Here is a 57,671-nt window from a genome sequence, read left to right on the forward strand (position 1 = left end):
CACTCATTTCGCGGAACCCGTCAAGCAGTTCATTGAACTGAACAGGAAGAGTGGTCTGACACTCAACTAACACTTTTGGAATTTGTTCTAAATACGAATCAATAGCTGTTAAATCAGTTTTTAATTGAAGAACAATCTCACGTGCTTGAAGATAATTTCCGTTAATCGTCTCTTCCTCGTATTTTTTAAACTGCTCTTTAGATGTATTAATTGCGTATTCTAACGTTTTTTCAGCATGTCCATAGGAATACCGATGTGCGAGCAATTTTTTCTTCACATGGCGGTGAAGCTGATTTAATTCCTCAATATCATATCGATTATCTTGTTCGCTACCAATTAAATTTTGAAGTTCAGTAAGTATGTTTTCAATATCTATCTTGGTTTGTTCTAAGGCTTGATCAATATGTATAGATAACTGCTTCGCTTTTTTAAATCGGTATTTATCCGCTGCTTCTTCCGTTTCAAACAGTTCTTTATCAACTTCCGGGAGATTAGTTGATATAATTTCATCCCACTGCTCACGCCAACGTTCAAATAGCTCTTCAGTTTGACCTGTCATGTTCAATTCTTTTACTTTTGAAATTTCCTCTGCAACTGGCGTATTTGCTAATTCGACTTTGATCGTTTCCAGGCGATCAATTTCTTGATAAATCTTTTTACGTGAAAACATTCCGTACACAACTAATCCGATAATAAGTATGATTAGTGCTATAATGAATTCCATACTAAGCCCCCTTACAGTGCGTTCTACATGACAAGTTTCTTATTTATAAAAAGGGTGAATTTAATCCTTTAAATTTTTTTGCGTCAATGTTTTTATGATACCATGTAAAGTCCAACTTTTGAGCAAAAAATTAAATTTTTTTATACAAAATATTGGCATGGAGTCACTTTGTGTCGTTACAATGGAAAAAGAAGAAAAAAGGAGGCATTTTTTATGAAAGTTGACAAACATATTCATACTCCATTTTGCCCACACGGTTCACCTGATTCATTGCAACAATATGTTGAACAGGCGATTTCCCTGAACTTTGGGGAGATTTCGTTTACAGAGCATGCTCCATTACCAAAAAGCTTCAGTGATCCGACGCCTGATCGCGACAGCGGAATGGATCCTGACAAACTTGATCGCTACATTCAAAACGTACAGCAAGTTAAAAAAGAATTTGAGCGCGATATTCGTATTAATATCGGATTGGAAGTTGACTTTATTGAAGGATTTGAACACGAAACAACAGATTTCTTAAACGAATATGGTCCTTATCTCGATGACAGCATACTTTCTGTCCACTTCTTAAAACATGAAGAAGGATATGACTGCCTAGATTTTAGCGCTGACGTATTTGCACATATTGTACAGAAGTTTGGCAGCGTAAGCAAAGTATATGATAAGTATTACAACACGGTATTACGCTCTGTACAGGCCAATTTAGGCGTTTATAAGCCTAAGCGCATTGGTCATATGACACTCGTACATAAATTTCAAACTCGCTTTCCATATGAAGACACACTTTCCCCTATTATTTTATCAATACTCGATGAAATAAAAATGAAAGATCTGGCTTTGGATTATAATGGTGCAGGGTTGTTTAAGCCTTTGTGCAAGGAAGCGTATCCAGCTCCCTTTGTTGTAAAAGCAGCCCAACAGAAAAAAATCCCTCTCGTATATGGGTCAGACGCCCACTGTGCGAAGGATTTAGGCCAAGGCTATGGAGAGCTCCATTTAGGATAATTGAACGCGCAGTTTGTTTGTCCGTTCATATGGCAAACATACCGTTGTGTGCACCCATTGCTCAAGCTCAATCGCATATTGCTGAACAAAATACGGTTCGTGAGGCAATATATGAAGAACTTCACTTAGGTACTGAGGATGAAGATAAGGCATAGACAGCATGCCCTTAAGCTCAATGATTGTAAAGGAAACGTGCAGCTTTCGAAATTCCTTTTCTTTCATCCCTCTTTCAAGGATTGTTTTTAAGTAGTATTTTTCTTTGGTTAAATACGTAGTCATAACTTCTCGAATTAAAATCGTGTCAAGAGAGATTTCTCTATATACGAGCCGGGCAATATGCCTATTTTCGTGCTGGTAATGTAAGATAGCTCGAATCATCACGATCATACTTTCTGTTGAAGACAGCTTTTTCATTTCTTGGAATGCTTGCTCCAGTACCCCAATATAACCTTCAAAATAAGAAATCACTAAACTTTCAAGCAATCCTTCTTTGCTATGAAAATAATATGAAATATTCGCTACGTTCACTTTCGCTTTTCCTGCAATCTCGCGCACCGACGTACCATCAAAACCTTTTACGTTAAAAAGAGAAACAGCCGCATCAATAATTTTCTCTTTCGTTTTTGACTGTACAGCCATCTATCTACACCTCATTTCGATTTATTTTTACAAAACACATATGATTGCAAAATTGTGTAGAAATCGTTACAGTATTTAAAAAGGATTTTAGTAGCCTCTCTACATAATTCGTGATAGGCTTTTTAGTTCCTGTAATCTTTTATCGACAAAGTAGCGTTAAAACTGACGTTTCCTGATAAAAACTCATTAAATCTTATGTTGAATGGAGGAGAATACATTGTTTAATGTCGAAAACTACAGCGGCTCAAAACAAAAGGATTATGAATTGGTAATTAAGCAATTACGCGCCTTATCAGAAGGAGAAAGCAATACAATTGCTAATCTAGCAAATGCTTCAGCTTTACTAAATCAATTTTTAAATGAAGTAAACTGGGTAGGCTTTTATTTAATGGAAGACGGCGAGTTAGTACTCGGCCCTTTTCAGGGGCTGCCGGCTTGTGTTCGCATTCCACTTGGAAAAGGCGTATGCGGTACAGCAGCTCAAAATCAAAGAACAGAGCGAATTGAAGATGTTCATGCATTCCCTGGCCACATTGCATGTGATGCTGCTTCTCAATCTGAAATCGTTGTACCGATGGTGAAAGATGGTAAACTTTTAGGTGTTCTTGATATTGACAGTCCAATCAAAAATCGCTTTGATGAGATCGATCAACAGTATCTTGAAGAATTCGTCAAAGAACTCACTTCCTTTCTTTGAATATGAATAAGCAAAAAAACCGCTGCAAATCAGCGGTTTTTGCTTATTAAACAAACGTTTGATTAGCCCATCACCACCGTTTTCTTATGTTCTTTCTTCTTCTTTCATACTTCAAAAGAATATATCCTTTCTTTTACATTCTTTTAATCTTCAATCTTCCTTGACTTTATACGAGGAAACACCTATAATACTCGTTGTGTGAAATATTGCAGCTTATACAATCTTCTTTATGTTTTTTCATTTTGTTCCTCATTAAAAGATTGTTTTACAGAAGTAGCAATTCTTTTAACAAGATGGTGTATCGTGTAACTCTCTGCTGCTAGAGCGATGGTACATGAAAACAAAATGAGCATATCGCTAGAATGTGTCTGTTTTTGTTTTGCATAAAATAAAAACACAAACAAGGAGGAGTCATCATGGCTCGTTATACAGGTCCAAGTTGGAAAATCTCTCGTCGCTTAGGTCTTTCTCTAAGTGGTACAGGTAAAGAATTAGAAAAACGCCCTTACGCTCCAGGTCCACACGGCCCAGGTCAACGTAAGAAAATTTCTGAGTACGGTTTACAATTACAAGAAAAGCAAAAATTACGCCACATGTATGGTGTAACTGAGCGTCAATTCCGTAACTTATTCGTTGCTGCTGGTAAATTAACTGGTAAGCACGGTGAGAACTTCATGATTCTTTTAGAAGCTCGTCTTGATAACTTAGTATACCGTATGGGTCTTGCACGCACTCGTCGTCAAGCTCGTCAATTAGTTAACCACGGTCACGTTTTAGTTGACGGTAAACGCGTTGACATCCCATCTTACCGTGTACAACCTGGTCAAGTGATCGGTGTTCGCGAAAAATCTCGCAACCTTTCAATCGTGAAAGAAGCGCTTGAAGTTAACAACTTCGTACCAGACTACTTAACAGTAGACGCTGAGAAATTAGAAGGTACATTCACTCGCTTACCAGAGCGTTCTGAATTATCTGCTGAAATCAACGAAGCACTAATCGTAGAGTTCTACTCTCGTTAATAGTAAAAAGCCGTTCCTTATGGAGCGGCTTTTTTGCTGTCTATATATAAAAAAAGGCCTTTCGGCCTTTTTTTTATGCGTATTGAATAAGGGTATATTTTTTCTTGCCTCGACGAATCACTGTGAATTGACCTTCAATACGGTCTTCTGCACCTACTGTTTTTTGTAAATCTTGTTCACGCTCACCGTTTAAGTAAATCGCACCGTTTGAAATATCTTCACGTGCTTGACGTTTAGAAGGAGAAATTTTACTTTCTACAAGTAAATCAATTAAACCAATATCTTCACCTGTATGCGTGTAAGAAGGAACATCCTTGAATCCTTGCTTAATTTCTTCTGCTGTTAACTCTGAAATACTTCCGCTAAATAAAGCTTGCGAAATACGAATTGCTTGCTCAAGAGCTTCTTCACCGTGTACAAGCGTAGTCATCGCTGCCGCTAGTGCTTTTTGTGCTTCGCGTTTTTCAGGAGCTTCTTTTGCAGAAGCTGCTAATTCATTAATTTCTTCGTGTGATAAGAATGTAAAGTATTTTAAATATTTTATAACATCACGATCATCTGTATTAATCCAGAATTGGTAGAATTCATACGGACTTGTTTTTTCAGGGTCTAACCAAATTGCTCCGCCTTCTGTTTTACCGAACTTCGTCCCGTCCGCTTTTGTTACAAGCGGAACTGTTAATCCAAATGCTTTTGCATCTTCTTCTGATTTACGAATTAATTCTAAGCCAGCCGTAATATTTCCCCATTGGTCGCTGCCGCCAATTTGAAGCTTACAGTTATATGTTTGGTATAAATTCAAGAAATCGTATGACTGTAAAATCATGTAGCTAAATTCCGTAAATGAAATGCCTGATTCGATACGAGATTGAACAGAATCCTTTGCCATCATATAGTTAATACCAAAGTTTTTACCGATATCTCGTAGGAATGTAATAACATCTAATGAGCCAATCCAGTCATAGTTATTTGCAATAACTGCTGCATTTTCACCTTCTTCGAAATCTAAGAAGCGTGAAAGCTGACCTTTAATACGCTCACTAAACATGGCAACCGTTTCTTTTTCATTTAACGTACGCTCTGCTTTTTTACCGCTTGGATCTCCAATAAGACCCGTACCTCCACCAACTAATGCAATTGGTTGGTGTCCAGCTTGTTGAAAGCGACGTAAAATTAAAACAGGAAGCATGTGGCCGATGTGAAGGCTGTCGGCTGTCGGATCGAATCCGCAGTACAAACGAACAGACTCTTTACTCAAAAGTTCACTTAAACCTTTTTCATCCGTTTGTTGGTTAATGAGCCCTCGAAACTCAAGATCTTGTAAAATATCCATGTTATATATTCTCTCCTTTATCTAATTGCTCGTTACAATTTGTTGAACAACATAAAAAACGCCCCTTCTTAAAAAAGAAGGGACGAAAATATCGCGGTACCACCCTATTTGGAAATAAATTATTTCCCACTTAAATGATGTAACGGTCTACCCGTCTTTTGCTACTGTAAGTTCACAAAAGATGCTCAAGGACGTATTTCATATTTGTCTATGTACTGATTTTCAGCAACCATCAGCTCTCTTAAACAGGGAGACAAGTATTACTTCTTCCTATCACTGCAGTTTATTTTATTTAAAAGTTTACACCCCACAATTATGAATGATTTCATTTTAAAATTCAAGTCCAAAAAAAAGTTCAAACAGCTGGCTGTTTGAACTTTATAAAAATCACTTATTTTCCCTACAAAGATTGAAACATTTACTCCTTAGTCTTCCATCGTTGACAAATCGCCCGTTGGCAAATCTAATTCCCACGCTTTTAAAACGCGACGCATAATTTTACCACTTCGTGTTTTAGGTAGCTTATCTTTAAACTCGATTTCACGCGGGGCTGCATGAGCAGCTAACCCTTTTTTCACAAATTGACGAATATCTTCAATCAGTTCATCTGAAGATTCATACCCATCTCTAAGTGCGATAAATGCTTTAATAATTTCCCCGCGCACAGGGTCAGGCTTACCAATAACACCCGCTTCTGCTACAGCAGGGTGTTCAACAAGCTTGCTTTCTACTTCAAATGGACCCACGCGTTCTCCTGCCGTCATAATAACATCATCGATTCGGCCTTGGAACCAAAAATAACCGTCTTCATCCATATACGCCGAATCACCTGATACGTACCAATCACCTGGCATAAAATATGACTCATACTTTTCTTTGTTGTTCCAAATCGTATGCATCATAGATGGCCAGCCTTTTTTAATTGCTAAGTTACCCATTCGATAAGGTGGAAGCTCTTGTCCTTGATCGTCAACGATTGCTGCTTGTACACCTGGAATTGGTTTCCCCATAGATCCTGGCTTAATTTTCATAGACGGATAATTACAAATCGTCTGACCGCCAGTTTCAGTCATCCACCACGTATCATGAATACGTTTTTGGAACACCTTCATTCCCCAGCGTACCACTTCAGGATTTAACGGTTCTCCCACACTTAATACATGTCTGAGATTGCTTAAATCATAGCGTTTAACTAAGTCATCACCAGCACCCATTAGCATTCGAAAAGCTGTAGGTGCACTGTACCAAACCGTTACGCCAAAATCTTCAAGTGCTTGATACCATGCATCTGGACTAAATCGTCCTCCTACAATCACATTGGTTGCTCCAGCAAGCCAAGGACCAAAAATCCCATAAGAAGTCCCCGTTACCCAACCGGGATCTGCTGTACACCAATACACATCGTCATCTTTTAAGTCGAGTACCCACTTTGCAGTTTGATAGTGCTGAAGCATTGCGTTGTGAACATGAAGTACGCCTTTTGGTTTGCCAGTTGAACCTGATGTATAATGAAGCAGCATACCATCTGTTCTATCTACCCACTCAATTTCCACCTCTTTATTCGCCGCTTCTAATCGCTTCAGAAAATCTAGTTGAATGCCTTCTTCTTCTACATTTTCCCCTACAAGGAGAATGTGTTTTAAAGCTGGCAAATCTTTCACCGGAACGCGGCTCAGCAATTCAGGCGTTGTAATTAACACTTTTGCATCACTGTCTTGCAAACGATCTTTTACTGCACCTTCCATGAACGCTTCAAATAAAGGCCCAACAATAGCGCCAAGCTTTACCGCGCCTAACAACGCAAAATAAAGTTCCGGAGAGCGAGGCATAAAGATAAACACGCGATCTCCTTTTTCTACGTCTGTTTGTTTTAGCACGTTTGCGGCTTTGTTTGACCATTCTTTCATTTCTTTGAATGTATATTTCTCATTGCGCTGCGCATCTCGATAATAAAGCGCAACTTTATTTTTACGCGTAGAGTTTGCGTGCTTATCAATTGCTTCATAAGCTGCATTTAGTTTACCTGTTTCATGCCATGAAAATTCCTTCTCCACTTGTGACCAGTCAAAGGTTTGATACGTTTTATCATAGTCCTGTAAGTTGTATACCCCTTCAATTACAGGAAGCGCTTCCACCTTCATCACAAACTCCCCCTTATGTATAAAATTTACAAACCTATTATATAACAAAAATAGACTTTTCACAATTTTATAAAAATTATTTGTCGGAATTGGGATAATAGTCTCCCTTGTTATATGACAACCTTTGTTATACAAGTGTCGAATTAACAAGAATCTCTTTTAATTTTCTATTCTATATATTTTAAAAAACTCCTTTTCTTTTATTTAATTTTTTGAAAACGCTTTAATATAAAGTTTTTTTTGTATTATAATACAGATAAGACTGCTTGAAGGTGGTGATTCATGTGAAACATTCCCAAACATACAATATGAAAGAACTAAAAACCGCTGTCGGAGCAATTGTTATTGAAGGACCTGTCTCCTCCAAGACCTTGCAACAACTTGATTTTCATGAGCAACTAACGGCCTTTCGTCCACCTGAACAGCAAAAAGAAGCATTGATCGAGATTGCCAACTTGCCTGAAGGTAGAATCATTATTGCTCGCCATCATCATACAATCATTGGTTATGTAACCTTTTTATATCCCGATCCTCTAGAACGATGGTCGGAAGGAAATATGGAGAATTTAATCGAATTAGGAGCTATAGAGGTAGCCGCTCCATTTCGCAGCTACGCTGTTGGTAAAAACTTGCTTATCGTATCTATGATGGATGATGCAATGGAAGATTATATTGTCATTACGACAGAATACTACTGGCATTGGGATTTAAAAGGAACAGGGCTAAATGTGTGGGATTACCGCAAAATTATGGAGAAAATGATGAATAAAGGCGGACTGACGTGGTTTGCCACAGATGATCCGGAGATTAGCTCCCACCCTGCTAATTGTTTGATGGTAAGAATCGGGAGCAGAGTACCTCAAGAAAGCATACAAGAATTTGATAGCCTGCGCTTTCGAAATCGCTTTATGTATTAAGCTGACCTTTAAGAAAAGGAGCTGTGTCTGATGATTGTTGAAGAGATGATGAAAACTGATCTCGTTACCTTAACCCCCGACCATACGATTGCTGAAGCTATGAAACTTTTAGATACACATAAGATTAGACATATTCCTATCGTTAATGACCTTCATCACGTAGTTGGCATCATTTCTGATCGAGACGTAAGAGATGCAAGTCCATCTATTTTAGATAATACTTATACATCTGCTCTTCTATCCGAACCCGTGCGGATGATTATGCAAAAAGAAGTCATTACAGCTCACCCTCTTGATTTTGTTGAAGAAATTGCAAGTATTTTTTATGAACATCAAATCGGTTGTATTCCCGTCACAAAAAACAAGCGGTTAGTAGGCGTTGTTACCGAAAGAGATCTATTACATACGTTTATTCAGCTTACCGGCACCAATAAGCCAGGTTCACAAATTGAAATAAAAGTAGAAAATAAGGCTGGCGTGCTCGCTGAAGTTACATCCCTTTTTGGTTCAAAGAAAACAAACATCTTAAGCGTACTCGTCTACCCTGATGTAGATGAACGATATAAAATCCTTGTGCTTCGCATTCAAGCTATTAATCCATTGATTAGTATAAATACATTAAAAGAAAACGGCTATGAGGTGTTGTGGCCTAAATTACCGGAGATGACGTAATGACTAGTAATGCTGTATTTATTTATTCAGATGATATTCTTTCGTACAAATTCAGCAATAATCATCCGTTTAACCAGCTTCGTGTTCAACTAACATATGAACTGTTACGGGAATTTGGCGCTTTAGGCAATCAAGATATTGTATTACCGCGGATGGCATCTGATGAAGAACTTCAGCTTGTCCATGATACTAGCTATATTCAAGCGGTAAAATTAGCAGGAAGCGGCGAGCTTTCTGTTGAAAAAGCAGCAGATTTTGGTCTTGGAACAGAAGATACACCTATGTTTCCCAACATGCATGAAGCTAGTGCATTTTTAGTTGGGGGTACACTTACTGCTGTAGATTATGTGATGACTGGAAAAGCTAAGCATGCTCTAAATTTAGGAGGAGGATTGCACCACGGCTTTCGAGGAAAAGCTTCCGGCTTCTGTATTTATAACGATAGCGCGGTAGCCATCAAATATATGCAGCAAAAGTACAACGCGCGTGTTCTCTATGTCGATACAGATGCTCACCACGGTGACGGGGTGCAATGGACATTTTATGACGACCCTTCCGTTTGTACTCTTTCCATTCATGAAACGGGACGCTACTTGTTTCCAGGCACGGGAAACGTTAACGAACGCGGGCACGGTGAAGGCTATGGTTATTCATTTAATGTGCCTGTTGATGCTTATACGGAAGATGAGTCTTGGCTCGACGTTTATAAGACCTCTTTAAAAGAAGTAGCTGCTTTTTTTAAACCAGATGTTATCTTGACACAAAATGGAGCCGATTCTCATTATTACGATCCGCTCACTCATTTATGCGGCACCACGAAAATATACCGTGAGATTCCTAAAATTGCTCATGAAATTGCCCATGAATACTGTCAGGGAAGATGGATTGCGGTTGGCGGAGGAGGTTATGATATTTGGCGGGTTGTTCCTCGGGCTTGGTCATTCATTTGGCTTGAAATGATTGAACGAAAGGCAGAAGGCATGCTTCCTCTGTCATGGCTTGAAAAATGGACAAAAGTATCGCCTCACCCCGTTTGCACAAAGTGGGATGATGAACCTAATATCTATCAGCCAATTCCAAGAAAACCAGAAATAACAGAAAAAAACGCTCAAACTCTTGAGCGCGCTCTTTATCCTATTCGTTCTCATACATCTCATTCTTAAAAAAGGCTATACAAGTGTATGGCCTTTTTCACTGTGCTTCGGGATCTGAAATAATAATTTCGACGCGCCTATTTTTTTGTAGATTGCCATTAGACGTGTTCGGAACAAGCGGCTTTGTATCTCCGTATCCAAGTGCTTCAAAGCGGTTAGCAGAAAGAGAAAAATGGTTCGTTAAATAACGTATGACGCCGCTAGCACGCGCTGCCGATAGTTCCCAATTAGATGGATAACGATAGGTGTGAATGGGTCGATTGTCGGTATGACCTTCTACTTTAATATCATTTGGAATAGTACTGAATAACCTTCCTAATTCATCCAGAAAAGGGGTACCTTTTTTCAAAATGTCGGCTTGTCCTGTTTCAAACAGCACCTGTTCTTGTAAAATAAGCACAACCCCGCGTTCATCTCGCTTAGCAGTAATGACATTCTGAAGCTTATTTTCCTTCAGGTAGTCCTGCACTTTCGCTAAAATGCTATCCAGCTTTTGAGACTGCTGGCTCTTTTCTACAGAAGCTAATGATCCACCGCTTGTAAGCGAATTGACAACGGTCTGAAACTTTTGATTATCCACGCTAGACATTGAAAATAGTAAAATAAAAAAAACTAATATTAACGTCACCAAATCAGCAAATGTTACCATCCATTTTGGCGACTGTGCCGAATACCTTTTTCTTCTACGCTTCACGAACGTGTTCTCTCTTTTCTTCCAGCTTTCGTTTTTCAACAGGGGCAAATACTTTTAGCTTTGCTTGCACAAAGCGAGAATTTTGACCCGCCTGCAAGCCGATGACACCTTCAATAATCACTTCTTTAACAAAAAGCTCATGCTCCGTTTTACCAGCTAATTTAGCTGCGATTGGCTGAAAAAACAAGTTTGAAAGCAGCGCCCCGTAGAAAGTCGTTAAAAGAGCAATTGCCATGTTAGGCCCAAGCGATGAAGGGGTATTAAGGCTTTTAAGCATTAGCACTAGCCCAACGAGCGTCCCAATCATTCCCCAAGCGGGGGCATAATCGCCTGCTTTTTCAAACATACTTCGACCTCTCGCATGTCTTTCTTCCAATGCAGCTATTTCAGCTTCAAGCAGCTCTCGAATCATTTCCGGTTCTACTCCATCAATGGCTAGCAAAATACCTTTTTTCACAAATAAATCATCGATTTGTTCAAGCTCTGCTTCTAACGATAGAAGTCCTTCTCGACGCGCTTTTTCCGATAAATGTACAAATGTTCCTACAATTTCTTCTACGTTTATTTCTTTAGATTGAAACGCTTGTTTCCCTACTTTTCCCATATTTTTCAATTGTTTTAAAGGAAAACTCACGCACAGCGTACCAAAAACGCCTCCCAGTACAATTAAAATCGATGGTACATCAATAAAAGCTAAAAAACCGCTCATTCCTCCACTTGAAATAACCCCAAACACAACCATAGAGATACCAATTAGTATCCCTATAGGTGTGAGCATATCAATTTTTTTCATATTCTATCTCCCCGTGTCTGAACTTTGGATTCGTTCTTATTCATTCACAGGTATTATTTTGTTGATTGTCTGAACTCGATGCGGTGAGGAAGCTGTACAATGCTGCTGTCTACCGTTTCTTTGTTCATGTATTTTGTTAAGAGACGCATCGCTACTGCACCAATATCATACATTGGCTGTACAACAGATGTTAACTGAGGACGAACCATTGTTGAAAGTCTTGTGTTATCAAAACCGATAACTTCTAGATCGTTTGGTACATTCAACCCACGATCTTGTGCCCCGTGAATAACGCCTAATGCCATTTCATCCGTTCCAACGAAAATAGCAGTTGGCTTTTCATCTTCTTCTAATAGTTTTTCAACCGCTTCAATACCTGAATCGTACGTGTAGTCTCCTTCTACAATATAAGAATCACGTACAGGCAATCCGCTTTCAGTAAGAGCACGCTTGTACCCTTTTACTTTTTTCGCATGATTGATTGGTTCTTCTAACGTACCTGAAACGAATGCAATATTTTTATGACCGCTGTCAATTAGTGATTGCACTGCATCAAAAGCTGCTTGTTCATAATCAATAGTTACAGATGGGATTTGGTTAGTTGATTCGATTGATGCTGCAAGTACAACTGGAACCGGTGATTTTTTTAGCTCTTCTACGTGTTCTTCCGTTACATTCCCACTCATGAAGATGATTCCGTCTACTTGTTTACCAAGCATGTTATTTAAAAGGTGAAGTTCTTTATCTTGATTTTGATCGGAGTTACTTAAGATGATATTATATTTGTACATCGTTGCAATATCTTCGATTCCACGCGCTAATTCTGCATAGAAAATATTTGAAATATCAGGAATGATAACTCCTACTGTCGTTGTTTTTTTACTTGCTAATCCACGCGCTACTGCGTTCGGACGATAGCCTAGTCTTTCAATTGTTTCTAATACTTTTTTTCTAGTTGATGGTTTTACATTTGGATTTCCGTTTACCACACGAGAAACCGTTGCCATCGACACGCTTGCTTCCCTTGCTACATCATAAATTGTTACGTTCACAACAAACACTCCTTATCGAAAAACATTTCGTTTATTTTATCCTTATTTCATTTCTTGTATTTACGTATATAAATCCATCTTCCTTTATAGAATGGCTATTTCTAGCTCCTTCACTCTTACATACAGCTTAGATACCCTGTATGCATCTAAATCATTCCTGTTATGCCCTTATTATTACGTGGCAAAGACAATTTTACCAGTTTATATGTAACAATGTAAAAGACGGTGTATATTAAGTAAATAAAAAAAGTGAATCGCGAATTTATATCATATGCAATCACAGAATGATAGCGAATATCTGTAACTACTATACGATACTATGTGCTTCATCGCAACGTATTTACCGCCTTTTTCCGACAAGTTTCACGAGAATTTCATAAATTCTTGTTTTTTGGATTTGCACTTATTCTTTCCTATTTTGACAAAAGTTATCGACTGTTTTCAAAATACGTGATAATTTCGCTTATCTTTATTATAACGAAAGGCAAACAAGCTTGAAACCATTAAGTGCCTCAAACTTGTCATAAAAGTATACGAATTTTTCATTTTTACGTTTTTTTATAAATTTAAGTTACATATAGGTTTTAGCTGCTTCATAAATTCTGTAAATTGCGGGATATCCATTTGCTGAGCTGAATCAGAAAGTGCTACCGCAGGATCTGGATGAACTTCTGCCATAATTCCATCTGCCCCAATGGCAAGAGCTGCTTTAGCCGTTGGAACAAGTAAATCTCGTCTTCCCGTTGAATGCGTGACGTCGACTAAAACAGGTAAATGAGTTTCTTGTTTTAAAATGGGAACAGCTGAAATATCCAGCGTATTTCGCGTTGCTCGCTCATACGTACGAATTCCTCGTTCACACAAAATCAGCTGATCATTTCCTTTTGAAACAATGTATTCAGCAGCATTAATAAACTCATCAATCGTAGCGGCTAAGCCTCGCTTTAATAAGACAGGCTTCTTCACCGCACCCGCTTCTTTTAACAGCTCAAAATTTTGCATATTACGAGCACCAATTTGAATCACATCTACGTATTCTACAGCTGTTTCAATATCAGCCGGGTCGACAATTTCACTAATAACGGCTAAATCGTATTCGTCAGCTACTCTTTTTAAAATTTGCAATCCTTCTAAGCCAAGGCCTTGAAAATCATAAGGAGATGTTCTTGGCTTGTAGGCTCCGCCTCTAAGCATCCGCACGCCCTGCTGCTTTACGGCTTTTGCTACGGCTGCTACTTGCTCATAGCTTTCAACGGAACAAGGTCCTGCTACAAAACGCTGAAGTCCGTCACCAATTGTTTGTCCTTTTACCGTAACAATTGTATTTTCCCGCTTCTTTTTACGGGATACAAGAAGTGCTTTACGATGATCATCTTCTTGAAGCTCTAAATGAGCTTTAAAAATCTCTTTGAAAATATGTTGAAGCGTAGACGTTTGAAACGGTCCTTCATTCTTGCTTAAAATCGCATCAAGCATTGCTCGTTCACGAACGGGATCAAAACGTTTGGTTGACTGCATTCCTTTTAACTTTCCTATTTCTTGAACAAGCTCGCCTCGCTCATTAATAAGCTTTAACAGTTTCATATTTACTTCGTCAATTTGAGATCGCAAATGCTGAAGATCTGAATTCGTCATGTACGTCCACCCTTTCACTGATTTTAAAAAATCCGTTTAGCAGGGTTACTACATAAGATGATAGATGATGGAGGATATATGTAAGGGGCTTCTCTGCTTTTATGTGCTAAACTACATCTATTGTACGAAAAAGCGGATGAAACCGCAATCAGCTTATAAAAAAAAGAGGTTGAGGCATAGCTAAATCGCTCCAATCTAAAGGCGAACAAATGGGATAAACAATCTATTATGGATTGCGTGTCATACCGCTGTTGATTTCTGTGCAAGACTTCGCTTTTCGCGGGCGGCCGCTGAGCCTCCTCGTCGCTTACGCTCCTGTGGGGTCTCACCTGTTTCGCTTTTCCCGCAGGAGTCTTCGTCTTGCCCTCCAATCTACCGCTAGAAGCAGCTCCATACAGTAAACCTACGTTCACCCCGCCAATGAAAAAATCCGAACGATTAATGTTCGGATTTTTCTTTTACTAAAATACTTTTTCGATTAGTGAGCTACGTTTTTCGCTAATTCGTCTTCGTTAATGTTCCAGTGAGAAGCATGCCACTTTACTTTTCCATCTTCAAACAGAAGCGCTTGAGGTGATTCATGCTTCACTTCATACGTCTCAGCAATATAGTTAGATACATCACGTGAATCTTGGACATGAAGATAATAAGAAGGAATGTCTTCATGACTAGAAGCAAATGCTGAAAATGCCTCATAACCAGCTGCACTAATTGGACACGTTGTACTGTGTTTTAAAAATAAAAAGCGATTGTTTTCCTTTACAACTTGTTCGAACTCTTCAACTGTTGAAATTTTTTTCATTTTTTTCACCCTTTCTGTACTTACTCTTAAGTTTACATGGTTTGACCGTTTCCATACAAAAAGAGTGCTCAGCTTTATGTATGATGCTCATAAATTCATTTATAAGGTGGGGGGGTTTCCTGCAATGAAACGATTATTTACTTGTTGTTATCCAACCTAAATTACATACAAAAAAAGCGTTCACCCTGTAGGGTAAACGCTTTTGATTCTTTATTATGGTCGTGGCACTGTGCTTTCCACTTCATCTAGTGCTTTTTGAGCTTCTGTTAGCTTTTGCTGAACGTCTTCGTTGCTTTGAGACTCAACTTCATCAGCAAGCACTTCTAAGCTTGTTGGCGGTAATGCTTCGTGTTCAGGATCTACTTTACGGAAGTTTTTCACCTTGTCCACTACTTGTGAAGATTGCTCAGACAGTGTTTGTGATAGACCAGCCGTTTTTTCTTTAGCCGTTTGAGCAAACCCTTGTCCTTTTTCAACAGCGCTGTTTTTCGCTTGCTCTGTTTTTAAACGAACGTAAGCTGCCTGCTCATTTAAATCAGAACGGAACTCTTTACCTGATTTTGGAGCAAGTAGTAATGCCGTTGCAGCTCCTACAACTCCTCCAATCACTGTTCCTACTAAAAAGCCTTTATTTGAAGTGTTGTTTGGTTTATTTGGTTTGTTTGACATATGCGTCTCCTCCTTTAAAGTTCATCCTTATGAAAATGAGCGTGAGCGTTGAACCGCTTTTTCTTTTACTTCAACAGGTACAGGCTCTGCGTCAACTTTTTTCTGTTTTCTTAATTTTATACGTTCCCATACGTCTAATGCAACATTGCTCCATTGAACAACTTGAGCAACAGTTTCTTTATTTTCTTCTACTTTCTCTGAAACGCTTGATGATACGCTTTTAATAGACTTATTTAGGTCTTGGATTGAGTCACCTACGCCTTTAACAGAATCCACCACTGTGTTCAGCGCTTCGGATTTACGCTGAATATCTTCAGCTAACAGATTAGTCTTATGTAAAAGTGCAGTTGTTTCGGCTGTGATTCCTGTCATTTGCTTTTCTACACCGTCTAAAGTACCTGCCACTGAATTTAATGTGTGCTGAACGGATTTCAATGTTTTGGACACGGAAACCACCAGGTAAAAAATCGCAATGGCAACAATAGCAGCGCTTAAATAAAGAATAATAACCATCTGTGCAAGGCACCTCCTATTTTCTTCTCTCTTGTTATAACTACTTTCCCAATTTTATAAACAATTAAACCTTCTATTCCCTATAGACTCTTTAACTTTACCATATTCTCTCTGCCTTTATTCAGAAAAAGGGAAGATTGTTACATTATTTCGCGATATATGAGTTATTTCCCTTCCTAAAGAAAAAAAGGATTTTAAAGCATAAAAACAAACAAAATAAGCTCAGTGGGGTACAATAGAAAGTGAATCACCAATCATTGTTATTTTAAGGAGGCACTATTTATGAAAGACCCTAGAATTGCGACATTAGCTAAAAATTTAATTAATTATTCTGTTCGCCTTCAAAAAGGAGAAAAAGTATTAATCGAAAACTTTGGACTTCAGCGCGAACTTGTGACAGCACTTGTAGATGAAGCGTACAAGGCGGGTGGCTATCCATTTGTACTGCTAAAAGATCATTCCGTAGACCGCGCTCTTTTAAACGGTGCACAAGAAGAGCAGTTCAATATGATGGCAGACTTCGAAGCAAATGTGATGAAAGAAATGAATGCTTATATTGGCTTGCGTTCTGGTTCAAACATTTTTGAACAATCAGATGTTCCGGCAGATAAAATGAAAATCCAAGGAAATACGATCGGTAAAAAAGTACATAGAGAAATTCGCGTTCCAAAAACAAAATGGGTTGTTCTTCGCTATCCAAACGATTCAATGGCGCAGCTTGCTAAAATGAGTACAGAAGCATTTGAAGATTTTTATTTTGATGTATGTAACTTAGACTATGGCAAAATGAGCAAAGCGATGGATGCTTTAGTTGAGCTCATGAACCGTACGGACAAAGTGCGTTTAACAGGTGAGAATACAGACTTAACGTTCTCTATTAAAGATATTCCTGCAGTGAAGTGTGCCGGGGAAATGAATATTCCGGACGGTGAAGTATACACGGCTCCTGTACGTGATTCTGTAAACGGAACAATTTCTTACAACACTCCTTCTAACTATCAAGGCTTTACGTTTGAGAATGTATCCTTAACATTTAAAAACGGTAAGATTGTTGAAGCAACCGCTAATGATACAGAACGCATCAACGGCATTTTTGATACGGATGAAGGCGCACGTTTTGTTGGCGAATTTGCGATTGGCGTAAATCCATATATTCAACATCCAATGCAAGACATTTTATTTGATGAAAAAATTGACGGAAGTTTCCACTTCACTCCTGGCGAGTGCTACGAAGATGCGTATAATGGAAATAAGTCAAATATCCACTGGGATATGGTGATGATTCAGCGCCCAGAATACGGCGGCGGTGAGATTTATTTCGATGACGTGTTAATTCGTAAAGACGGGCTATTTGTCATTGAGGAATTAAAAGCGTTAAATCCTGAAAATTTAAAATGAGTTTTGAAATAAAAAAAGGCACTCTCCTGAGTGCCTTTTTTTTATGATACGGTTTGCTGATATAGTTTTTCAAACTTTTGAATGTCTCCAGCACCCATAAATACTAATACAGCTTCATTATGGTCTTTTAACGATTCAATTGTTTCTTCATTAATTAATTCAGCTCCGCTGATTTTGCTTCGTAAATCTTCAATTGATAATTTACCTTGATGCTCACGAGCTGATCCAAAAATGTCACATAGATATACTTTATCAGCGTGCTGTAAGCTTGCTGCAAAATCCTCTAAGAACGTTTGTGTACGCGTAAAAGTATGCGGTTGGAAAACAGCCACAACTTCACGGTTTGGATACTTTTGACGAGCAGCTGAAATCGTTGCATTAATTTCCGTTGGATGGTGTGCATAATCATCGATTAGCACTTGTTTGCCAACGTTCTTTTCACTGAAACGACGCTTTACACCTTGATATGTTTTAAAACGCTCTTGCAGCACAGCAACGTCAATTTCTTCATAATGACAAAGTGCAATAACAGAAAGTGCATTTAAGATGTTATGGTCGCCATACCCTGGAATTTCAAATGATGCGTGGAATGTATTACGAACGAACACATCAAATGTTGTGCCTGTTGTGCTTTTTACGATATTACGTGCTTGGAAATCATTTTCTTCGCCTAATCCGTAATAAAGAACAGGTACCTTCGCTTGAATTTGCTGCAGATGTTCATCGTCACCACAGGCAATAATTCCTTTTTTGACTTGAAGTGCCATCTCTTGGAACGCGCTGAATACATCGTCGATATTGGCAAAATAATCAGGGTGATCAAAATCAATATTCGTCATAATTGCATAGTCTGGCGTATAAGATAAGAAGTGGCGGCGATATTCACATGCCTCAAACGCAAAATACTTGCTGTCTTTTACACCTTTACCCGTACCGTCTCCGATTAAATATGAAGTAGGTTCAGCTCCTTGAATCACATGCGCTAACATACCCGTTGTGGATGTTTTTCCGTGTGCTCCTGTTACGGCTACACTCGTATACTGTTTCATAAAGTCACCTAAGAAACGGTGATAGCGTACAAGCTTGACTCCTTCTTTTGAAGCTGCTTCTGCAATTTCTTCATGCGTATCAGGAAAAGCATTTCCTGCGATTACAGTCATGCCGTCTTTAATATTATTTTTATCAAATGGTAAAACAGGAATTCCCTGCTGTTCTAGTGCTTTTTGCGTAAAAATTTCTTTTTCAATATCCGATCCTTGAACTTGAAAGCCCATATCGTTTAGGATTTGCGCAAGCGCACTCATTCCTGTTCCTTTAATACCTACAAAATGGTAAACTGTCATATAAAGAACCTCCAACATTCGTCTATCTGTAAGACAGTATATGACGGTTATCTAGAATTGCTCTTACAAACGTATATAAATGTCGTTTGATTGCTGATTTCACGATAACATTCGTACATTATATCACTTCTTATAACATAACTCCATGACTCCATTTCTACTCTCTTGCCTTGCGAAACGGCCTTTTATTTTGGCTTCATCACATAGTATATAGCCTGCTGTTTTAAAAACGAGCGCCATGTCATTGCATTTTTTTTGTCATTATATTGCGTTACTAACTGTTCAATGCGTTGTTTATGTCCTAAAAAGAAAGAGTCAATTAACACGTCATATCCGATTGATTTTATTTTTCGAATCCAAATTACTTGTTGTTCCTCTAAATTTGCAAATCTTCCTCTTACATCTTTGATGATAACCTGCTCATTTGTCAATGGGGTATATCCTTTTAAGAAAAACGAATTAGGTACTTTAGACACAATAATTGGCTCTAGTACACTCGTCAAAAAAAAGGCTCCTTGAATCAAAAACGACTCTGTTTTCTGCTTCGCCTGATCAGCTAAAAAAAGCTGCAGCAGGGTTTTCCCCTGAATGGTTACATATTCAAATGCAAACCACTGAAAAAATAATTGTTCATGGGAATCAGACAGAGGCGCCTCATGAGGCAAGTTTACTAACTCTTTAAATAAATGTGAAGCCCGCACTTTTTCTCGTATATTCGTATAGCGGTTCACAAAAAAGAAATATTGATTGTAAAAGTCGCAAATAGCATTATCAGACTGAAGCTGCTTTTGTTCACGAATTTCATTAAAGTTAATCAGTTCATGATTTTCTTCTGTCATTACTCTTCACTCGTACTCTAATTATTTTAGTTTGTCCTCTTTATACGCCTTCAGCTCATATGTTTCTGCTGGTGAGAAATGATAGCAAACTATCACATGCTAAAAAAGCAAAACACACATTATCCTTACATATAGTAAATCATTTTACTAGTTCTGACAAACCTTTTCCTTTTTTTCTTGATGGATTTCTTCCAAAATCTCTACTCAAATTCTGTATAAACGAACTTAAAGCAAAAAAACAAGAGGCCACGGATACAGTGACAGAGCGTTAGCTCACACAATGCTGTATTCTGCTGATTTTGCATAGCCTCTTTTTTAACCTACATGTAGAAAAACAGCTTAAAATGTAGAAGTGGCTGTTTGACTTTCCATTTCCTGAAGCTCGTTTTCGGTAATGAGCACATCTCTCGGCTTGCTTCCTCTTGCTTCTGAAATAATTCCTTGCTGCTCCATCATATCAATTAGGCGCGCTGCGCGATTGTACCCCATTCTGAAGCGTCTTTGCAGACTGGAAGTAGATGCACCGCCTTGATCTAGCACAAACTCGCATGCTTCATAGAAAAGCTCATCTTCTTCATTTGAAGCAAAGCTTTGCTGCTTTTTCAACAAATCTTCTTGATCAAATAAGTATGTTGGCTTCATTTGTTTTTTGACATGATCTACAACGCGGTCAATTTCTTCATCTGAAACAAAGTTCCCTTGAATTCGAACGCTTTTAGAAGAGCCGTTTTCAAGAAGCAGCATATCACCTTTACCTAGTAGCTTCTCTGCTCCCCCTGTGTCGATAATTGTACGTGAATCAACTTGCGAAGAAACAGAAAATGCAATACGCGTTGGCACATTCGCTTTAATTAAGCCTGTAATCACATCTACGGAAGGACGCTGCGTTGCAAGCAATAAGTGAATGCCACATGCTCTTGCCTTTTGTGCAATACGGCAAATAGCTTCCTCTACTTCCCCAGGAGATACCATCATTAAGTCGGCAAGTTCATCAATAATAATAACTAGATATGGCAGCTCCCCGCTTTTTTCATTATGTTCTTTTACACGTTCGTTGTATTTTGTAATATCACGTACGCCCGCATGTGCAAACAATTCATAACGGCGCTCCATTTCCTCTACTGCCCATTTTAAAGCTGTAGTAGCTGCTTTAGCATCCGTGATAACCGGGCTGACTAAATGCGGAATACCGTTGTAAGGAGCTAGCTCAACCATTTTAGGGTCAATTAACATAAGCTTGACTTCGTGCGGCGCAGCTTTATAAAGCAAGCTGACGATAATAGTATTAATACACACGCTTTTACCAGACCCTGTCGCTCCGGCAATCAAACCGTGAGGCATTTTATTCAAGTCAGTCACAACCGGCGTTCCTGAAATATCTAACCCTAACGCCACCGTTAAAGGAGAGTTATCTTTTCTAAAAGAAGGATGCCTCAAAATTTCACGAATTAACACCGGCTTACTTTGACGATTTGGCACTTCAATTCCAATCGTATTTTTCCCTGGAATTGGCGCTTCAATTCGGATATCACGCGCGGCTAGGCTCAGTTTAATATCATCTGTTAAATTCGTAATTTTGTTCACTTTCACACCGGGTTCAGGATGTACTTCAAATCTGGTCACGGTAGGACCTTGCGTGACGTTTACGACCTTAGCTCGAACGTTAAAGTTTTTTAATGTCATATCCAAAAGCTCACGCTGCTCATCCGCCCATTGATTATCTTCTTCAATAGCAGCTGGAGGAATGTTAAGCAAGTTCATTCCAGGAAATGCATAAGGAGAAGAAGCCTTTACATTTACAGGTTCTTCAGCTTTTAACGAAGCCTGTGGAACCGCTTCTTTGGTTTTTTCACCGTGAACTTCTTCTTGCCTACTTACTTCCGTTTTTTTTTGCAGAGCTTCTGCCTCCTGCCTTTGGTATGAACCTTGAGACGGCTGACTTTTTTCTCGAGCGTTGTTATCCATCTTTGTGCGGTCTTTTTTCAGCATCATCACGTTAAAAGGCACTAATCGCTTACCGCGAGCTCGTTCAGCATTTCCTGGCTGTTCTGCAGGTACAAGAGGTTCTACAGCTGACTCTTGCTGTACTTGTTCTTGTAACTCTTGACTTTCCTGCATACTGCTCTCTTCCTCTTTTATCACCGAATTTTCAAGCTCTTGGTGAACAACAGCCGATGCCGCTTCTGGTTGCCATTCATCAGCTGCGGGTTGCGATGAATTTAAACTTTCAGAATTCAGCTCATGTTCTGCTTCCATATGAACACTGTTTGCTGGCTCTTCTAGAATGACGTCACTTTCTTTCTCAGCAGCTGGAGCTTCTTCTTTCTTTCTAGGCTTTAGTGCTTCTACTTCTACTTCTTCTGCTGCTTGTAAAAACACTGCGCTTCCGTCCATCAACGTTTCTGCTTCTACTTCTTCAGTCTCATTTCCTATCTCTTGTTGGAGAGAAACTGATGATTCAGACGGGCGCGGTTCCTCTGAAATTGTAACTTCTTCGGCCGCTGTCATACCTTTCGCTAAATCCCAGTCAAGAGTTCTCTCTTGTCCCACTAACGGTTCGACCGCGTGTGATTCTTCAAAAGTTGGCACCTCTTCCTGTTCTTTTACGGCTACTGAAGAACTTGGCTTTTCTTCAGGAAATGATAGCTTCTCTTTTTGATTTTCCTCATATTGCTTCCACTGAGCAAAACGCTGAGAAGACAGTTGCATCATTTCTTCTGTTTCTTGAATCGGTGATTCTTCGGCTATAGGCTTAGAAACTGGTTTTCTTAACGGCTCTACAACAGCTGTATTCATCGCTCGTCGGTAAATTTCATCTTCAAACGCTGCTTTTGATAACTGTGTACTCGGAAGCTCATATTCTACTACTTCCTCACTTCCATTTTGTACAACATTAGAAGGCCGCTTATTAAACCCATAGACAGGTGAAGGAATTTCAGTCGGACGAAACGGACGTTTTCTTACTTGCGGAACCGCTTCTTTCTTTTCAGATACCGTTTTTAACGGCTGAGATACTGACTTAGGCTGCGTTAGCGCCGACTTGCGAGCAGGCTCTTGATAAAACGGAGCCGGTGCCTTTTTTGCTACAGGCCTTGGTTCATTTTTAGGAACTGCTGCCTTTTTTGCTTCTCCCGTATCATCAATTAAAGGAAAACGAAACGTTCCTTTTGGATATTGATAAGCTACTTTTGTATGAACATCTTGCTGCTCTTCACTGTAACTCCGCTTTTGCGTTCTGGCCGAGTGTGGAACAGAAGGTTTTGGCGCTGCTTTCATCACTGGCTTTTGATGAACTGACTGCATTTGTTTAGGCTTAGGAGCCTTCTTTTTAGGAATTGTTTTTTCTCTATTTAAAGGGTATTCTTCCGTTGTATTTCCATGTTCGTCTACAACGATTTCTTTCACTTCGTATCCTAGTAAATAATCCATTACTTTTCGTACAAAACCCATTTTTATCACTCTTTCTATCAGACTATCTTACTTCGTTTAGCCTCTTATACCGCAGTGCTGCGATATCTACAAAAAGCTATCCATGCATCCTTTATTTACCTTTGGCCTCAAAGTATTCTCTGAGATGGATATATATACTATCTTTTCATTTATCATTCTATCACGTATGCTTGAACTCTTACTATAAAATCTACTATTTTGCTTCCCTTATTTATACAGTAAAATTCCTCTTTGCAAAAATATTTTTTCGCGTCTAGTTAGCACTCATAATTAAACGCGAAAAAAGCCACTAGTATATACTAGTGGCTTTTAATTTTATCAAACCTTTTTAAGAATTGACAATTGCTTTTCAGCAACTGTAACGCTTTGAAATATACGTGTAAAAAAACATCATGCTTTTGCCCTATAAATCAGTATGGCACTCTGCTTTTATGCTTGAAAAGGTTGACCTACTTCATATTTATCTTCAAGTACTAAAATCCCTTTTTCTTGAGGAGCGTTCGGAAGCGCCAGCTCTTTAGCAGAGCAAATCATACCTGAAGAAGGTACACCGCGCAGCTCTGCATCTTTAATGATCATACCACTTGGCATAACCGCTCCTACTTTTGCTACCACGACTTTTTGACCTGCGTCTACATTTGGTGCTCCACACACAATTTGAAGTGTTTCTGTGCCAACATCTACTTTACAGATGTTCAACTTATCTGCATTTGGATGCTTTTCTTTTTCTTGAACATATCCCACTACAAATTTAGGAGATAAATCCACTTCAAGTTTACCTTCAAAACCGCTTTCGCTAAGTACATGATTTACTTCTTCCACCATTTCTTCTGTTAATTCAAGAGAACCATTTCCCTCTACTTTTAACTTAGAAGAAGCATGAAAGATGTTATAGCCAGCTGTTGTATTTGATTTTTGATCAAAGATACGCACAACGTCGCCTTTTGTTTCAAACGTACGATTTTCAATTGCGATATCTTCTAGCTTGACGATTAACGTATCGCCGATACCTTCTTTATTATAAAAAAGATTCATAATTAGTCCCGTCCTTTACTTCGATTTTTTCCTAGAATAAAAATAGGTTCTAGCTCACCGTTTTCGTATAAAAATGAAAGAGCTGTGATGGGTACACGTCCACTTGCAAAAAAGCTCATGGTCATTTGCGCAAGAATATCATAACCCGTTTCGTTTTGGATATCAGCTAGAATCAGCACATCTTGATGAGGTACTGCTACAGCCATTGTGCCCGAAACACTAGAAGCAAAATCTTGCAAAAATGCCTCGTTAAGAATTCGGCTTGCATCGTATCCATCGTTCTGATTTACAAAATAAAAGTCATTGCCTGCTACCGTATCTTTTTTATGTGAAATCGGCAAAGAGCGAAGATTAAATTTAGCCATTTCCCGCACTGCGGATAGATCTAAATCTTCCTTACGAATTAGTTTCTCATCTAATAGACGATATGTATTGCCTAAATCAAGCGCATAATAAATGCGTGTTTCAGCTGTATGTTCATCATAAATCAACGGCACGTCTTCATTCGATTTATCTGGAAAAGACGTTGAGCGAATAACTGGATAAATGCGCTTTTCTTTTCCCGTTACCTGCTGTTCATCGTTCATAACACGAAGAGCTTCTTTTATATAATATACCATTTCATCTAGAGCCGCTTCCTTTTTTTCTTCCCATTTTGCAATTAGCCCAGGTAAAGAAATGGTTACACCTTTTTTCGTTTCCTGATGTTCAACGCGCAGCGTATCTTTTTCACGATCAAATAAAAATGACCAATCCGCACCCGTTAATCGCTCTTCTAGTAGTTTTCTCATCTTTTGACTATTCATTTTCGCCATATTTACGCCTCCTTTTCTCATTTTTATGTATGAAGACTGATAGCTGTAGATCGCTATCAGTCTTCACTTGATTTATGCATTTAAGCCGTTAATAAACTCTTCAATTTCTTCTTTTGTTTTACGATCTTTGCTGACAAAACGCCCTGTTTCTTCTCCGTTGCTGTAACCAACAAAGCTTGGAATTCCAAAGATGCTTAATTCTGCACAAAGATCAATAAAGTCGTCACGATCGACATAGTGAAATGTATACTCGCTATGATTGGCCTCAATTTCTGGAAGCACAGGCTCGATTACTCGGCAATCTGGGCACCAGTCTGCTGAAAACATCATGATATGTTTTCCTTCTTTAATGATTTCTTTGTATTGTTCAATTGTTTGCATTTTTTCCATTTTTCTTCCTCCACTTTTTCTTTGACTTTCGTATTTAAACGGCTAAAGCCCTATACATTATTTAATCCTTCTACATCAAAACATAGTATATGAGTTGTTGCAACTATCATACACTGATGCTTTTCTATTATAAAGGGTTACAAAGAAATTTCCTATTGAACAGCTTGATTTGTCCTAAAATCCAGCTGTCCTTTTAGCATTAAAACAACCTGATAAAACATAGCAGTCCGATCTAAATTTCCATTGGTGAAAATACCGATTGCTCCTTCTTTTTTTCGAATATTCTTTTGGTTTGTATACACTTCCATAGCTTCGGCTAATTCTTTTTTATCATGACGAAGCATACCGGCTACCGCTTCAGGAAGCCGAATACGAGCTCCTCCACCTAAAATCGGTTCAAGGTCCTTAGAGGTAACAAGACTTCCCCAATTGCAAAGGAATAAGCCATAAGGTGTTTCCTGCACCCCTCCTTCAAGCCCAATACCAATATCAGCACCTGCCTCTTTGACAGCAGCACGCGCGCGGTTAACCGCTCCTTGGATGGTTTCTTCGTCAGAAAAAGGCTGTGGCGACACCCCAGACTGCACGGCTACCTCTACATATGTAAAAGTATCTCCAAATACTTTTTTTACTGCATTTACTTTTGTTGGATTTTTCGTTCCGATTGCAATTTTCATTTTTTTCTCCTGTCATTATGAAACAAAGCAACCGCAAAAGCAGCTGCTTTGTTCTTTTTTATCCGTTTTGCTTAATCGTATCGAGCGTTGTTTGGTCTGTAGAACGTACAAGTTTGACTAGTAATTCTTTTGCGGCTGCATAGTCATCTACATGAATCATAGACGCATGAGTATGAATATAACGTGAACATACGCCAATTACCGCAGAAGGAACTCCATTATTAGAAGTATGAACGCGCCCTGCATCAGTACCTCCTGGAGAAACAAAGTATTGATAAGGGATGCTGTTTGTCTCAGCTGTATCTAAAATAAATTCTCTCATTCCTCTATGTGTGACCATCGTACGGTCAAAGATACGAAGTAATACGCCTTTTCCTAATTGTCCAAACGCATTTTTATCGCCTGATGTATCGTTAGCTGGACTAGCATCTAGTGCATAAAACAAATCCGGTTTAATCATATTCGCAGCTGATTGAGCACCGCGAAGCCCTACTTCTTCTTGCACAGTAGCTCCAGAATATAAGATATTTGGCAATTTTTCATTTTTTACTTCTTTTAATAATTCAATCGCAAGTCCGCACCCATAGCGGTTATCCCATGCTTTTGCCAGTATTTTCTTTTCATTTGACATTGGCGTAAACGGACAAATCGGTACAATTTGATCGCCAGGACGAATGCCCATTTCTGCTACTTCCTGCTTGCTATCTGCGCCCACATCAATCATCATATTTTTAATGGCCATTGGCTTGTTGCGCTGTGATTCGTCTAATAAATGGGGAGGGATAGAAGCAATTACGCCGGTGATAGGACCTTTTTTGGTAACAACATGGACGCGTTGAGCTAGCAGTACTTGACTCCACCATCCTCCTAGAGTTTGAAAACGAAGCATTCCTTTATCTGTTACAGACGTAACCATAAATCCTACTTCGTCCATATGTCCTGCTACCATTACTTTAGGACCTTTTTCTTCATTATAGCGCACGCCGAATAAACTTCCTAACCCATCTTGAATGACTTCATCTACAAGGGGTTCAATTTGCGAGCGCATAAATGAACGTACTTGATGTTCGTTTCCAGCGGCACCTGGTAACTCCGTTAATGTTTTAAATAGAGATAGCGTTTCATTGTTCATATATACTCTCCTTTATGTATCATTTTCTTTATTGTATCGAAAACCGGAAATAGTTGCTAGTTCTGTCCTTCTCTTCTATAACTCAACTTAACAAAGCATTCGACAATTTGATATAATGATGAAAACATATCCTTAAAAAGCAGGTGAATAACGTGAAATGGACTCAACTAATAGCAGGAGCTGCAGTCGGATTTGCAAGCGCTTATATTCTTCAAAAAAGAAAGTCGTCAATTTCCTCATCGGAAGCCCTTACGATTGTTAAAAGCGCTTTTAAACAAAATGGGGCAATCGACGGCTCATGGATTGAAACAACGACTAAAGTCATTCAAAAACATGGTCTCTCTTTTTATGGTTATACAGGTGGAATTATCAGAACACGTGATGCAAAACAGGAACATTACGAGTTTTTCATTGATAAAAAAAGCGGTTCTATTATTGAATTGACGCTGAATGCATCCGTTTAATTTCGTCAACTATTTCTCCTTTATTATCCCATTTTACAGCTCGATAAAAAGCATCATGATAAAAACTTAGCCAAGCTTGATTCTCATAGGCATAAGCTAGCCACTGCTGCTTTTGTTCAATCGAAGTCATTGGATAATCATCATATGCCATTACCCATAAGACATTTTGATGTGCATGTGTTGGCAAAAGATCGCCCATATGCACTAAGATGTCATTGTTTCCTTTTAATACAACTACAGCATGACCATCGCTGTGACCGCCGGTATGATGAGCCGTTACTCCAGGCACAATTTCATCTTTGTCGCTAAATGTTATTACTTGATGCTGAATAAATTCCCAATTTTGTTTCCAATACGTATTTTTAGAACGTATATTAGGATTTCTCATTTCATTCCATTCGATTTCACTAACAAAGATTCTTGCATTTGGAAAAGCAGAGGAAAAATGTCCGTTGCTACTTTTTGTTAAGCCTGACACATGATCAAAGTGAAGATGCGTCATAATGACGTGAGTAATATCTTCGCACGTAAACCCTAACTTTTGTAAATCTTCAGCAATAAATGATTCTTCTGTTACACCAAAATGACGCTTTTTTTTCTCATCCAACATGCCATTCCCTATGCCTGCATCAATTAACATGAGGTGTTTTTCAGTTTGAACGAGCAAAGGATCCGTCCTCATTGGAATTCGATTTCCTTCTGAGATAGGATACTTTTTTGTCCAAAGCTCTTTTGGAACAACACCGAACATTGCTCCCCCGTCTAAATGATTATTCCCTCCACGAAGCCATGTCACTTTTAATTCGCCTATTGTTAACGTTTCCATTTTACACCTCCATTATATTCCTTTTTATTTTATCACTATCTCCTTCTCTTTTTGAACAAAAAAAGACTGAGGAACTCAGTCTTTTTCGTTCAGGTATTTTACTTCACAGCGGTAAATGCGGCTGCCTTTTTGTGAAAATTTCTCTTCATATTCCGTCATAACATTGCCTTCAAAATCGCTTTTATGCAAATCTAAGCTAATGTATTTGAGTAGAAGCCCATATTCTGAAAAGCTTGTCAATGAATATTCAAATAGCCCTTGATTATCTGTTTTAAAGTGAATTTCTCCACCATCAACCAGCAGGTTTTCATACATGCTTAAGAACGTTTTGTATGTTAAACGGCGTTTGGCATGTCTCTTTTTTGGCCATGGATCAGAGAAATTGAGATAAACGCGATCCACGTCATTTTTTGCAAAAAACTCACTAAGATGGTTAGCATCTACATTCAACAGCTTTAAATTTGGAAGCTCTTCTTCAATCAAACGTTCTAGAGCACTTAAGATGACACTTTCATACATTTCAATTCCAATATAGTTGATATGCGGATTTTGTTTAGCCATCCCTACTAAAAATTGGCCTTTCCCTGTTCCTACTTCAATATGAAGAGGATTTTCGTTCCCAAAAACCTCTTTCCAGTTCCCTTTATACTCTGCTGGGTTTGGAACCACGTATTGGGGATTTTCAGCAATTTTATCTTTTGCCCAAGGTTTGTTTCGTAATCTCATGTTGCACCTCTTTAATGTATTTTGACGCATTGAAAATGTCGGTTATTCGAAACAACCGACATTCTCATGCATAATTGTGTTTAGATAGAAAAAAATAAGAGCATCATACGAGAAAGGATGATGCTTAATGCCTTTAAATGCCGAACACCAAATGAATATATTAAAAGATATTTTATCTAATCATCAAAGTGATTGCTGCGGAACGGTTGCGGAATGTGAACAGGTTGAACGTTTAATTCAATCAATGTTAGCAAAAGGATACGCTAGCACAGACGTACAAGCAACACTACAAAACGTGTATAAATACACGCAAGATGCAAAAAGTGCTGCTCATTTAGACGAACATATTCAAACCAATCAACAAAATTTATCACAATGGGTCCAAGAACTATCTACCTTGTCATAATCTTTGCTACTGTGCTTGAATGTCGTTGACGAGCAACATCCGAAGATATTCAAGCCAGTAATTCATTTCAGAACGTTCATTTTTCGAACGATGCCATTCAATGAATAAAATGGTTTGACTTATCACATACCACTTCATTCTCTTTTTCAAGTTCTCGGTTAGTTCAACCCCATAATGCTCAAGCCATTCTTCCCACTGAGATGGATTGATGTACCAATAAAGCAATAAACCTAAATCAATAGCAGGATCTGCAATCATCGCTCCGTCCCAGTCGATTAAATATAGCTGCGTATTCTCCCCAAGCATCCAGTTATTGTGGTTCACATCACAGTGACACACAACATATTTATCTGTCTGAACGGACGGAAGCTCTGCTTGTAAATAACTGATTCCCTGCTCTACAATACTTTCTTTTTGAAGTCGCTCGTCCACATTCTCTACAATATCGGCTAGCACGTCTTCGGGAAGAAGCGGTGTTTTCCCCAACCTTTTCAACATATCTAATAACTCGTTTGAATGATGAATTTTACTAAGCAATTCTGTCACTCGACTCGAATTCATATCTTTTGGTTTTAATTCTCGACCATCTAGCCAGTGCTGAGCTGTGATCACATCTCCATTTTCCATTCGTCTTGTCCACACGAGCTTCGGTACAATTCCTTCAGCTGACAATACTGCTAAAAAAGGTGATGAATTACGCTTTAAAAAAAGCTTTCGGTCTTGAAATTTTGCAAAATAAGCTTCTCCTGTCGCTCCGCCAGCAGGAGTAATTTCCCATTCGCTTCCTAATATATCTTCCAACCAATTCACCTTCAATTTCAACACACACATTTCGTTTAAAAATTTCACTCAATAAAGCAATCTATTAAGACATCATGACGTTATTTTCTTAGTAAATAAAAAAGACGGCTATTGAGGATATGTATCAATAGCCATCCTTTATAAATATTATCTCCATCACACTTTTTTCGTCAAGTGGTTGAAGACAATAATTACGTTTGAAATAAAATAAGAACGCTAAGCTTTGAAACGTTTATAGCATTATCCTCTATAGTAGGATACCCATTTTTATATACTTTACAATGATCAAGTGCTATTTTCCATGGTCCTTCTGGCAAAACTACTTTTTCTTCCATTAGGCCTTGATTAAAAAACACAATAATATTCTTCCACGGACCGTAAGCCAATACGTTTGATAAGCAATAGCCAATAACGGATTGCGGCGTGTTTAGGAAAGAGACATGCTGCCTAATCGCTGAAGCATCTCCCAAGCGAAATGCACCGTGCTGTTTGCGAATACGAATCAGCTCTTGAACCCAATTCACATCAGGAGAAAATTTGATCCGTCGATTCCAATCAAGTGCATTAATATCATCGGGTGAATTATAGCTGTTCTCTACGCCTTGTTTAGTGCGGTAAAACTCTTGACCACTATGAACAAACGGTATGCCTTGCGAAAGAAGTACAATAGCAGTAGCAAGGCGGTGACGACTTCTACGATTGTCTTCGTCTTCTTCTCCGTTTGAATTCGTTAACTTATCCCACAGCGTATGATTATCATGTGATTCAACGTAATTAACTGATTGTGCTGGATTTATAAATAAAGCCCGGCTGTCTTCTTTATCCAGAATGCTCCCCGCTATCACAGATTGCACGGTCTCTTTTTGATGAATATTTCCGCTGATAAAACCTTTTTCATATACATCAAACGTGCTTCCTTTTACAGAATCTCGAAAGCGATCATTAAAATAGCCGATTTGAGGCGTTTGGCGGGCATTCGCCATAATTGCTTTTTGATTATAGGGGAGAGGAGTGTTTAAATCCCAGCCTTCGCCAAACACCAAAATAGTAGAATCAATTTCATTTATTTTTTCCCGGATGATGTTCATCGTTTCTATATCTAAAATCCCCATGAGGTCAAAGCGAAACCCATCAACGTCGTACTCTTTTATCCAAAATAATACTGAATCGATAATAAACTTTTGCGCCATTTTCCGTTCAGAAGCAAAATCATTTCCTACTCCCGTACCGTTCGAAGGCATCCCAAACTCATCATGTCGAAAATAATAGCCCGGAACAATTTTTTCAAAAGATGATTCCTCTCGTACAAATACGTGATTATAAACTACATCTATAATAACACGGAATCCCTGTTGATGAAGTGTTGATATTAATTGTTTCACTTCAGCAATACGAGTGGCGGGATTTGAAGGGTCAGCGGAGTAGCTTCCTTCTGGTACATTAAACAACAATGGATTATACCCCCAATTATAAGAAGCATGAGGATTTAATTCATCTACTCCGCCAAAGTCGTTAATAGGAAGAAATTCAAGGTGGGTCACTCCTAGCTCTTTTAAATAATGAAGACCTGTTGTTTTGCCTGGCTGCCCGCTTGATTCAGTAACAGCTAGGTACGTACCTTTTTTTTCTATCCCGCTTGAAGGATGAATAGAAAAATCGCGAACGTGCATTTCGTAAATAACGGCATCCGTTTGCTGAAGAAAAGGTGGCTTTTCATGGAGATGAACATAGGCTGTATGAAGATTTATCAGAACTCCGTATTCACTATTTGCTGTAGCTGCAACGGCATAAGGATCCACCGCTTCATTTGTCCCGCCGTTTACATCTATTAAAAATCGATAATAATACCCTTCTTTATCTAAGGGAAGTTTCTTTTCCCATACGCCTTTTCTTTGACGAGCCATGACGTACAGTTCTTCTTTCCCGCTGTTTGCATGTATTAATTTTAAAACCACTGCTGATGCAGTCGGGGCCCAAATTTTTATCATAATATGATCTGAATAAAATGCTGCACCCAAATCATTTTGATTATAATAAAATCTCTCATCAAACTCTTTGGTTCGTATAACAGCTCCTACCTGCAGCGGAACTTTCTCCCCGTAATTATCACAGATAACGTACGACTGTCCAATTTCTATGCTACCTTCAACCTTGCCTTCATATTTGATAAAACCTTCTAATTCATGTACGTTTTCAATAGAGATGGTCTCATGCATTTGTGTACTTTTAATCACAAAAAAATCAATTTGACCTTCATGATAAGAAGTTGGAACTAAAAGAGTAATACGATCTATTTGATCTAAATAAGCTTGAAACTTATTATCACCAGTCATCCTTTTCTCCTCCTTATGCCAATTACCTCTTTAGTAGCATTATATGTAGCAAACGCAAAAACGAAAGCACTTTCATAGCGTGAATGTTCGTATTATTCACCTGCTTCGAATTCCCGGTCAAAATAAATACTCTGGCTGTGTTCGAGCAATACTTGAGCTGCTTTCATCTGCTTAAACTTTAAAGGTGCTTTAGATTTCCTAAGTTCATAAAACCACTCTTCGTACTTTCTAGCATCTACAAATTCAACCTGATAAGGCTCCGCAGCGTAATCAATGTATCCATTTCTGCTCAGCAATATTTTCTTTACGTTATGTTCAATATCGTGAGTACGATAGATGCTTCGGACAATTTGCTCCGTTCGATTTAACCCAATTAAAGGATTTAATATCTTTTTTTGATCTCTTCCTCTTAACTCTGTCCAAAAATTTTCTTTTGAATACTGAAAAACAGCGCTTTTATATGTTTCTATTAAACAAATACAGAGGGTTTCCGTTGGAGTAACAATAATGATATCTCCTTCTACCGGAGCTTTATTAATCATGAAAACAGGCTTGTACATCACGAGACACGTATCAGGAAAGCGCTGAATAAAATAACGGAGAGCTTCATCATGGTAATATTTACGATCTGCTTGTGAGAACTCAAATAAAGTGGATGTAGCCCATTTCATTTGAAGATCAAATACATTTTCTAAAAACAATATTTTCAAGTCTTCCGCTGTTTGTGGAAGAGTTGTAAACCTCAATAGCTCTTGATTTTCCACGCTATCGCTAGAGAACGCTTCTTCCACTTCACACGTTTCTTTTTTTCTTGTAAACCGCTCTTTTGCTTTTTGCAAAAATGAACGTTGAGCTTTTGTTTCTTCTTGTACAGGCGGTTCATGTAATAGCCCTTCTTCAAATAATTGCTTTACTTTCTTCCAATTATGCCTTTTTAAGTGATTAAACTGAGACGTGTAGTGATAAACGTCTTTTTCATAACGGGAAATATAATCTTGCACCTTAAGTAGCTGCGCCACGTTTACATCAATCCCCTAATTAAAATTCCTCTAAAACTTTGTTCGCCGATGATTTCTCTATTATCATCGGCGTTTTCTTTCCTTTGATAAGAGTGATATTTAAATAACCTCTCTCCATGCTTGTATGTTCATATGCTACTGTGACTGCAAGGAAAAAGATAGTATTTTTTTATACTTAGGTTTGCTAGCAGGATGAACTTCAAAAAGGGCAAACGAACTTACTTGAAACTGTTCTTCAATCGACGTTTGCTTTAACTGTTCTTCCAAAAGTCCGGCTTCCCCTCCCCACTTCTTTGCAATCGTAATATGAGGACGATAAGGACGTTTTTCGTATAAGGCGCTCAGTTCTTCCCATACGGCCTGTATATCCCTTTGCAGATTCATAAGCTTATCATTTGGCCTAAGGCTTACATAAAGTACTCTAGGCTTGTTATACGCACCGAACACATCGTACTGACCTGTCTGCAGCGAAAAACTTGAATGACGGGAGGCTACTTCTTTTAAGCGCGTAATCAGCTTTTCCTTTTTGTCATCTAAAAACCCTAAAAATTGTAGCGTTATATGATAATCGTCAGGGTATGTCCATTGTTTGAAAGGAAAAGGTATTAATTCCTTTGCCCAATTTTCTGCCTGATGTGCAATGGATACAGGCACGTTGATTCCAATAAAATAATGTTTATCGCCTTTCATCAAATCGCTCCTTTTCTTTTTATTATCTTTCCCCAATTGGTTATGTTCAAAAAGAGCTAGATCTATTTTAAAGGCTTTTTCGGATGAAATAGAGAGGTTTTTCTGAAAATTTGTCATGTGCTTAAAAAATAAGAATTTGTGTTATCATAGAAACAATACAGAGAATTTTTATAAGAAAAGGATGAGAAAAATGAAAGTTGTTAACAATATGGCTGATTTGATTGGCGAGACACCCCTTGTTAAGTTGAATCGTCTTCAACCTGCAGATGGAGCATCCGTTTACTTAAAACTAGAGTTTTTTAATCCAAGCCGTAGTGTAAAAGACCGTGCTGCTTTTAATATGATCGTGGAAGCTGAAAAAGCAGGCTTGCTCAATGAAAATTCTACTATTATTGAACCAACGAGCGGAAATACAGGTATTGGCTTAGCTATGAATGCAGCGGCAAGAGGTTATCGTTCTATTTTAGTCATGCCAGATACCATGACTCAAGAACGAATTAACTTGTTAAAAGCATATGGTGCTGAAGTTGTTCTAACACCGGGTGATGAGAAAATGCCTGGAGCAATCCGCAAAGCACAAGAACTTACAAAAGAAATTCCAAATGCATTTATGCCCATGCAGTTTGAAAATAATGCAAACCCTGACGCACATCGAAAAACGACTGCTAAAGAAATTATTGAGGCAATGAACGAGTTAGGCAAAGACCTATCTGCTTTTGTTGCTACTGCTGGAACAGGGGGAACGATTACAGGAACTGGTGAAGTCCTAAGAGAAAACTACCCAAATATGACCGTTCATGTTGTGGAACCAGCTGGGTCTCCTGTATTATCTGGAGGAAGACCTGGGAAGCACAAGCTTGTAGGAACAAGCCCTGGGTTTATTCCTGATACGCTTAATGTAGATGTTTACGATGAAATTTTAAAAATTAAAGATGAACAAGCCTACGATATTACGCGACGCTTGGCTTCTGAAGAAGGAATTTTAGTCGGTCCTTCATCTGGCGCTGCGTGCTATGCTGCTATCGAGGTAGCCAAAAAATTATCTCCTGATCAAGTGGTCGTATGTATTGCTTGCGATACAGGTGAACGTTACTTATCAAGCGACCTGTTCTCATTTGAATAATAAAAAAGCGAACGCAAAGGCGTTCGCTTTTTTTATTTAGCTAATTCGTAAATAGCCTGTGCATAAATAGCTGTTGCACGAAGTAAATCTTCAATTACCATGTACTCGTCTTTTTCGTGCGCTACTTCTTCACGGCCTGGGAAAAGAGGTCCAAATGCCACACCCGCTTCTAATGCTCTGGCATATGTTCCTCCTCCAATTGAAATAAGTGTAGGTTCTTCATTTGTTTGTTCTTGGTAAACCTTTTGAAGCGTTTGAATAAGCTCATGTTTTTGATCGACGTGATGCGGTTTAGAATCTGTAAAATGTTTGATGGTCATTTGATAAGATTCACTTTTTTCTTTAATCGTATCAATAATATCGTCAATATGAGCTGATACAGGATAGCGAATGTTTAAACCAAAGTGCCCCGCTTCTTCTTGATTGTAAGACATGATTCCAACATTTATCGTTAAATCACCCGTGACCTCATCTTTGCGATTTAAGCCCATTTTTTCTCCTAGTGCATCTTGGACTAAATACGCATTTGCATAACCTACAAACTGATTAGCTTGTTCATCAAGTTCTAATGTGTGTAAAAAGCGAAGAAGCGTAAGGCCAGCATTTTTCCCTTTATCAGGCACACTTCCATGTGCTGAAACGCCTTCTAAAGTAAGTGTGTATACACCGCTCTTGTCTGTTATTGAACCTTTTAAAGACTGATCCTTTAAAAATTGATTATATTTATTTTCAATATCCGTTTCACTATGGAATTCAAGAACAGCTGTTGCAAGATCAGGAACCATATTGTAGCGTCGCCCAGAGACAAATGATGTAAGCTGAACGCTTCCCTTTGTTCCTTCAATTGGCTGCTGGCGAATTTCTACGTCTGTAATGCCTTTTTCAGCAAAAATGATAGGAAAATCCGCATCCGGCGCAAATCCCATAGTTGGCATCTCTTCATGGTTGAAGTAGTGGTCCACACATCTCCAGTCACTTTCTTCATCCGTTCCAATAATTATTCGCACCCGTTTAGATAGAGGAAGCCCTAAATCTTTCACAATTTTCATCGCATAATAAGCAGCCATCGTCGGGCCTTTATCATCGATTGCTCCTCTAGCAAAAATTTTCCCGTCTTTTATTTCACCGCCGTATGGATCAACCGACCACCCGTCTCCTTCAGGAACAACGTCTACGTGACAAAGAATGCCAAGAAGGTCTTTCCCTTCTCCTGCCTCAATATGACCAGCATATCCGTCTACGTTCTTGACGGAAAACCCGTCATTTTTTCCTTTATTTAAAAGAAAGTGAAGCGCTTGAGCAATTCCAGGTCCGAATGGCTCTTCTTGTTTTTCTGTGCTTGTCAAAACACTTTTAATTTGTAGAAAACGCTGCGTCTCAGCTAGAATTTCAGCTTCTCTTTTTTGAACTTCCTCTTTCCAATTAATTGCCGTCATCTGTTTGTCTCCTTTTCCTGCTTTTACAGATTGTATCTATCATTACTATTGGTAAATTTAACTTTATCATACCTTTATATAGAAAGAAATAATTGTCTCTTTCCTTTCATATCAAAGGTTTACAGAGTCAAAATTCCGGGAAATAATTTGTAGGCACAATCGATAAAAACGGATTCTATTTGTTTATTGTTTACATATACTATAAAAAATGTGCAAATAGAGGAAGGAGATGTTACGAAAGGATTACATATTTATATCATTTTTTGTAAATATTGTGTTAATTTGCGTTTTCTCTTTTATTTTTCTGTCGATTTTGTGTACAATAAGGATAAGGACTGAAATAGTGCTTGACATCTCAGAGTTATAAAGAAGTTGTGCCTTACGAAAAACGAATAAGGAAGTGGTTTTTTGAAACCTTCAACTAATCGAATGCTAACTCGTATCAAATCGGTCTATATGTTCATTTGTAAAAATGGAACAGTTACAACGCAAGAGCTCGTAGACGAATTTGGTATTACACCAAGAACCATTCAGCGTGACTTGAATGTGTTAGCATATAATGATTTAGTTCGCAGCCCAAGTCGCGGTACATGGACGACTACGCAAAAGAAGGTCAAGATGTCATCCTAGTAAGTTTATTTCAAGGGTAGTAAGTGATTTATATATAGAGATAAAATTCTACGCAGTAGAAAGTCCAGACTTGGACGAGTGCATAGTCCCCCGCTCCATTTGCACGTCAAGCAGAGTTGGTACTCGTTTAAGTGCTTTAACGTGAAATGTTTCACTTGTCTAACAAAGTGGACAAAAAAAGGAACCATTTTAGACTTAGGTTCCTTTTTCTTTCGCCTCTTCTTAGGCATTTGATTGTTGTAATAAAGCTAGTTCCTCTTCCGTTAACTCCCTATACTCTCCTAAATCTAACGACTCGTCTAATAGCAAAGCTCCCATAGATAAACGTTTTAAATACGTTACTTTTTTTCCTCTTGCTTCAAACATACGCTTCACTTGATGAAATTTCCCTTCAACGATCGTTAATTCAATTTCTGATTCCACACCGCTTGTTAGTATCTTTAACTCTGCTGATTTTGTTACATATCCATCATCAAGAGTGACACCTTGTCTAAATGCTTCAGCATCTTCTTCAGTCACCGGTGCATTAATTTTTGCAAAATATGTTTTAGGAACGTGTTTTTTAGGAGATAGCAGCTGATGTGCAAGCTGACCGTCATTCGTCAGCAGCAAGAGCCCTTCTGTATCTTTATCTAAACGCCCTACCGGAAATGGGTCATACACAGCATCGTCAAGTTCAAGTAAGTCCAAAACTGTTTCATGAAGAGAATCTTCTGTTGCTGATATGACGCCTTGCGGCTTATGAAGCATAAAGTAAACAAATTCTCGGTAAGAAACGGCTTCGCCATGCACAGTTATTTCTTGTTCATCTGGATTAACGTGGACCTTAGCATCTTTAACTGCTGTACCGTCTACCTTAACAGCTCCAGTCTTTAAAAGACCTTTAACTTCTTTTCGGCTTCCGTACCCAATGGTAGAAAGCAATTTATCCAAACGCATGTAATATCCTCCTCTTTTTTGAAAAGAAGATGACTCTAACGAGTCATCTTCTTAGGCACTGCGCTGTTTATTTCGGCGCAGTATCTTTCGTTCAATTGCACCTGTTACCCTCGCTCCCATTACTTTTTCAAGCAGGCTTGAACGATAGGTAATAATAAAGTAAATAATGCCGCCTACTGCTGCTCCTATAATCGTAATAACAGTGGCAGAGAATCGTCCTGGCGTTGTAAACAGACCAATCACTGCTGCGACAATTTTTACGCTGATTCCCATAATCGCAACAAAAATGAGAATAAGCACAGAGCGTTTTATAAACTCACTGTAGTTATATTTTGCGTGTTTTTGAATAAGCGCAAACATATAAACAAGAGATACGATATAGCCTAGTGCTGTCGCTAAAACTGAACCAATCTCGTGGAACATAAGAATAAATGGAACGTTCACGACAATTTTCACAATCAATCCAAATAATAGACTTAAAACAGCATATTTTTGTTTGTTGATTCCTTGTAAAATAGCTCCATTAACCGTAAAAAATGAGAACAATAAAGCTACCGGTGCATAGTAAAGCAAGACATTTCCACCCGCATCCGATGCATCTGTTCCAAAGAAAAACGTATAGGCTGGGCCAGCTAAAGCCATTAATCCTACAGATGCTGGCAGCACAAGAAACATAATCGTTTGATATGTTTGATCAATTTGCTTTTGCAGTACGTTATAATCTTTATTCACAAAGGAACGTGTAATCGTTGGTACAAGAGTCAAACCGAACGCAGTAGCTAATGAAACGGGAATCATCACAAGCTTTGGAACATAAGACTGAACAATTCCGTTCATTGACTCTGCTATTTCTTTTTGTCCAGCCGCTACCATCGCACGGTTAAATGTGAATTGGTCCACATACTGATAAAGCGGAATAGCCAAGCTGACAAAGACATATGGCAATGAATACGTAAGCAGCTCTTTAAAAATGGATACGGTAGAAATACGCGTAGGCGTTACCGTCTGCTCGTTCACCATTTTATCAAGATAAGGCTTTCGTTTTTTCCAATACCAAATTAATACAGCCAGTCCAGCAAGAGCTCCTACAAAAGCCCCCATCGTAGCAAATCCAACGGCTAATGCAAGACTTCCATGGACAACTTTGATGACGATATAGGTAGATGCCAATAAAAAGACAACCCGCACAAGCTGTTCAACTACTTGTGAAACAGCTGTTGGTCCCATAGACTGGTGACCTTGGAAAAATCCTCGCATTAAACTCATCATCGGTACTACAATTAACGCAACACTAACCATTCGCATAACCATTACTACATCTTCTAAGGAGTTATTTAAATCAGAACCTCCCAGTGTAATTCTAGACATAACAGGAGCTAACGAATATAAAAGTAAAAATGCAAGTATTCCTGTGACAAGCATTAATTTCATGCCGGCCCGGTACATTCTTCTACTCGTATAGTAATCACCGAGTGCATTATATTTTGATACAAATTTCGATACGGCCATTGGCATACCGGCTGTAGCAATACTTAAATAAATAGCATATTGGTTATATCCGTAACCAAACAGTGCTCCCCCTACGGTTCCAACAAGGATCGCAAATGGAAATAAATAAATCATTCCCAAGATTCGGGATACATAGGTGCCAAGCGTTAGCACAAAGGTCCCTCTTAACAATTTTGAATCAGACATACGTTTGCCTCCGATACTTAATGTTACATAATGATAATAATGATAGAATTGAAAAGAAGCAAGTGACAGTATACACTAAGAAAGGTCTTATACTCACTCGCACTCGTCAACAAACTAAAAAACAAAGACTATAGCCCATTTTATCCAATGTTGAGAGATTTGTCAGTGAACAAACTAAAATTTTTTAAGAATAGACAGGTTGGTGAAAGTATGATATATGATGTAGTCGTAATCGGAGGAGGACCTTCTGGTTTGATGGCATCGATTGCAGCTGGTGAGTCAGGTGCAAACGTATTATTAATTGATAAAGGCAATAAACTTGGACGAAAGCTTGCCATTTCTGGAGGCGGACGCTGTAATGTGACAAACCGTCTTCCCATTGATGAACTTATTAAACACATTCCAGGAAACGGACGCTTTTTATACAGTGCGTTTTCTGTTTTTAATAACGAAGATATCATCTCTTATTTTGAAGGCCTTGGAATTAAATTAAAAGAAGAAGATCACGGTCGTATGTTTCCGGTCAGCAATAAAGCGCAATCTGTTGTTGACGCATTAATTAGCGAACTTCACCGTCTTCGTGTGACGATTCGCACAAACACAGCCGTTAAACGCGTAAACTATGAGAATAACACGGTAAAAGAAGTTGTGCTTCAAAACGGGGAAGCAATCCAAACGAAAAGCGTTGTGATTGCAGTAGGTGGAAAATCAGTACCTCATACAGGTTCGACAGGAGACGGTTATCAATGGGCAAAAGATGCGGGGCATAAAATTACTGAACTTTACCCAACAGAAGTTCCTATTACATCTAGCGAACACTTTATTAAAACCAAAACGCTTCAAGGTCTATCGCTTCGCAATGTAGGACTAAGCGTGCTTAATAAAAAAGGCAAACCTGTCATTACTCATCAAATGGATATGATTTTCACTCACTTTGGCATCTCTGGCCCTGCCGCTCTTCGCTGCAGCCAATATGTTGTTAAAGAGTTAAAGAAACAAAAAAGCAACACTGTTCAAATGTCTCTTGATTTATTTCCTAGCCAAAACGAAGAAGATATTTTCCAACAATTAGTCAGAACAACAAAAGAAGAGCCGAAAAAAGCAATTAAAAATGTCTTAAAAGGTTTTGTATCTGAACGCTATCTATTGTTTTTACTCGAGCAAGCAGGCATTGATAGCCAAGCGCTAGCAGGACAGCTTCAGCATGAGAAACTGAGAGAATTTGCAAGACTGTGCAAACGATTTGAATTTGCTGTAAACGGCACGCTTTCTTTAGAAAAAGCATTCGTAACAGGAGGCGGCGTATCCGTTAAAGAAATTCACCCAAAAGAAATGTCTTCGAAATTTATGCAAGGCCTTTACTTCTGCGGGGAAATTCTTGATATCCACGGATATACTGGAGGATACAATATCACTTCTGCTCTTGTAACAGGCCGTTTGGCTGGCAGTAATGCAGGAGAATTTGCAACAAGCCTAGCATAATATGCTAGGCTTTATACATAACCATGGCTGAAAAACAGTACACCTGCTCATCACGATCAACATCCACTGTCACTTGGTATTTAATATCAACGACGTCTTCATCCTCTAATTTCCGTAAAAATCGATTCACCGCAAATTCTAAATCTTTTTCATGCTCTTTATCAAACATTTTTACTTGTATCACAGCTTCTACCACCTTGTCCTATCAAATTTGTTTCAATCAGAATGGACTGTTTCTCTTGATGATGGTTTTTGTACGGATTTTCAATCTCTTACTACCTCTATTTTTATGAGGGCTTTTATAGATTTAGTCATCATTTGTTTTCCTGCTATCATTTTAGTCGGATGGCAGAAGTTTCATTCAAAAAAGAGGTTGAGACATAACTAAATTAATTCAATCTAAAGACGAACAAATGGGATACATGAGCTGAACCGCTTGTAACACGGCAGTCGATTTCCTTGCAAGAATTCGCTTTCCGCGGGCGGCCGGTGAGCCTCCTCCTCGCTTGCGCTCCTGGGGGGCTCACCTGTGTCGCCTTGCCTTCCAATCAACTGCTAGAAGAAACGAAACAAATAAAACCTATGTTCACCATAACAAAAAAAAATGAACCACTAATCAAACATGTTGATCAATGGTTCATTTTTCACTTCAGCTAAGATACTTTTGTCTCAGCCTCTTTTTTATTTATTAACCGTTTTTCCTTCCCACTCTAACATACCGCCAGCCATATTTGTTACTTTATATCCTTGTTCTTGAAGGTAGTAACATACGTTTTCACTGCGGCGGCCCGAACGGCAAATGAAAATATATTCTTTGTCTTTATCGAAATAATCCACATTAGCTGGAATATCATTCATACGAATGTGTTTAGCAGTTGGAATCATTCCTTCTGCTACTTCTTCATCTTCGCGCACATCAACTAAATGAAGTTCTTCTCCATTTTCAACACGTTTTTGAAGTTCTTCAGGCGTAATTACTTTTACTTCTTCCATCTTCGTCATTCCTCTCTATTCTTTCATTCAGCTTGCTATCGCTATTGTAGCAAATTCAAATACCTTTATGCCACAAAATAAGAAAAGCTTAAGCAGCAAGCCTGCCTAAGCTTTTCCCATCGTAGTTAAAAATTTAACTAAGCGCCTGATGTTAACCCGAAAGGCGGACATCAGGCGCTTAGGTCTAGTACAGAACCCCTGACAGCTCTTTAGTCAGGAGTTCTGTTCTACATCAATACTTAATTAGCTACGATGTTTACTAATTTACCAGGCACAGCAATCACTTTGCGCACTGTCTTACCTTCAATGAACTCTTTAACATCTTCATTAGCCATTGCAATATCTTGAAGCTCTTCACGAGATGCCTCAGCAGGTACGTTTACTTTCGCACGTACTTTACCGTTAATTTGAACGACAATTTCCACTTCATCATCTACAAGTTTCGCTTCGTCAAACGCAGGCCAAGCCTCATACGAAATTGTATCTTCGTGACCTAGTTTGCTCCATAATTCCTCAGTCGTATGAGGACAAATTGGTGCTAATAGCTTCACAAATCCTTCTACGTATTGCTTTGGCAGCACGTCAACTTTGTATGCATCATTGATGAATACCATAAGCTGAGAGATACCTGTATTAAAACGGAGGCCTTCGTAATCTTCCGTTACTTTTTTCACCGTTTGGTGATACACGCGTTCAAGCGTAGTGTCATTGCTTTCTTGAACCTTGCTGCTTAATTCACCGTTATCGTCAACAAGTAAGCGCCATACACGATCTAAGAAACGGCGTGCACCATCAAGCCCTTTTGTTGACCAAGCGATTGATGCATCTAAAGGCCCCATGAACATTTCATAAAGGCGAAGCGTATCTGCTCCGTGGCTTTCTACGATCTCGTCTGGGTTTACAACGTTACCTTTTGACTTACTCATTTTTTCGTTGTTTTCTCCAAGAATCATACCTTGGTTAAACAGTTTTTGGAACGGCTCTTTTGTTGGAACTACGCCGATATCATATAAAAACTTATGCCAGAAACGAGCATATAATAAGTGAAGAACAGCGTGTTCAGCTCCACCGATATAAATATCAACCGGCAACCATTCTTTTAATTTATCTGCATCTGCTAACGCTTCACTGTTTGTCGGATCAATGTAGCGTAAGTAATACCAGCAGCTGCCTGCCCATTGAGGCATTGTATTTGTTTCGCGACGCCCTTTTTTGCCTGTTTCCGGATCTACAACATTCACCCAGTCATCAATGTTTGCTAACGGAGATTCACCTGTGCCTGACGGTTTGATTTCAGTCGTTTTTGGTAACACAAGCGGAAGCTGATCTTCAGGAACTGCAGTCGTTGTGCCATCTTCCCAGTGGATAACAGGAATTGGTTCACCCCAGTAGCGCTGACGACTGAATAACCAGTCACGCAGACGGTATGTTACTTGTTTTTCACCTTTTTCATTTGCTTGAAGCCACTGAATCATATTTGAAATTGCTTCTTCTTTATCTAAACCATTTAAGAAGTCTGAATTAACGTGCTCGCCGTCGCCTGTATAAGCTTCTTTTGAAACGTCTCCGCCCGCTACTACTTCTTTAATAGGCAGTTCAAATTTAACAGCAAATTCATAATCACGCTCATCATGAGCCGGAACAGCCATAATTGCACCGGTGCCATAGCTCATTAGAACATAGTCAGCAATCCAAATTGGCATTCTCTCGCCGTTTACAGGGTTAATTGCATAAGCACCAGTGAATACGCCAGTTTTGTCTTTGGCTAAGTCTGTACGTTCTAAATCGCTTTTGCTTTTAATTTGATCTAAATACGCTTCTACTGCTTCTTTTTGTTCGGCTGTTGTAATTTTTTCCACAAACGGATGTTCAGGTGCTAAAACGGCATACGTTGCCCCAAATAGCGTGTCAGGACGCGTTGTGAACACAGTAAACGTGTCGTCGTATCCATCGATTGTGAAGTGCACGTGAGCTCCTTCAGAGCGGCCAATCCAGTTGCGCTGCATTTCTTTAATACTTTCTGGCCAATCAAGCTCATCTAAATCTTCTAGTAAACGATCTGCATAAGCTGTGATTTTAAGCATCCACTGCTTCATTGGACGACGCTCAACCGGATGTCCCCCACGCTCACTTTTGCCGTCAATCACTTCTTCGTTCGCAAGTACTGTTCCTAGAGCAGGACACCAGTTAACAGCTACTTCATCCACATAAGCTAAGCCCTTTTTATATAGCTGTAAGAAAATCCACTGCGTCCATTTGTAGTAGTTTGGATCAGTTGTATTAATTTCTCGCTCCCAATCGTAAGAGAAACCTAACGATTTGATTTGACGACGGAAATTATTAATGTTAAGTTCAGTGAATTCAGCCGGGTCGTTTCCTGTATCTAATGCATACTGTTCAGCAGGTAGTCCGAATGCATCCCATCCCATCGGATGAAGTACATTGTATCCTTGCATACGCTTCATACGAGATAAAATATCCGTTGCTGTATAACCTTCTGGATGCCCAACGTGTAAACCAGCGCCAGATGGATAAGGGAACATATCTAATGCGTAAAACTTACGCTTTCCTTCATCTTCTGTTGTTCTAAATGTTTTATTTTCTTCCCAAACTTTTTGCCATTTTTGTTCGATCTTTTCATGATTAAAAGCCATACATAATCCTCCTTGTACGCTCCAGCTGTATTTAATTAAACTAAAAAACCCCTCATCCCTCAAACAAAGGGACGAGAGGTTGAATAAACTTCCCGCGGTACCACCCAAATTAGCACAATTATGTACTCACTCATTTTCCTTAACGCGGATAGACGGCAAATGTTACTTTACTTCACATTTACAACTCCAAGGTGAGTTCATGAACGCTCGTTTGCTGACTCGCACCAACCGTCAACTCTCTTAGCTCGCTTCGTTCACTACTATTCCTTATCATAGTTTTTACATCATACTACCTTGTATTGTAAATAATATGTTCGTAAACTGCAAGTTGTTCAACGGATTTTGTAAAAGTTTCTGCACTGCAGCACTGCTTTGTTGCTAAATCCTCTCTTTCATTCTTATATATGAACAACTTCTCCCAAAAACATACATCCACGGCCAAACAAAAAAGGATTGAGACATAATTAAATCAATCCAATTTAAAGACGAACAAATGGGATAAATGCGCTAGTATGAATCTCTTGGTTACACCACTGTTGATTTCCGTGCAAGACTTCTCTTTCCGCGGGCAGCCGATGAGCCTCCTCGTTGCTTACACTCATGCGGGGTCTCACCTATTTCAGGAGTCTTTGTCTTTGTCTTTCCCTCCACTCCACAGCTAGAAGCACCTAAACAAATGAAACCTACGTGCACCATAAACATGAAAAAATCCGAACGATTCATCGTTCGGATCTTCCTTCAACTAAAATACTTTTATTCCTGTCCCTGCTTCCTTTAGCTGCTATTATTAAATGCCCAATCCAAAAGAAAACAGGATAATCGCAAGTACAAGACCAACAAGCGGCACAATCACCGTCATTGCTGCAACTGATCCATACGCATCTTTATGAGTTTCTCCGCAAATAGAATTAATTGTTGTTACGACATAACCATTATGAGGCAAGGAATCTAATACTCCAGAGGAAATAGCTACTACGCGATGGAGAGCTTCTGGATTTACACCAGCATCTAGATAGTGAGGCGCTAAAATTGGCAAAGCAATCGCCTGACCTCCTGAAGCCGAACCTGTCATCCCCGCGATAACACTCACGGCAATAGCTCCCCCAATCAACGGACTTCCTGGAATATGCGTCATGGCATCTACAGCCACTCCAAACGCGGGAACAGCCTTAGCAACTCCTCCAAAACCTACGACAGCGGCTGTATTCCCAATAGCAATTAACGCACCCAGCGTTCCTTCTGAAGCTGCATTCCAAAATCCTTTAAAATGCTTTCGGTTCACAATATAAGTGACAATGATCCCGCTTAAAAGTGCGACAATCAACGCAGATTGCTGAAGTGGCTTATGAAGTGCAAAAGAAATAATGAGCACGACCACAAGCGGAAGCAAACTTAATAAAGGATTAGGAAGAGACTGATTTTCCGTTACTACTGGATCTTTCTCGCGTGATATAAAACGCTCTCCATTTTTAACTGCTTTTGAAATCAAGCGCTTTAACCACCAGTAGCCGAATACAGCCATCACTACTGCTACAACTAAACTAACTTCCCATCCTGCATACGGACTAGTCTTCAAATATTCAATTGGAATCCAGTTTTGGATTTCAGGCGACCCAGCTGAGGTCATCGTAAACGTAACTGAACCGAATGCTAAAGCAGCAGGGATAAACCGCCTCGGCAAATCGGCTTGTTTGAATAAGCTTAAAGCCATTGGATAGACAGAGAATGCTACTACAAACAGACTGACTCCTCCGTATGTTAAGACCGCACAGGCAAGGACAATCGCCAACACTGCTCTTTTCATTCCTAGTTTACTAACAATCCAGCGAGAAACACTATCAGCAGCCCCGCTGTCTTCCATCACTTTTCCAAAGACGGCGCCCAATAGAAACATTAAATACCAAGAAGCAATAAATCCTGTGAAACCAGACATGTAATTTCCAACAAAATTTGCTTCTCCTTCTTTCACCAGCTGCGGAAATAAAGGCATTCCGCTTGTTAACGCAACAACTAAAGCACTGAGCGGACCTGCTATAAATAAATTCATGCCTCTCATCGTTAATACAATGAGCAGCAATAACCCTCCAATTAATCCAATCATACTAAGCATGTTTAGCCCCCCATGAATTCATATAATTAGAAAACGCTTACATATTTACAGGTATATACTCCTTTCTTTGCTTGTCACAACCCTTACTATATTATTAAAGGAATACTGAAGACATTCCTACGTTTATTTAACAGTCAAAAATAAAACCACCTCTATTTATTTAGAGATGGTTAATGAACGCTGACGTTTTTCTTTTAATTTATAATCGTATATCCATGTTGTACACATGCTGAATAGCAATAGCCCAATTAATAAATAGCACAGCGTAGACATATTAAACGCATCGAAAATAACGCCTCCAAAGAGAGGACCAATCATTTTACCTGCAGTAGCCATGCTGTTAACTACGCCTTGATAAAATCCTTCTTTTCCAGATGGAGCCAACTGACTTGCAACAGCTGGAATGGCTGGCCAAACGAACATTTCTCCAATTGTTAACACAACCATTGCTGTTAAGAACTGCGGAAATGTTGTAGCATTCACCACGATAACAAAAGAAGCCACAAAAATAACCGTTCCAATTAGGACCTGTACTTTTAACGTTTTTGCTACTTTTTGAATGATGGGTACGATCAAAGGCTGACCGACTACAATTAAAATCCCGTTAATCGTCCAAAGCAAACTGTAGCTAGAAAGAGGTATATTCAGCTCACGCGTATGCGTAGCAATCGTTGTTTGCCACTGAACATACGCAACCCAGCATAAGACATACCCCGTACATAAAATAAGAAGAGCAGTCAGCTTCGTTTTATGCCCAATGCTCCCTGCTTCATTAAGGACATTCGTTTGTCCAACGGTAACCGAAATATGACGATATGAAAAAATAGCAATAAGCAGAAAAATAACGTATAAAATTGTATTAGCTAAGAAAATATACGTAAATGAATAAGACGCTACAATGCCCCCTACCGCGGCGCCAATAGCTACTCCTGCATTTTGAGCAACGTACATCGCATTAAATGCTTTTCTTCCGCCTTGTGGCCAAACGGACCCTGCCATTGCATACATAGATGGAAACACAATACCAGATCCAAACCCTACAACAACCAAGAGAACAACGTATGTAGGCCAACCATGGAAAAACACGAGTCCCACTAATGCAATAAGAGTAATAATAATTCCTGATAAAATGGATTTATATCCTCCGATTTTGTCAAAAAGAGTTCCTCCAAGCAAATTTCCTACTACGCTTGCAGCAGAATTCAGCATAAGAACAACTCCTGCGACGGATAACGACTTTCCTAAATGTTCATTTATATAAATGGTATTGAGAGGCCATAAAAATGAAGCTCCCGTTACGTTTACAAGCATACCAATAATCAAAAACCAAAGTGATTTGGGCATTGATCTCCCCCCTATCTATTCGAATGCCAACGTACATTCTAGTCTTTTCTTAAAGGGTTCGCAATGCTTTTACATATAGACAATTTATTTGAAATTCGCTGACTATTTAAAAAGGTGATTTCACATGACAATATCATGCAAAATCACCTTTTTACCGCTTACTTTTGCTTCGAACGAACCGGCTGTGCACGCTTGCTGTTTCGTGCTTTTAATTCTTTTACTGGATCAAAATCTTTTCCTAGCTCAATGTCATTGCTGTTGATCCCGTTTTTTGTTTTTTGTTCCGGATTATTTTGATTTGAACGCGTTGCCATAAAATCCTCTCCTTAATGCTGAGTTGTGATCAATTTATTTTGCAGCTGCTGAACTTGCAGGCGCATGCGATATAGCTGCTCTCTTTGCTGTGCATTTGCACTGTGAGAAAACTCTTCAATTTCTTTATAAGCATTTTCTAATTTTTCCTGTGCTTTTGTATATTCAGTGTCGTTATAATGTTCTTGCTTCATGCCTTCCTGCAACTGGCCTTGTCCAAAGCGAATAGCATCTTCACACTGTTGCATAAGTTGATCCACTGCTTGACGAGTTGTCATTCTCTATTCCTCCTATTCGTTCATTTCTGTCTTATTTTGCGCAACTTTACTTCCCTTTACGACAAGAAGAACCTGTTAAATATAAGCATCCTTAAATTTGTTTGGCACTTTTTCACGTTTTTGATACAATTTGTTGATGTATATTGCATGTAAAAAGGAGGTTGCTGATTTGAATCAGACAAACCCGTTTCCGTATAAATCTGAAAACAAACGTTATCATACCTGGAATTACCACTTACGTAACCACTTTGGCCATAAGGTATTTAAAGTAGCCTTAGATGGAGGATTTGATTGTCCAAACAGAGATGGCACAGTAGCTCACGGCGGCTGTACGTTTTGCAGTGCTGCCGGTTCGGGGGATTTTGCCGGAAACAGAGCGGATGACCTTGTGACACAATTTAATGAAATCCGTGAAAAAATGCATCATAAATGGAAAGACGGAAAATACGTTGCTTACTTTCAAGCATTTACTAATACTCATGCTCCTGTCGAGGAGCTTCGTGAAAAATATGAAGCCGTCTTAAAGCTTCCCGGAGTTGTTGGGCTTTCTATCGCCACGCGCCCTGACTGTCTCCCCGACGATGTGGTGGAATACTTGGCTGAATTAAATGAACGAACTTATCTATGGGTAGAACTTGGACTGCAAACTGTTCATGAACGAACTTCACTGCTTATCAACCGGGCACACGATCATCAATGCTATGTAGATGGCGTAGCAAAGCTCAGAAAACACGGTATTCGCGTTTGTTCTCACATCATTAATGGTTTGCCTTTAGAAACACCTGATATGATGATGGAAACGGTACGTGAAGTAGCAAAATTAGACGTTCAAGGAATTAAGATTCATCTGCTTCATTTACTAAAAGGAACTCCTATGGTCAAACAGTATGAAAAGGGCCTTGTTGAATTTCTTTCATTTGAAGAATATGTAAAGCTTGTATGCGATCAGCTCGAAGTAATCCCTCCTGAGATGATTGTTCATCGTATTACAGGCGATGGACCGATAGACCTCATGGTTGGACCGATGTGGAGCGTAAATAAGTGGAGCGTATTAAATGCCATTGATCAAGAGCTCGAACGTCGTCAAAGCTATCAAGGAAAATCTTATGAAAAAGAGTTGATGGAAAGATGAAAATAGAACGTATCCTGCCTTTTGCCCGCACATTGCTCACTAATGCTGTGGCTCAAGGAGATGTCGCGATTGATGCCACAGCAGGAAATGGACATGATACATTGTTCTTAGCTAACTTAGTCGGAGATACAGGTCATGTATATGGATTTGATATTCAACCTCAAGCCATTCAAGCAACTCAGCAGCGATTGACAGAACACCATGTAGAAAACAGAGTAACACTTATCCAAGAAAGCCACAGCAATATAAACATGCTTCCTCGTTCTATTAAAGGACGAGTCACGGGTGCTGTCTTTAATTTAGGTTATTTACCAGGTGGAGATAAAGACATTGTCACCACTTCTGAAACAACAATCTCTGCAATTGAGCAGTTACTTGATTTGTTAGCACCTGAAGGAGTGATTGTGCTCGTTATTTATCATGGACACGAACAAGGGAAACAAGAAAGAGACGATTTACTAACGTATGTCCAAAATCTTGATCAAAAAGACGTTCACGTTTTACAATATCGTTTCATGAATCAGCAAAACAACCCTCCCTTCATCATTGCTATTGAAAAAAGATAAGCCGCATATGGCTTATCTTTTTAACATTCGGTACAAGCGTCCGTTGATATAGAAAAAGTAGCTGAGGGCTCCCCCCGCTTTTATTAACCTACGTGCATTCACATGAACATGTTTTTGTGCCCGCACTTTTTGATCCGACAAATAAACGCCCAAGAGTCCTTTATAGATAAAGCAGTGAAAGTGATAATCCGGCAGTTTTTTAGCATATTCGTCCGCTTTTACGACAAAATGCAAAAAGCGATCCATCATTTGCTGATAATGAGGATAATAAAAACAAAAGTTCAAATCTCCTCCTGCTTTATCTTCTTCTTGGTCAATTAAATAATCGAGTAAAATATGTAAGCCTTGAATATAAGGAAAATATCCTGCTTTTATTTTCTGCGTCATTTCTTCGGTCATCTCTTCTTGAAAGCTATAAGCAACTAAACAAAAAATTCCTAACGTTGAACCAGAGCACGCTGAAAATTCATACCACTCCATTTCAGGAACACTGTGCCGGTGAGCATCGAACCAATTCTCTAATCGTGGAACTCTTTCCTTGATTTCAACATGCTTATGTATTTGCAAATCACAATAATAATTAGCTAGTTCTAATAAATGTGAAGAGACTATATGGTAATTACAAGCTTTTCGCAAGGACTGCTGACAAGTCTGGACAAGTCCGGCTAAGTATCCTCCGTCGTCTTTATCCGCTCGAAAACGATAGTAATCCCCAAGAGGTGCATGAGGAGTCAACGCATCTGGCATCGATTCATGTAAGGCGGCAAAATCTTTAGGGTCTAGCGAATTGCTGCGGTCACATAAGTTATCTAAGTAATCGCTGATTGTTTGGTAGGCAACAATAAATTTCACGCATTCAATCATGTTTTCTTTCGCTAAAATCGATAGGATACCGCCTCCTTCACAATGAAAAGTTTTTGTATCGATACTTGCCAATGCTTGAGTACGCAATTCTTTATTAGGAATCTCTTTTGCTCGTTCGCGCCAATGATTAAGCTCATGATGAACGACAGGAAACACTTCTCGATAAATTTTTCTCATTAATGAAATAGGATGAGACGGAATCTTCATTTATTTTCACCTCAATTTCTTACCGCACTTATTAAATGTGAAGATCGACAAAACTTTTCGCATATGTAAAAACGTATTCTCTTTCAGGCTCATTAAAGATTTCGTGATACAGCTGAGACCATTCTTTGTAGATTTTTTCACTTAGCTCTATTTCATCAAACCACTGCCTAACAATCAGCTTTTCAATAATTTTATCTTCTCCTGCCTGCATCACAAGAAGCGGGACATCAGGCAAACGATCGATATCTTTAAAAGCTAAGTTGACAGCTTGGATCAATTCCCGGTACCATCTTACAGAAACTTTTGTAACATACAGTGAGTCATTTTCATCTTCATCTCGAACTTCTTGGTTTCTTGTTGCTTTTTCAACAGTGAGACCTAAATCGAAAAGTTTGTTCGGCATGACTTTATTTAACCCTTTAGATAGCATATCTAAATAAGCCGGTACTTGCTCTTTTAATCCTAGACAAGGAGAGGAAAGAATCGCACCCCATATAGGGAGGTTTTTTGTCTGGAGCGTACGAATAACCGCCAGTCCTCCCATACTGTGACCTAACAGGAAAATAGGCAAATCATATTTTTGCGCTTCACGTACCCATTCTTCCACTTCATACACATATTCATCAAAGGATAGGATATGTCCTCTTCTTCTTGTTGTTAAGCCTTGGCCAGGAAGGTCTCCCATAATTACGTGCATTCCAACCGAACGCCACATCTCAATCAGCCAGCGATAGCGTCCGTGATGCTCCGCTGCTCCATGGACCATGACAATAACGCCTTTTGGATTTACTGCTTCCCATTTATGCATTTGAGTTACTCCTTCTTCCTTTTTTTGTTTACCTGCTTAAAAAACCTTTGTACACTTACATTAGAAGATTTACTACTTTTTTTCAACTAATAAAGGGAGATGATTTGATGATTTATCCGTATAAAGAAAAAATGCCTACCATTGCACCCAGCTGCTTCATCGCAGACTATGTCACGATTACTGGAGATGTCACCATTGGTGAAGAAAGCAGCATTTGGTTTAACACTGTTATTAGAGGAGATGTTTCACCTACGATTATTGGTAAACGAGTAAATATACAAGATCAATCAACACTCCATCAAAGCCCAAATGCTCCATTGCTTATTGAGGATGATGTGACAGTAGGACATCAAGTTATTTTACATAGCTCCATCATCCGCAAACGCGCGCTCATTGGCATGGGTTCTATTATTTTAGACGGTGCAGAAATTGGTGAAGGTGCTTTTGTCGGTGCTGGAAGCTTAGTGCCTCCCGGTAAAAAAATACCACCTAATACTCTCGCACTCGGCCGACCTGCTAAAGTGATCCGCACTCTGACAGAAGAGGATTTAAAAGATATGCAGCGCATTCGTACAGAATATGTAGAAAAAGGGCAGTATTATAAGTCTATTAAGAAATCTGATTCTTCATTATAAAGGAAACGTTCCCTCAGAAAGTCACACTGAGGGAATTTTTTTAGTATCTCCACAAACTCTCCAATCATGTTCTATTCTCTCCACAATTGTAAAGAAATTTCCATATTAATTTACATCGTTTTAGTACTGCCTCCACAATTAAAGATTAAACTGAATAATAAAGACGTATTTATTGAAAAGGGAGCGACTCTATGAAAGCCAAGTTAATTCAGTATGTATACGATGCCGAATGCCGATTATTCAAAAGCGTAAACCAACATTTTGATCGAAAGCACTTAAATAGATTTTTACGTTTACTAACTCACGCCGGAGGAGCCACTTTTACCATTGTGATAGCGTGCTTGCTGCTATTTCTGTATCCTTCATCCGTCGCTTACGCTTGTGCGTTTTCTCTAGCCGTTAGTCATATTCCAGTCGCCATTGCTAAAAAACTATATCCGAGAAAACGACCTTATATTCAATTAAAACATACAAAAGTGTTAGAAAATCCATTAAAAGATCATTCATTTCCATCTGGGCATACAACAGCTATTTTTTCGTTGGTTACCCCTCTTATGATTGTTTATCCAGCCTTCGCTGCTGTTCTTTTGCCTCTTGCAGTAATGGTAGGAATTTCAAGAATTTATCTTGGCCTGCACTATCCGACGGATGTCATGGTAGGTCTGATACTGGGCATCTTTTCGGGTGCTGTTTCACTGAACATATTTTTAACTTAATTGATAGGAGGAGTACTAATGAGAATTGCTTTATTTACGGATACATTTGCTCCAGAAGTTAACGGAGCTGCTAAAACACTTTATCAATTTACTCAGTACGTCAAATCAAAGCAAATTCCCATCCAGGTATTTGCTCCTGAATTTGCTCATGATCAGTCATTTTCAACGTATGTTCACCGTTCGCCCAGCATGCCGTTTTTCCTTTATCCAAACAGCCGCTTTTCATTGCCAAACGTTCTAAAAATTAAAAAGCAGCTGCAGGCATTCAATCCTTCTATTATTCATTTGGCCACTCCTTTTACAATGGGGGTTTGCGGCTCCTATTACGGGAAAAGATTAGGTGTTCCTCTTGTCGGCTCTTATCATACCAATTTTGATGATTATTTATCTCACTATGAACTTGAAAAAATGCGTGTACCACTGCAAAAATATATGAAATGGTTTTATAAACCTGTACAAAAAATATTCGCTCCCTCTGAAGTGACCAAACAGCAGCTAGAAGAACAAGGGTTTCACAACGTAGATATTTGGTCGCGAGGAGTAAATCATAAATTATTTCATCCCCACTATGACCGCTTTGATATTCGTATTAAATATAATATAAAAAAACCCTACATCTTAACGTATGTAGGAAGATTAGCTAAAGAAAAGAACGCTGATTTTTTAATAAAAATCGCACGATCTCTACCTGATCATATCCGTCATCAAATTCACTGGGTTATTGTGGGAGACGGCCCTTTAAAAGAACAAATGCAGCAGCAAGCATCTGAGCATATGACATTTACAGGCTTCCTTGAAGGTAAGCAACTTGCTCATATCTATTCATCATCTGATTTGTTTGTTTTTCCTTCAGAAACAGAAACCTTCGGAAATGTTGTACTGGAATCTCTTGCTTCTGGAACTCCTGTAGTGGCAGCAAATGCAGGAGGAGTTAAACAGATGGTTCAGCACGGGCGAAACGGCTACCTTTGCAAACCTCACTCCTTAGAAGAATTCAGTTCGGCTATTACAGATTTACTCGATGATTTGCATCAGCGTCTTCACTTTGGCCATGCAGCGAGACAATACGCTCTTACTCAATCATGGGACGCCATTTTTCAGCATTTGCTTTCAGAATATGAAAGTGTCGTAGAAAAATCTGCTGCAGGTATTCAATGGGCATAAAAAAATCTCCGTTTTCACGGAGATTTTTTTATTATTTAGCTAAAGCTTGAGTTTTTAATGCTTCCGCTTTGTCTGTGAACTCCCAAGGAAGCTCCACATCCGTACGACCAAAGTGGCCGTAAGCTGCTGTTTGCTTATAAATTGGGCGACGTAAATCAAGCATTTTAATGATGCCTGCTGGACGTAGGTCAAAGTTTTTGCGTACTACGTCTACTAGTACTTCTTCAGAAACTTTTCCTGTACCGAATGTATCAATTGAAATAGATACTGGTTGTGCAACACCAATTGCATATGCTAGTTGTACTTCACATTTATCAGCAAGATCAGCTGCTACAATGTTTTTCGCAACATAACGAGCTGCATAAGCTGCTGAACGGTCTACTTTTGTTGCGTCCTTACCAGAGAATGCACCGCCGCCGTGACGAGCATATCCGCCGTAAGTATCAACGATAATTTTACGACCAGTTAAACCAGCATCTCCTTGAGGACCGCCGATTACGAAACGTCCTGTTGGGTTAATGAAATACTTTGTATTTTCATCAATTAACTCGTTTGGAACAACTGGATTAATAACATATTCTTTTAAGTTACGTTGAATTTGCTCTAACGTTACTTCTGGGTGATGCTGGGTTGAAATAACAATTGTATCGATGCGAACAGGTTTGTTGTTTTCATCATATTCAACTGTTACTTGTGTTTTACCATCCGGGCGAAGGTAAGGAAGAATTTCTTCTTTACGTACTTCTGTTAGACGGCGAGCAAGTTTATGAGCTAATGAAATTGGAAGAGGCATTAATTCTTTTGTTTCGTTACATGCATAACCAAACATTAACCCTTGGTCTCCAGCTCCGATTGCTTCGATTTCTTCATCTGACATTTGACCTTCACGTGCTTCTAACGCTTGGTCTACACCAGCAGCGATATCAGCTGACTGCTCGTCGATAGATGTTAATACTGCACAAGTTTCAGCATCAAATCCGTATTTTGCACGAGTATAGCCAATTCCTTTAATTGTTTCACGAACTGTTTTAGGAATATCCACGTAAGTAGAAGTTGTAATTTCACCACTTACTAAAACTAAACCAGTTGTTACGCTTGTTTCACAAGCAACACGAGCATTTGGATCCTTTGCTAGGATAGCATCAAGAATTGAGTCAGAAATTTGGTCACAAATTTTATCGGGATGTCCCTCTGTAACAGATTCTGACGTGAACAGACGACGTTGTGTTGACATCAGTTTTCCTCCTTATAAATACGATACATTGTGATACGGTACTCATTCCCTTATTTTCACTACACGTTAAAAAATATAAAAAAACCTTTCCTTGTATCGAGGAAAGGTATCAAATTCTACATAAGCCTTTCACTCTTATCGATCAAGGTTGTGCCCTTGCATCAGGTTAGCACCTTATCGTCTACACAAAAAAATGACGATGGTTGCTGGGTTTCATAGGGCCTGTCCCTCCACCAGCTCGGGATAAGAGAGTATCCGTTCAAGGACATATAATACATGAAAAAGCGCTTCACTGTCAACAACATTCAAATGGAAATCATCTCTTTATGTTTGAATCTGTTTTAATGTAACATACTCAAATTCCGAAATAGTACATCTTATTAAGAATCATCACTAAGTTTAGTTAATAAGACAGATCAAAATGAGGCTTTCACTTAAAATAGCTTCACTTTTTTTGCTCCTATCACATATACATGTGTCTAAAATAGGTATAACGTACATTTTTTTATAATAAACAAACATTTTTAGTTAAATAGTATAGAA

General features: G+C 38.9%; 56 protein-coding genes, 1 riboswitch and 2 other annotated features (1 of these 59 running past the window's edge). Of the genes, 17 read left to right on the forward strand and 39 right to left on the reverse strand.

Annotated elements, in window-relative coordinates; genetic code table 11:
- On the reverse strand, positions 1 to 724 hold the beginning of the coding sequence (ezrA, locus tag MKY06_RS24470; RefSeq protein WP_029319980.1) for a septation ring formation regulator EzrA. 968 nt of this gene lie to the left of the window's left edge; 724 of the gene's 1,692 nt are visible here — the first part of the coding sequence; it begins with the start codon at positions 722 to 724; its stop codon lies off the left edge, out of view.
- 213 nt (positions 725 to 937) lie between these two features.
- On the opposite strand from ezrA, the gene hisJ reads away from it, so the two are divergent.
- Complete coding sequence (hisJ, locus tag MKY06_RS24475) at positions 938 to 1,732, forward strand: histidinol-phosphatase HisJ (protein WP_013059481.1); 795 nt, start codon at positions 938 to 940, stop codon at positions 1,730 to 1,732.
- Here the strand turns inward: hisJ and refZ are convergent.
- Entirely contained in the window at positions 1,724 to 2,371 is a 648-nt protein-coding gene (gene refZ / locus MKY06_RS24480) for a forespore capture DNA-binding protein RefZ (protein ID WP_013059482.1), read from the reverse strand. The two genes, hisJ and refZ, sit on opposite strands and share 9 nt — an antisense overlap.
- 217 nt (positions 2,372 to 2,588) lie before the next feature.
- On the opposite strand from refZ, the gene MKY06_RS24485 reads away from it, so the two are divergent.
- Complete coding sequence (locus MKY06_RS24485; RefSeq protein ID WP_013059483.1) at positions 2,589 to 3,068, forward strand: GAF domain-containing protein; 480 nt, start codon at positions 2,589 to 2,591, stop codon at positions 3,066 to 3,068.
- A gap of 416 nt (positions 3,069 to 3,484) precedes the next feature.
- Entirely contained in the window at positions 3,485 to 4,087 is a 603-nt protein-coding gene (gene rpsD, locus MKY06_RS24490; protein ID WP_013059485.1) for a 30S ribosomal protein S4, read from the forward strand.
- 73 nt (positions 4,088 to 4,160) lie between these two features.
- On the opposite strand, the gene tyrS is transcribed toward rpsD, so the two are convergent.
- A complete protein-coding gene (gene tyrS / locus MKY06_RS24495) occupies positions 4,161 to 5,420 on the reverse strand; it encodes a tyrosine--tRNA ligase (RefSeq protein ID WP_013085222.1) in 1,260 nt (419 codons plus the stop codon).
- A 75-nt stretch (positions 5,421 to 5,495) separates the two neighbouring features.
- Positions 5,496 to 5,706 (reverse strand) — a binding site (T-box leader).
- Between the two features lie 139 nt (positions 5,707 to 5,845).
- Positions 5,846 to 7,561, reverse strand: a complete 1,716-nt coding sequence (gene acsA / locus MKY06_RS24500) for an acetate--CoA ligase (RefSeq protein WP_098279035.1) — start codon at positions 7,559 to 7,561, stop codon at positions 5,846 to 5,848.
- A gap of 284 nt (positions 7,562 to 7,845) precedes the next feature.
- Here acsA and MKY06_RS24505 point away from each other — a divergent pair, with 284 nt between their 5' ends.
- The 3 genes from MKY06_RS24505 to MKY06_RS24515 are packed head-to-tail and all read left to right on the forward strand — an operon-like array spanning position 7,846 to position 10,313.
- Positions 7,846 to 8,478, forward strand: a complete 633-nt coding sequence (locus tag MKY06_RS24505) for a hypothetical protein (protein ID WP_013059488.1) — start codon at positions 7,846 to 7,848, stop codon at positions 8,476 to 8,478.
- A 30-nt stretch (positions 8,479 to 8,508) separates the two neighbouring features.
- Positions 8,509 to 9,150: an acetoin utilization AcuB family protein gene (locus MKY06_RS24510; protein ID WP_013059489.1), complete on the forward strand. Its 642-nt coding sequence runs from the start codon at positions 8,509 to 8,511 to the stop codon at positions 9,148 to 9,150.
- Entirely contained in the window at positions 9,150 to 10,313 is a 1,164-nt protein-coding gene (locus tag MKY06_RS24515; protein ID WP_029319974.1) for an acetoin utilization protein AcuC, read from the forward strand. Before MKY06_RS24510 ends, MKY06_RS24515 begins: the two co-directional genes overlap by 1 nt.
- 28 nt (positions 10,314 to 10,341) lie before the next feature.
- Here MKY06_RS24515 and motS read toward each other — a convergent pair whose 3' ends face one another.
- From motS to MKY06_RS24550, 7 genes are all read right to left on the reverse strand, one after another.
- Complete coding sequence (motS, locus tag MKY06_RS24520) at positions 10,342 to 10,998, reverse strand: flagellar motor protein MotS (protein ID WP_029319972.1); 657 nt, start codon at positions 10,996 to 10,998, stop codon at positions 10,342 to 10,344.
- The gene (gene motP / locus MKY06_RS24525) at positions 10,988 to 11,791 is read right to left on the reverse strand and encodes a flagellar motor protein MotP (protein WP_061859534.1); all 804 of its coding nucleotides are present in this window, start codon (positions 11,789 to 11,791) and stop codon (positions 10,988 to 10,990) included. The genes motS and motP overlap by 11 nt, the downstream gene beginning before the upstream one ends.
- A gap of 53 nt (positions 11,792 to 11,844) precedes the next feature.
- On the reverse strand, positions 11,845 to 12,843 hold the full coding sequence (ccpA, locus tag MKY06_RS24530; RefSeq protein WP_013059493.1) for a catabolite control protein A: 999 nt from the start codon (positions 12,841 to 12,843) through the stop codon (positions 11,845 to 11,847).
- A gap of 558 nt (positions 12,844 to 13,401) precedes the next feature.
- Entirely contained in the window at positions 13,402 to 14,478 is a 1,077-nt protein-coding gene (locus MKY06_RS24535) for a bifunctional 3-deoxy-7-phosphoheptulonate synthase/chorismate mutase (protein WP_098399845.1), read from the reverse strand.
- Positions 14,479 to 14,956: 478 nt separating this feature from the next.
- The gene (gene ytxJ / locus MKY06_RS24540) at positions 14,957 to 15,280 is read right to left on the reverse strand and encodes a bacillithiol system redox-active protein YtxJ (protein ID WP_098279034.1); all 324 of its coding nucleotides are present in this window, start codon (positions 15,278 to 15,280) and stop codon (positions 14,957 to 14,959) included.
- Between the two features lie 213 nt (positions 15,281 to 15,493).
- Complete coding sequence (locus MKY06_RS24545) at positions 15,494 to 15,949, reverse strand: YtxH domain-containing protein (protein ID WP_013059496.1); 456 nt, start codon at positions 15,947 to 15,949, stop codon at positions 15,494 to 15,496.
- A gap of 27 nt (positions 15,950 to 15,976) precedes the next feature.
- Positions 15,977 to 16,462, reverse strand: coding sequence for a DUF948 domain-containing protein (locus MKY06_RS24550; protein WP_013059497.1), 486 nt, complete (start codon positions 16,460 to 16,462; stop codon positions 15,977 to 15,979).
- A gap of 282 nt (positions 16,463 to 16,744) precedes the next feature.
- Between MKY06_RS24550 and MKY06_RS24555 the strand changes: the two genes are divergently transcribed.
- Positions 16,745 to 17,860, forward strand: a complete 1,116-nt coding sequence (locus MKY06_RS24555) for an aminopeptidase (protein ID WP_013085232.1) — start codon at positions 16,745 to 16,747, stop codon at positions 17,858 to 17,860.
- A gap of 41 nt (positions 17,861 to 17,901) precedes the next feature.
- Here MKY06_RS24555 and murC read toward each other — a convergent pair whose 3' ends face one another.
- The 8 genes from murC to MKY06_RS24595 all read right to left on the reverse strand — a co-directional run bounded on the left by murC (position 17,902) and on the right by MKY06_RS24595 (position 27,541).
- Complete coding sequence (gene murC, locus MKY06_RS24560) at positions 17,902 to 19,203, reverse strand: UDP-N-acetylmuramate--L-alanine ligase (protein ID WP_013059499.1); 1,302 nt, start codon at positions 19,201 to 19,203, stop codon at positions 17,902 to 17,904.
- A 185-nt stretch (positions 19,204 to 19,388) separates the two neighbouring features.
- Positions 19,389 to 20,042, reverse strand: a complete 654-nt coding sequence (locus MKY06_RS24565) for a hypothetical protein (protein WP_013059500.1) — start codon at positions 20,040 to 20,042, stop codon at positions 19,389 to 19,391.
- A gap of 339 nt (positions 20,043 to 20,381) precedes the next feature.
- The gene (locus MKY06_RS24570) at positions 20,382 to 23,492 is read right to left on the reverse strand and encodes a DNA translocase FtsK (protein WP_289920067.1); all 3,111 of its coding nucleotides are present in this window, start codon (positions 23,490 to 23,492) and stop codon (positions 20,382 to 20,384) included.
- Between the two features lie 429 nt (positions 23,493 to 23,921).
- Entirely contained in the window at positions 23,922 to 24,527 is a 606-nt protein-coding gene (gene ytpR / locus MKY06_RS24575) for a YtpR family tRNA-binding protein (RefSeq protein WP_013059502.1), read from the reverse strand.
- Between the two features lie 2 nt (positions 24,528 to 24,529).
- A complete protein-coding gene (locus MKY06_RS24580; protein ID WP_013059503.1) occupies positions 24,530 to 25,333 on the reverse strand; it encodes a DUF1444 domain-containing protein in 804 nt (267 codons plus the stop codon).
- A gap of 81 nt (positions 25,334 to 25,414) precedes the next feature.
- A complete protein-coding gene (locus tag MKY06_RS24585) occupies positions 25,415 to 25,732 on the reverse strand; it encodes a thioredoxin family protein (RefSeq protein ID WP_013059504.1) in 318 nt (105 codons plus the stop codon).
- 152 nt (positions 25,733 to 25,884) lie between these two features.
- Complete coding sequence (locus tag MKY06_RS24590) at positions 25,885 to 26,409, reverse strand: DUF84 family protein (protein WP_025601895.1); 525 nt, start codon at positions 26,407 to 26,409, stop codon at positions 25,885 to 25,887.
- 58 nt (positions 26,410 to 26,467) lie between these two features.
- Positions 26,468 to 27,541, reverse strand: a complete 1,074-nt coding sequence (locus tag MKY06_RS24595; protein WP_098399843.1) for a M42 family metallopeptidase — start codon at positions 27,539 to 27,541, stop codon at positions 26,468 to 26,470.
- Between the two features lie 152 nt (positions 27,542 to 27,693).
- Between MKY06_RS24595 and MKY06_RS24600 the strand changes: the two genes are divergently transcribed.
- Positions 27,694 to 28,005: a PepSY domain-containing protein gene (locus tag MKY06_RS24600; protein ID WP_013059507.1), complete on the forward strand. Its 312-nt coding sequence runs from the start codon at positions 27,694 to 27,696 to the stop codon at positions 28,003 to 28,005.
- Here MKY06_RS24600 and MKY06_RS24605 read toward each other — a convergent pair.
- Together MKY06_RS24605 and trmB are read right to left on the reverse strand one after the other, a co-directional pair.
- Positions 27,974 to 28,831, reverse strand: coding sequence for a YtnP family quorum-quenching lactonase (locus MKY06_RS24605; protein WP_098450033.1), 858 nt, complete (start codon positions 28,829 to 28,831; stop codon positions 27,974 to 27,976). The two genes, MKY06_RS24600 and MKY06_RS24605, sit on opposite strands and share 32 nt — an antisense overlap.
- Positions 28,832 to 28,906: 75 nt before the next feature.
- Positions 28,907 to 29,557: a tRNA (guanosine(46)-N7)-methyltransferase TrmB gene (gene trmB, locus MKY06_RS24610; protein WP_013059509.1), complete on the reverse strand. Its 651-nt coding sequence runs from the start codon at positions 29,555 to 29,557 to the stop codon at positions 28,907 to 28,909.
- Positions 29,558 to 29,684: 127 nt separating this feature from the next.
- Here trmB and MKY06_RS24615 point away from each other — a divergent pair, with 127 nt between their 5' ends.
- Entirely contained in the window at positions 29,685 to 29,963 is a 279-nt protein-coding gene (locus tag MKY06_RS24615) for a YtzH-like family protein (protein WP_013059510.1), read from the forward strand.
- Positions 29,964 to 29,969: 6 nt separating this feature from the next.
- On the opposite strand, the gene MKY06_RS24620 is transcribed toward MKY06_RS24615, so the two are convergent.
- The 4 genes from MKY06_RS24620 to thpR all read right to left on the reverse strand — a co-directional run bounded on the left by MKY06_RS24620 (position 29,970) and on the right by thpR (position 34,806).
- Positions 29,970 to 30,794 carry a phosphotransferase family protein gene (locus tag MKY06_RS24620; protein WP_223269002.1) on the reverse strand — a complete coding sequence of 275 codons (825 nt, stop codon included), beginning with the start codon at positions 30,792 to 30,794 and terminating at the stop codon, positions 29,970 to 29,972.
- A 161-nt stretch (positions 30,795 to 30,955) separates the two neighbouring features.
- Positions 30,956 to 33,097 carry a type I pullulanase gene (gene pulA, locus MKY06_RS24625; protein ID WP_289920080.1) on the reverse strand — a complete coding sequence of 714 codons (2,142 nt, stop codon included), beginning with the start codon at positions 33,095 to 33,097 and terminating at the stop codon, positions 30,956 to 30,958.
- 92 nt (positions 33,098 to 33,189) lie between these two features.
- On the reverse strand, positions 33,190 to 34,116 hold the full coding sequence (locus tag MKY06_RS24630; RefSeq protein WP_029319957.1) for a hypothetical protein: 927 nt from the start codon (positions 34,114 to 34,116) through the stop codon (positions 33,190 to 33,192).
- Positions 34,117 to 34,251: 135 nt separating this feature from the next.
- Complete coding sequence (thpR, locus tag MKY06_RS24635) at positions 34,252 to 34,806, reverse strand: RNA 2',3'-cyclic phosphodiesterase (protein ID WP_029319955.1); 555 nt, start codon at positions 34,804 to 34,806, stop codon at positions 34,252 to 34,254.
- A 190-nt stretch (positions 34,807 to 34,996) separates the two neighbouring features.
- Here thpR and cysK point away from each other — a divergent pair, with 190 nt between their 5' ends.
- Positions 34,997 to 35,929, forward strand: coding sequence for a cysteine synthase A (gene cysK / locus MKY06_RS24640; protein WP_013059515.1), 933 nt, complete (start codon positions 34,997 to 34,999; stop codon positions 35,927 to 35,929).
- 32 nt (positions 35,930 to 35,961) lie between these two features.
- On the opposite strand, the gene pepV is transcribed toward cysK, so the two are convergent.
- The gene (gene pepV / locus MKY06_RS24645) at positions 35,962 to 37,365 is read right to left on the reverse strand and encodes a dipeptidase PepV (protein WP_029319953.1); all 1,404 of its coding nucleotides are present in this window, start codon (positions 37,363 to 37,365) and stop codon (positions 35,962 to 35,964) included.
- Positions 37,366 to 37,773: 408 nt separating this feature from the next.
- Here pepV and MKY06_RS24650 point away from each other — a divergent pair, with 408 nt between their 5' ends.
- On the forward strand, positions 37,774 to 37,995 hold the full coding sequence (locus tag MKY06_RS24650) for a DeoR family transcriptional regulator (protein ID WP_013059517.1): 222 nt from the start codon (positions 37,774 to 37,776) through the stop codon (positions 37,993 to 37,995).
- A gap of 222 nt (positions 37,996 to 38,217) precedes the next feature.
- On the opposite strand, the gene MKY06_RS24655 is transcribed toward MKY06_RS24650, so the two are convergent.
- The gene (locus MKY06_RS24655; protein ID WP_013059518.1) at positions 38,218 to 38,934 is read right to left on the reverse strand and encodes a pseudouridine synthase; all 717 of its coding nucleotides are present in this window, start codon (positions 38,932 to 38,934) and stop codon (positions 38,218 to 38,220) included.
- Between the two features lie 51 nt (positions 38,935 to 38,985).
- Positions 38,986 to 40,629, reverse strand: a complete 1,644-nt coding sequence (locus tag MKY06_RS24660; protein WP_029319951.1) for a putative polysaccharide biosynthesis protein — start codon at positions 40,627 to 40,629, stop codon at positions 38,986 to 38,988.
- A gap of 210 nt (positions 40,630 to 40,839) precedes the next feature.
- Between MKY06_RS24660 and MKY06_RS24665 the strand changes: the two genes are divergently transcribed.
- Complete coding sequence (locus MKY06_RS24665; RefSeq protein WP_013059520.1) at positions 40,840 to 42,111, forward strand: BaiN/RdsA family NAD(P)/FAD-dependent oxidoreductase; 1,272 nt, start codon at positions 40,840 to 40,842, stop codon at positions 42,109 to 42,111.
- Positions 42,112 to 42,115: 4 nt separating this feature from the next.
- Here the strand turns inward: MKY06_RS24665 and MKY06_RS24670 are convergent, their stop codons facing one another.
- From MKY06_RS24670 to MKY06_RS24705, 8 genes are all read right to left on the reverse strand, one after another.
- Entirely contained in the window at positions 42,116 to 42,295 is a 180-nt protein-coding gene (locus MKY06_RS24670) for a sporulation protein Cse60 (RefSeq protein WP_013059521.1), read from the reverse strand.
- Positions 42,296 to 42,792: 497 nt separating this feature from the next.
- Positions 42,793 to 43,104: a rhodanese-like domain-containing protein gene (locus tag MKY06_RS24675; protein WP_013059522.1), complete on the reverse strand. Its 312-nt coding sequence runs from the start codon at positions 43,102 to 43,104 to the stop codon at positions 42,793 to 42,795.
- Between the two features lie 239 nt (positions 43,105 to 43,343).
- Positions 43,344 to 45,758: a leucine--tRNA ligase gene (gene leuS, locus MKY06_RS24680; RefSeq protein ID WP_013059523.1), complete on the reverse strand. Its 2,415-nt coding sequence runs from the start codon at positions 45,756 to 45,758 to the stop codon at positions 43,344 to 43,346.
- 64 nt (positions 45,759 to 45,822) lie between these two features.
- Positions 45,823 to 46,041, reverse strand: a binding site (T-box leader).
- Positions 46,042 to 46,283: 242 nt separating this feature from the next.
- Positions 46,284 to 46,481, reverse strand: a complete 198-nt coding sequence (locus tag MKY06_RS24685) for a hypothetical protein (RefSeq protein WP_029319942.1) — start codon at positions 46,479 to 46,481, stop codon at positions 46,284 to 46,286.
- A gap of 64 nt (positions 46,482 to 46,545) precedes the next feature.
- The gene (locus MKY06_RS24690; RefSeq protein ID WP_029319940.1) at positions 46,546 to 47,868 is read right to left on the reverse strand and encodes a GntP family permease; all 1,323 of its coding nucleotides are present in this window, start codon (positions 47,866 to 47,868) and stop codon (positions 46,546 to 46,548) included.
- A 156-nt stretch (positions 47,869 to 48,024) separates the two neighbouring features.
- Positions 48,025 to 49,212 carry an MDR family MFS transporter gene (locus tag MKY06_RS24695; protein WP_029319939.1) on the reverse strand — a complete coding sequence of 396 codons (1,188 nt, stop codon included), beginning with the start codon at positions 49,210 to 49,212 and terminating at the stop codon, positions 48,025 to 48,027.
- Positions 49,213 to 49,370: 158 nt separating this feature from the next.
- Positions 49,371 to 49,526, reverse strand: a complete 156-nt coding sequence (locus MKY06_RS24700; RefSeq protein WP_013059527.1) for a hypothetical protein — start codon at positions 49,524 to 49,526, stop codon at positions 49,371 to 49,373.
- Between the two features lie 12 nt (positions 49,527 to 49,538).
- The gene (locus MKY06_RS24705) at positions 49,539 to 49,802 is read right to left on the reverse strand and encodes a YtzC family protein (protein ID WP_013059528.1); all 264 of its coding nucleotides are present in this window, start codon (positions 49,800 to 49,802) and stop codon (positions 49,539 to 49,541) included.
- A 169-nt stretch (positions 49,803 to 49,971) separates the two neighbouring features.
- Between MKY06_RS24705 and MKY06_RS24710 the strand changes: the two genes are divergently transcribed.
- Complete coding sequence (locus tag MKY06_RS24710) at positions 49,972 to 50,934, forward strand: TIGR01212 family radical SAM protein (protein ID WP_013059529.1); 963 nt, start codon at positions 49,972 to 49,974, stop codon at positions 50,932 to 50,934.
- Positions 50,931 to 51,500: a class I SAM-dependent methyltransferase gene (locus MKY06_RS24715; protein ID WP_013059530.1), complete on the forward strand. Its 570-nt coding sequence runs from the start codon at positions 50,931 to 50,933 to the stop codon at positions 51,498 to 51,500. The genes MKY06_RS24710 and MKY06_RS24715 overlap by 4 nt, the downstream gene beginning before the upstream one ends.
- Positions 51,501 to 51,512: 12 nt before the next feature.
- On the opposite strand, the gene MKY06_RS24720 is transcribed toward MKY06_RS24715, so the two are convergent.
- Together MKY06_RS24720 and MKY06_RS24725 are read right to left on the reverse strand one after the other, a co-directional pair.
- Positions 51,513 to 52,571 (reverse strand): tetraprenyl-beta-curcumene synthase family protein, encoded by a 1,059-nt coding sequence (locus tag MKY06_RS24720; RefSeq protein ID WP_013059531.1) that lies wholly within the window; start codon positions 52,569 to 52,571, stop codon positions 51,513 to 51,515.
- Positions 52,572 to 52,602: 31 nt separating this feature from the next.
- Positions 52,603 to 53,379: an alpha/beta fold hydrolase gene (locus MKY06_RS24725; RefSeq protein WP_013059532.1), complete on the reverse strand. Its 777-nt coding sequence runs from the start codon at positions 53,377 to 53,379 to the stop codon at positions 52,603 to 52,605.
- Positions 53,380 to 53,486: 107 nt separating this feature from the next.
- On the opposite strand from MKY06_RS24725, the gene MKY06_RS24730 reads away from it, so the two are divergent.
- The 3 genes from MKY06_RS24730 (at position 53,487) to MKY06_RS24740 (ending at position 55,894) form a co-directional block, all read left to right on the forward strand.
- Positions 53,487 to 54,014 carry a gamma carbonic anhydrase gene (locus MKY06_RS24730; protein WP_013059533.1) on the forward strand — a complete coding sequence of 176 codons (528 nt, stop codon included), beginning with the start codon at positions 53,487 to 53,489 and terminating at the stop codon, positions 54,012 to 54,014.
- Between the two features lie 191 nt (positions 54,015 to 54,205).
- Positions 54,206 to 54,730: a phosphatase PAP2 family protein gene (locus MKY06_RS24735; RefSeq protein ID WP_025601494.1), complete on the forward strand. Its 525-nt coding sequence runs from the start codon at positions 54,206 to 54,208 to the stop codon at positions 54,728 to 54,730.
- An 18-nt stretch (positions 54,731 to 54,748) separates the two neighbouring features.
- A complete protein-coding gene (locus tag MKY06_RS24740) occupies positions 54,749 to 55,894 on the forward strand; it encodes a glycosyltransferase family 4 protein (RefSeq protein WP_025601492.1) in 1,146 nt (381 codons plus the stop codon).
- A 31-nt stretch (positions 55,895 to 55,925) separates the two neighbouring features.
- Here the strand turns inward: MKY06_RS24740 and metK are convergent, their stop codons facing one another.
- Positions 55,926 to 57,128 carry a methionine adenosyltransferase gene (metK, locus tag MKY06_RS24745; RefSeq protein WP_013059536.1) on the reverse strand — a complete coding sequence of 401 codons (1,203 nt, stop codon included), beginning with the start codon at positions 57,126 to 57,128 and terminating at the stop codon, positions 55,926 to 55,928.
- Positions 57,129 to 57,260: 132 nt separating this feature from the next.
- A riboswitch (SAM riboswitch) is annotated at positions 57,261 to 57,378 on the reverse strand.
- Between the last annotated feature and the right edge of the window lie 293 nt (positions 57,379 to 57,671).

Origin of the sequence: Priestia sp. FSL P4-0332 (genome assembly GCF_038005845.1) — a bacterium.
Taxonomy (GTDB): domain Bacteria; phylum Bacillota; class Bacilli; order Bacillales; family Bacillaceae_H; genus Priestia.

What these genes read in the sequence shown, in the direction of transcription:
- MKY06_RS24570 (WP_289920067.1), bottom strand. Translation starts at nt 23,492, where the DNA reads ATGGGTTTTGTACGAAAAGTAATGGATTATTTACTAGGATACGAAGTG.
- MKY06_RS24715 (WP_013059530.1), top strand. Translation starts at nt 50,931, where the DNA reads ATGAAAATAGAACGTATCCTGCCTTTTGCCCGCACATTGCTCACTAAT.
- MKY06_RS24545 (WP_013059496.1), bottom strand. Translation starts at nt 15,949, where the DNA reads ATGTCAAACAAACCAAATAAACCAAACAACACTTCAAATAAAGGCTTT.
- MKY06_RS24685 (WP_029319942.1), bottom strand. Translation starts at nt 46,481, where the DNA reads ATGAATCGTTCGGATTTTTTCATGTTTATGGTGCACGTAGGTTTCATT.
- acsA (WP_098279035.1), bottom strand. Translation starts at nt 7,561, where the DNA reads ATGAAGGTGGAAGCGCTTCCTGTAATTGAAGGGGTATACAACTTACAG.
- MKY06_RS24565 (WP_013059500.1), bottom strand. Translation starts at nt 20,042, where the DNA reads ATGACAGAAGAAAATCATGAACTGATTAACTTTAATGAAATTCGTGAA.
- MKY06_RS24665 (WP_013059520.1), top strand. Translation starts at nt 40,840, where the DNA reads ATGATATATGATGTAGTCGTAATCGGAGGAGGACCTTCTGGTTTGATG.
- MKY06_RS24700 (WP_013059527.1), bottom strand. Translation starts at nt 49,526, where the DNA reads ATGGCAACGCGTTCAAATCAAAATAATCCGGAACAAAAAACAAAAAAC.
- trmB (WP_013059509.1), bottom strand. Translation starts at nt 29,557, where the DNA reads ATGAGATTACGAAACAAACCTTGGGCAAAAGATAAAATTGCTGAAAAT.
- MKY06_RS24515 (WP_029319974.1), top strand. Translation starts at nt 9,150, where the DNA reads ATGACTAGTAATGCTGTATTTATTTATTCAGATGATATTCTTTCGTAC.
- MKY06_RS24735 (WP_025601494.1), top strand. Translation starts at nt 54,206, where the DNA reads ATGAAAGCCAAGTTAATTCAGTATGTATACGATGCCGAATGCCGATTA.
- pepV (WP_029319953.1), bottom strand. Translation starts at nt 37,365, where the DNA reads ATGACGGCAATTAATTGGAAAGAGGAAGTTCAAAAAAGAGAAGCTGAA.
- MKY06_RS24555 (WP_013085232.1), top strand. Translation starts at nt 16,745, where the DNA reads ATGAAAGACCCTAGAATTGCGACATTAGCTAAAAATTTAATTAATTAT.
- hisJ (WP_013059481.1), top strand. Translation starts at nt 938, where the DNA reads ATGAAAGTTGACAAACATATTCATACTCCATTTTGCCCACACGGTTCA.
- MKY06_RS24510 (WP_013059489.1), top strand. Translation starts at nt 8,509, where the DNA reads ATGATTGTTGAAGAGATGATGAAAACTGATCTCGTTACCTTAACCCCC.
- MKY06_RS24690 (WP_029319940.1), bottom strand. Translation starts at nt 47,868, where the DNA reads ATGCTTAGTATGATTGGATTAATTGGAGGGTTATTGCTGCTCATTGTA.
- MKY06_RS24580 (WP_013059503.1), bottom strand. Translation starts at nt 25,333, where the DNA reads ATGAATAGTCAAAAGATGAGAAAACTACTAGAAGAGCGATTAACGGGT.
- MKY06_RS24605 (WP_098450033.1), bottom strand. Translation starts at nt 28,831, where the DNA reads ATGGAAACGTTAACAATAGGCGAATTAAAAGTGACATGGCTTCGTGGA.
- thpR (WP_029319955.1), bottom strand. Translation starts at nt 34,806, where the DNA reads ATGAAAGGCGATAAACATTATTTTATTGGAATCAACGTGCCTGTATCC.
- metK (WP_013059536.1), bottom strand. Translation starts at nt 57,128, where the DNA reads ATGTCAACACAACGTCGTCTGTTCACGTCAGAATCTGTTACAGAGGGA.
- MKY06_RS24620 (WP_223269002.1), bottom strand. Translation starts at nt 30,794, where the DNA reads ATGTGTGTGTTGAAATTGAAGGTGAATTGGTTGGAAGATATATTAGGA.
- MKY06_RS24615 (WP_013059510.1), top strand. Translation starts at nt 29,685, where the DNA reads ATGCCTTTAAATGCCGAACACCAAATGAATATATTAAAAGATATTTTA.
- MKY06_RS24740 (WP_025601492.1), top strand. Translation starts at nt 54,749, where the DNA reads ATGAGAATTGCTTTATTTACGGATACATTTGCTCCAGAAGTTAACGGA.
- ytxJ (WP_098279034.1), bottom strand. Translation starts at nt 15,280, where the DNA reads ATGAAAAAAATTTCAACAGTTGAAGAGTTCGAACAAGTTGTAAAGGAA.
- MKY06_RS24705 (WP_013059528.1), bottom strand. Translation starts at nt 49,802, where the DNA reads ATGACAACTCGTCAAGCAGTGGATCAACTTATGCAACAGTGTGAAGAT.
- rpsD (WP_013059485.1), top strand. Translation starts at nt 3,485, where the DNA reads ATGGCTCGTTATACAGGTCCAAGTTGGAAAATCTCTCGTCGCTTAGGT.
- tyrS (WP_013085222.1), bottom strand. Translation starts at nt 5,420, where the DNA reads ATGGATATTTTACAAGATCTTGAGTTTCGAGGGCTCATTAACCAACAA.
- MKY06_RS24725 (WP_013059532.1), bottom strand. Translation starts at nt 53,379, where the DNA reads ATGCATAAATGGGAAGCAGTAAATCCAAAAGGCGTTATTGTCATGGTC.
- refZ (WP_013059482.1), bottom strand. Translation starts at nt 2,371, where the DNA reads ATGGCTGTACAGTCAAAAACGAAAGAGAAAATTATTGATGCGGCTGTT.
- motP (WP_061859534.1), bottom strand. Translation starts at nt 11,791, where the DNA reads ATGAAAAAAATTGATATGCTCACACCTATAGGGATACTAATTGGTATC.
- MKY06_RS24595 (WP_098399843.1), bottom strand. Translation starts at nt 27,541, where the DNA reads ATGAACAATGAAACGCTATCTCTATTTAAAACATTAACGGAGTTACCA.
- MKY06_RS24730 (WP_013059533.1), top strand. Translation starts at nt 53,487, where the DNA reads ATGATTTATCCGTATAAAGAAAAAATGCCTACCATTGCACCCAGCTGC.
- MKY06_RS24585 (WP_013059504.1), bottom strand. Translation starts at nt 25,732, where the DNA reads ATGGAAAAAATGCAAACAATTGAACAATACAAAGAAATCATTAAAGAA.
- MKY06_RS24695 (WP_029319939.1), bottom strand. Translation starts at nt 49,212, where the DNA reads ATGCCCAAATCACTTTGGTTTTTGATTATTGGTATGCTTGTAAACGTA.
- MKY06_RS24675 (WP_013059522.1), bottom strand. Translation starts at nt 43,104, where the DNA reads ATGGAAGAAGTAAAAGTAATTACGCCTGAAGAACTTCAAAAACGTGTT.
- MKY06_RS24655 (WP_013059518.1), bottom strand. Translation starts at nt 38,934, where the DNA reads ATGCGTTTGGATAAATTGCTTTCTACCATTGGGTACGGAAGCCGAAAA.
- cysK (WP_013059515.1), top strand. Translation starts at nt 34,997, where the DNA reads ATGAAAGTTGTTAACAATATGGCTGATTTGATTGGCGAGACACCCCTT.
- MKY06_RS24590 (WP_025601895.1), bottom strand. Translation starts at nt 26,409, where the DNA reads ATGAAAATTGCAATCGGAACGAAAAATCCAACAAAAGTAAATGCAGTA.
- MKY06_RS24720 (WP_013059531.1), bottom strand. Translation starts at nt 52,571, where the DNA reads ATGAAGATTCCGTCTCATCCTATTTCATTAATGAGAAAAATTTATCGA.
- murC (WP_013059499.1), bottom strand. Translation starts at nt 19,203, where the DNA reads ATGACAGTTTACCATTTTGTAGGTATTAAAGGAACAGGAATGAGTGCG.
- ytpR (WP_013059502.1), bottom strand. Translation starts at nt 24,527, where the DNA reads ATGAATCTTTTTTATAATAAAGAAGGTATCGGCGATACGTTAATCGTC.
- MKY06_RS24535 (WP_098399845.1), bottom strand. Translation starts at nt 14,478, where the DNA reads ATGACGAATTCAGATCTTCAGCATTTGCGATCTCAAATTGACGAAGTA.
- MKY06_RS24660 (WP_029319951.1), bottom strand. Translation starts at nt 40,629, where the DNA reads ATGTCTGATTCAAAATTGTTAAGAGGGACCTTTGTGCTAACGCTTGGC.
- MKY06_RS24550 (WP_013059497.1), bottom strand. Translation starts at nt 16,462, where the DNA reads ATGGTTATTATTCTTTATTTAAGCGCTGCTATTGTTGCCATTGCGATT.
- leuS (WP_013059523.1), bottom strand. Translation starts at nt 45,758, where the DNA reads ATGGCTTTTAATCATGAAAAGATCGAACAAAAATGGCAAAAAGTTTGG.
- pulA (WP_289920080.1), bottom strand. Translation starts at nt 33,097, where the DNA reads ATGACTGGTGATAATAAGTTTCAAGCTTATTTAGATCAAATAGATCGT.